Source organism: Paenibacillus sp. B46(2026) (assembly GCF_056786355.1).
In genome coordinates, this window is the sequence record NZ_CM165907.1 from 749,729 (window position 1) to 807,399 (window position 57,671).

The 57,671-nt window shown below is 47.9% G+C and carries 51 protein-coding genes and 1 other annotated feature (1 of these 52 cut by a window edge); of the genes, 33 read left to right on the forward strand and 18 right to left on the reverse strand.

Translation table 11 applies throughout. From position 1 onward, the window contains the following. Positions 1 to 1,588: the 3' portion of a phosphomethylpyrimidine synthase ThiC gene (thiC, locus tag AC1S8V_RS03560; RefSeq protein ID WP_482074377.1), read on the forward strand. It extends 197 nt beyond the left edge of the window; only the last 1,588 of its 1,785 coding nucleotides appear in the window; the start codon falls outside the window, past its left edge; its stop codon occupies positions 1,586 to 1,588. Between the two features lie 159 nt (positions 1,589 to 1,747). On the opposite strand, the gene AC1S8V_RS03565 is transcribed toward thiC, so the two are convergent. From AC1S8V_RS03565 to AC1S8V_RS03580, 4 genes are all read right to left on the reverse strand, one after another. Continuing rightward, positions 1,748 to 2,437: a hypothetical protein gene (locus tag AC1S8V_RS03565; RefSeq protein ID WP_482072455.1), complete on the reverse strand. Its 690-nt coding sequence runs from the start codon at positions 2,435 to 2,437 to the stop codon at positions 1,748 to 1,750. 178 nt (positions 2,438 to 2,615) lie between these two features. Then, entirely contained in the window at positions 2,616 to 2,783 is a 168-nt protein-coding gene (locus AC1S8V_RS03570; RefSeq protein WP_017690769.1) for a hypothetical protein, read from the reverse strand. Positions 2,784 to 3,266: 483 nt separating this feature from the next. Further along, positions 3,267 to 4,088, reverse strand: a complete 822-nt coding sequence (locus AC1S8V_RS03575) for a zinc ribbon domain-containing protein (protein ID WP_482072456.1) — start codon at positions 4,086 to 4,088, stop codon at positions 3,267 to 3,269. 70 nt (positions 4,089 to 4,158) lie between these two features. Then, positions 4,159 to 5,109 (reverse strand): helix-turn-helix transcriptional regulator, encoded by a 951-nt coding sequence (locus AC1S8V_RS03580; protein ID WP_482072457.1) that lies wholly within the window; start codon positions 5,107 to 5,109, stop codon positions 4,159 to 4,161. Between the two features lie 84 nt (positions 5,110 to 5,193). On the opposite strand from AC1S8V_RS03580, the gene AC1S8V_RS03585 reads away from it, so the two are divergent. The 7 genes from AC1S8V_RS03585 (at position 5,194) to AC1S8V_RS03615 (ending at position 9,711) form a co-directional block, all read left to right on the forward strand. Then, positions 5,194 to 5,889, forward strand: coding sequence for a response regulator transcription factor (locus AC1S8V_RS03585; protein ID WP_482072458.1), 696 nt, complete (start codon positions 5,194 to 5,196; stop codon positions 5,887 to 5,889). After that, positions 5,882 to 6,970 (forward strand): sensor histidine kinase, encoded by a 1,089-nt coding sequence (locus AC1S8V_RS03590; protein WP_482072459.1) that lies wholly within the window; start codon positions 5,882 to 5,884, stop codon positions 6,968 to 6,970. The genes AC1S8V_RS03585 and AC1S8V_RS03590 overlap by 8 nt, the downstream gene beginning before the upstream one ends. Before the next feature lie 98 nt (positions 6,971 to 7,068). Beyond that, complete coding sequence (locus AC1S8V_RS03595; RefSeq protein ID WP_482072460.1) at positions 7,069 to 7,932, forward strand: M15 family metallopeptidase; 864 nt, start codon at positions 7,069 to 7,071, stop codon at positions 7,930 to 7,932. A 27-nt stretch (positions 7,933 to 7,959) separates the two neighbouring features. Then, positions 7,960 to 8,520: a VanZ family protein gene (locus tag AC1S8V_RS03600; RefSeq protein ID WP_482072461.1), complete on the forward strand. Its 561-nt coding sequence runs from the start codon at positions 7,960 to 7,962 to the stop codon at positions 8,518 to 8,520. Between the two features lie 13 nt (positions 8,521 to 8,533). Further along, complete coding sequence (locus AC1S8V_RS03605) at positions 8,534 to 8,743, forward strand: hypothetical protein (RefSeq protein ID WP_482072462.1); 210 nt, start codon at positions 8,534 to 8,536, stop codon at positions 8,741 to 8,743. 218 nt (positions 8,744 to 8,961) lie between these two features. Further along, positions 8,962 to 9,201, forward strand: a complete 240-nt coding sequence (locus AC1S8V_RS03610; protein ID WP_482072463.1) for a hypothetical protein — start codon at positions 8,962 to 8,964, stop codon at positions 9,199 to 9,201. Positions 9,202 to 9,396: 195 nt separating this feature from the next. Then, positions 9,397 to 9,711 (forward strand): hypothetical protein, encoded by a 315-nt coding sequence (locus AC1S8V_RS03615; RefSeq protein ID WP_340019185.1) that lies wholly within the window; start codon positions 9,397 to 9,399, stop codon positions 9,709 to 9,711. Positions 9,712 to 9,817: 106 nt separating this feature from the next. Here the strand turns inward: AC1S8V_RS03615 and acnA are convergent, their stop codons facing one another. Then, positions 9,818 to 12,532, reverse strand: a complete 2,715-nt coding sequence (acnA, locus tag AC1S8V_RS03620) for an aconitate hydratase AcnA (protein ID WP_482072464.1) — start codon at positions 12,530 to 12,532, stop codon at positions 9,818 to 9,820. Between the two features lie 360 nt (positions 12,533 to 12,892). On the opposite strand from acnA, the gene AC1S8V_RS03625 reads away from it, so the two are divergent. From AC1S8V_RS03625 to AC1S8V_RS03690, 14 genes are all read left to right on the forward strand, one after another. Beyond that, entirely contained in the window at positions 12,893 to 13,912 is a 1,020-nt protein-coding gene (locus tag AC1S8V_RS03625; protein ID WP_482072465.1) for an amidase domain-containing protein, read from the forward strand. 137 nt (positions 13,913 to 14,049) lie between these two features. Continuing rightward, complete coding sequence (locus AC1S8V_RS03630) at positions 14,050 to 15,150, forward strand: D-alanine--D-alanine ligase (protein ID WP_482072466.1); 1,101 nt, start codon at positions 14,050 to 14,052, stop codon at positions 15,148 to 15,150. Between the two features lie 30 nt (positions 15,151 to 15,180). Continuing rightward, the gene (locus tag AC1S8V_RS03635) at positions 15,181 to 15,504 is read left to right on the forward strand and encodes a hypothetical protein (protein ID WP_036614107.1); all 324 of its coding nucleotides are present in this window, start codon (positions 15,181 to 15,183) and stop codon (positions 15,502 to 15,504) included. Positions 15,505 to 15,660: 156 nt separating this feature from the next. After that, the gene (gene uvsE, locus AC1S8V_RS03640) at positions 15,661 to 16,662 is read left to right on the forward strand and encodes a UV DNA damage repair endonuclease UvsE (protein ID WP_482072467.1); all 1,002 of its coding nucleotides are present in this window, start codon (positions 15,661 to 15,663) and stop codon (positions 16,660 to 16,662) included. A 107-nt stretch (positions 16,663 to 16,769) separates the two neighbouring features. Next, positions 16,770 to 17,633, forward strand: coding sequence for an inositol monophosphatase family protein (locus AC1S8V_RS03645; protein WP_482074378.1), 864 nt, complete (start codon positions 16,770 to 16,772; stop codon positions 17,631 to 17,633). Between the two features lie 229 nt (positions 17,634 to 17,862). Next, positions 17,863 to 18,153, forward strand: a complete 291-nt coding sequence (locus AC1S8V_RS03650) for a hypothetical protein (protein WP_482072468.1) — start codon at positions 17,863 to 17,865, stop codon at positions 18,151 to 18,153. 207 nt (positions 18,154 to 18,360) lie between these two features. Beyond that, positions 18,361 to 19,683, forward strand: coding sequence for a stalk domain-containing protein (locus AC1S8V_RS03655; RefSeq protein ID WP_482072469.1), 1,323 nt, complete (start codon positions 18,361 to 18,363; stop codon positions 19,681 to 19,683). Between the two features lie 251 nt (positions 19,684 to 19,934). Further along, a complete protein-coding gene (locus AC1S8V_RS03660) occupies positions 19,935 to 21,722 on the forward strand; it encodes a sensor histidine kinase (RefSeq protein ID WP_482072470.1) in 1,788 nt (595 codons plus the stop codon). Next, positions 21,697 to 23,250 carry a response regulator gene (locus tag AC1S8V_RS03665; RefSeq protein WP_482072471.1) on the forward strand — a complete coding sequence of 518 codons (1,554 nt, stop codon included), beginning with the start codon at positions 21,697 to 21,699 and terminating at the stop codon, positions 23,248 to 23,250. The genes AC1S8V_RS03660 and AC1S8V_RS03665 overlap by 26 nt, the downstream gene beginning before the upstream one ends. 221 nt (positions 23,251 to 23,471) lie before the next feature. Further along, positions 23,472 to 24,755 carry an ABC transporter substrate-binding protein gene (locus AC1S8V_RS03670; protein WP_482072472.1) on the forward strand — a complete coding sequence of 428 codons (1,284 nt, stop codon included), beginning with the start codon at positions 23,472 to 23,474 and terminating at the stop codon, positions 24,753 to 24,755. 139 nt (positions 24,756 to 24,894) lie between these two features. Continuing rightward, entirely contained in the window at positions 24,895 to 25,797 is a 903-nt protein-coding gene (locus tag AC1S8V_RS03675) for a carbohydrate ABC transporter permease (RefSeq protein ID WP_482072473.1), read from the forward strand. Between the two features lie 2 nt (positions 25,798 to 25,799). Continuing rightward, complete coding sequence (locus AC1S8V_RS03680) at positions 25,800 to 26,639, forward strand: carbohydrate ABC transporter permease (RefSeq protein WP_482072474.1); 840 nt, start codon at positions 25,800 to 25,802, stop codon at positions 26,637 to 26,639. 105 nt (positions 26,640 to 26,744) lie between these two features. Next, the gene (locus AC1S8V_RS03685) at positions 26,745 to 27,953 is read left to right on the forward strand and encodes a rhamnogalacturonan acetylesterase (RefSeq protein WP_482074379.1); all 1,209 of its coding nucleotides are present in this window, start codon (positions 26,745 to 26,747) and stop codon (positions 27,951 to 27,953) included. Between the two features lie 376 nt (positions 27,954 to 28,329). Continuing rightward, on the forward strand, positions 28,330 to 28,746 hold the full coding sequence (locus AC1S8V_RS03690; protein ID WP_482072475.1) for a sensory rhodopsin transducer: 417 nt from the start codon (positions 28,330 to 28,332) through the stop codon (positions 28,744 to 28,746). A gap of 93 nt (positions 28,747 to 28,839) precedes the next feature. On the opposite strand, the gene AC1S8V_RS03695 is transcribed toward AC1S8V_RS03690, so the two are convergent. The 5 genes from AC1S8V_RS03695 to AC1S8V_RS03715 all read right to left on the reverse strand — a co-directional run bounded on the left by AC1S8V_RS03695 (position 28,840) and on the right by AC1S8V_RS03715 (position 35,033). Continuing rightward, on the reverse strand, positions 28,840 to 29,997 hold the full coding sequence (locus AC1S8V_RS03695) for a Ger(x)C family spore germination protein (protein WP_482072476.1): 1,158 nt from the start codon (positions 29,995 to 29,997) through the stop codon (positions 28,840 to 28,842). Then, positions 29,994 to 31,463 (reverse strand): spore germination protein, encoded by a 1,470-nt coding sequence (locus AC1S8V_RS03700; RefSeq protein ID WP_482072477.1) that lies wholly within the window; start codon positions 31,461 to 31,463, stop codon positions 29,994 to 29,996. Before AC1S8V_RS03700 ends, AC1S8V_RS03695 begins: the two co-directional genes overlap by 4 nt. Continuing rightward, entirely contained in the window at positions 31,444 to 32,550 is a 1,107-nt protein-coding gene (locus AC1S8V_RS03705) for a GerAB/ArcD/ProY family transporter (RefSeq protein ID WP_482072478.1), read from the reverse strand. Before AC1S8V_RS03705 ends, AC1S8V_RS03700 begins: the two co-directional genes overlap by 20 nt. A gap of 69 nt (positions 32,551 to 32,619) precedes the next feature. Further along, on the reverse strand, positions 32,620 to 33,612 hold the full coding sequence (gene trpS, locus AC1S8V_RS03710; RefSeq protein WP_482072479.1) for a tryptophan--tRNA ligase: 993 nt from the start codon (positions 33,610 to 33,612) through the stop codon (positions 32,620 to 32,622). 140 nt (positions 33,613 to 33,752) lie between these two features. After that, positions 33,753 to 34,070: a binding site (T-box leader), on the reverse strand. Between the two features lie 27 nt (positions 34,071 to 34,097). Then, positions 34,098 to 35,033: a DMT family transporter gene (locus tag AC1S8V_RS03715; RefSeq protein WP_482072480.1), complete on the reverse strand. Its 936-nt coding sequence runs from the start codon at positions 35,031 to 35,033 to the stop codon at positions 34,098 to 34,100. Between the two features lie 167 nt (positions 35,034 to 35,200). On the opposite strand from AC1S8V_RS03715, the gene AC1S8V_RS03720 reads away from it, so the two are divergent. Next, positions 35,201 to 36,586: an aminotransferase-like domain-containing protein gene (locus AC1S8V_RS03720; RefSeq protein WP_482072481.1), complete on the forward strand. Its 1,386-nt coding sequence runs from the start codon at positions 35,201 to 35,203 to the stop codon at positions 36,584 to 36,586. 222 nt (positions 36,587 to 36,808) lie between these two features. Here the strand turns inward: AC1S8V_RS03720 and AC1S8V_RS03725 are convergent, their stop codons facing one another. Next, positions 36,809 to 38,128, reverse strand: a complete 1,320-nt coding sequence (locus AC1S8V_RS03725; RefSeq protein ID WP_482072482.1) for a glutamate-1-semialdehyde 2,1-aminomutase — start codon at positions 38,126 to 38,128, stop codon at positions 36,809 to 36,811. A 131-nt stretch (positions 38,129 to 38,259) separates the two neighbouring features. Further along, positions 38,260 to 39,303 carry an LCP family protein gene (locus AC1S8V_RS03730; protein WP_482072483.1) on the reverse strand — a complete coding sequence of 348 codons (1,044 nt, stop codon included), beginning with the start codon at positions 39,301 to 39,303 and terminating at the stop codon, positions 38,260 to 38,262. A gap of 128 nt (positions 39,304 to 39,431) precedes the next feature. Here AC1S8V_RS03730 and AC1S8V_RS03735 point away from each other — a divergent pair, with 128 nt between their 5' ends. From AC1S8V_RS03735 to bcp, 4 genes are read left to right on the forward strand one after another with little or no spacing between them, the layout of a single operon-like run. Then, entirely contained in the window at positions 39,432 to 40,478 is a 1,047-nt protein-coding gene (locus AC1S8V_RS03735; RefSeq protein ID WP_482072484.1) for an ABC transporter ATP-binding protein, read from the forward strand. A gap of 1 nt (position 40,479) precedes the next feature. Next, the gene (locus tag AC1S8V_RS03740; RefSeq protein WP_062837592.1) at positions 40,480 to 41,274 is read left to right on the forward strand and encodes an ABC transporter permease; all 795 of its coding nucleotides are present in this window, start codon (positions 40,480 to 40,482) and stop codon (positions 41,272 to 41,274) included. 4 nt (positions 41,275 to 41,278) lie between these two features. After that, positions 41,279 to 42,064, forward strand: a complete 786-nt coding sequence (locus tag AC1S8V_RS03745; RefSeq protein WP_036614076.1) for an ABC transporter permease — start codon at positions 41,279 to 41,281, stop codon at positions 42,062 to 42,064. Between the two features lie 45 nt (positions 42,065 to 42,109). Further along, positions 42,110 to 42,574 carry a thioredoxin-dependent thiol peroxidase gene (gene bcp, locus AC1S8V_RS03750; RefSeq protein WP_482072485.1) on the forward strand — a complete coding sequence of 155 codons (465 nt, stop codon included), beginning with the start codon at positions 42,110 to 42,112 and terminating at the stop codon, positions 42,572 to 42,574. A 113-nt stretch (positions 42,575 to 42,687) separates the two neighbouring features. On the opposite strand, the gene AC1S8V_RS03755 is transcribed toward bcp, so the two are convergent. From AC1S8V_RS03755 to AC1S8V_RS03780, 6 genes are all read right to left on the reverse strand, one after another. After that, on the reverse strand, positions 42,688 to 43,809 hold the full coding sequence (locus AC1S8V_RS03755) for a GerAB/ArcD/ProY family transporter (RefSeq protein WP_482072486.1): 1,122 nt from the start codon (positions 43,807 to 43,809) through the stop codon (positions 42,688 to 42,690). 48 nt (positions 43,810 to 43,857) lie between these two features. Beyond that, a complete protein-coding gene (locus AC1S8V_RS03760; protein ID WP_482072487.1) occupies positions 43,858 to 44,982 on the reverse strand; it encodes a GerAB/ArcD/ProY family transporter in 1,125 nt (374 codons plus the stop codon). Between the two features lie 21 nt (positions 44,983 to 45,003). Continuing rightward, positions 45,004 to 45,240: a hypothetical protein gene (locus tag AC1S8V_RS03765; protein ID WP_482072488.1), complete on the reverse strand. Its 237-nt coding sequence runs from the start codon at positions 45,238 to 45,240 to the stop codon at positions 45,004 to 45,006. Between the two features lie 7 nt (positions 45,241 to 45,247). After that, positions 45,248 to 46,450, reverse strand: coding sequence for a Ger(x)C family spore germination protein (locus AC1S8V_RS03770; protein WP_482072489.1), 1,203 nt, complete (start codon positions 46,448 to 46,450; stop codon positions 45,248 to 45,250). Between the two features lie 20 nt (positions 46,451 to 46,470). Next, a complete protein-coding gene (locus AC1S8V_RS03775; RefSeq protein WP_482072490.1) occupies positions 46,471 to 47,985 on the reverse strand; it encodes a spore germination protein in 1,515 nt (504 codons plus the stop codon). Positions 47,986 to 48,151: 166 nt separating this feature from the next. Next, positions 48,152 to 48,799, reverse strand: coding sequence for a DedA family protein (locus AC1S8V_RS03780; protein WP_017690726.1), 648 nt, complete (start codon positions 48,797 to 48,799; stop codon positions 48,152 to 48,154). 240 nt (positions 48,800 to 49,039) lie between these two features. On the opposite strand from AC1S8V_RS03780, the gene AC1S8V_RS03785 reads away from it, so the two are divergent. From AC1S8V_RS03785 to AC1S8V_RS03810, 6 genes are all read left to right on the forward strand, one after another. Further along, entirely contained in the window at positions 49,040 to 50,341 is a 1,302-nt protein-coding gene (locus AC1S8V_RS03785) for a polysaccharide deacetylase family protein (RefSeq protein WP_482072491.1), read from the forward strand. Between the two features lie 99 nt (positions 50,342 to 50,440). Next, the gene (locus AC1S8V_RS03790; RefSeq protein ID WP_482072492.1) at positions 50,441 to 51,430 is read left to right on the forward strand and encodes an AAA family ATPase; all 990 of its coding nucleotides are present in this window, start codon (positions 50,441 to 50,443) and stop codon (positions 51,428 to 51,430) included. Then, complete coding sequence (locus tag AC1S8V_RS03795; protein WP_482072493.1) at positions 51,427 to 52,692, forward strand: DUF58 domain-containing protein; 1,266 nt, start codon at positions 51,427 to 51,429, stop codon at positions 52,690 to 52,692. The genes AC1S8V_RS03790 and AC1S8V_RS03795 overlap by 4 nt, the downstream gene beginning before the upstream one ends. Continuing rightward, positions 52,679 to 55,042, forward strand: a complete 2,364-nt coding sequence (locus AC1S8V_RS03800; protein WP_482072494.1) for a DUF4129 domain-containing transglutaminase family protein — start codon at positions 52,679 to 52,681, stop codon at positions 55,040 to 55,042. Before AC1S8V_RS03795 ends, AC1S8V_RS03800 begins: the two co-directional genes overlap by 14 nt. Positions 55,043 to 55,414: 372 nt before the next feature. Further along, positions 55,415 to 56,953 (forward strand): glutamine-hydrolyzing GMP synthase, encoded by a 1,539-nt coding sequence (gene guaA / locus AC1S8V_RS03805; protein WP_482072495.1) that lies wholly within the window; start codon positions 55,415 to 55,417, stop codon positions 56,951 to 56,953. Between the two features lie 200 nt (positions 56,954 to 57,153). Then, on the forward strand, positions 57,154 to 57,405 hold the full coding sequence (locus tag AC1S8V_RS03810; RefSeq protein ID WP_482072496.1) for a hypothetical protein: 252 nt from the start codon (positions 57,154 to 57,156) through the stop codon (positions 57,403 to 57,405). The last annotated feature ends 266 nt before the right edge of the window (positions 57,406 to 57,671 follow it).

Genomic DNA, 57,671 nt, shown 5'->3' on the forward strand with positions numbered 1-57,671 from the left:
TACGAGCGGCCCCATGACCGATCCCGCATTTCATGCGGATATCCGTGCAGGTCTACCAGCCCTGCGCACCCGTTGGATCACAGAGCGTGGCGATGTCGAGGCTTACCAAGGTCGTGCAATTAAACCGGAAGATAACGGACTGAAACCCGGAGGAAAGAGAGCAGGAGCCGAGGAGTACCCTGGATTACGCGGTAAACCGCTGCGGGCACAGCCAGGACGCTGTGTGACCCAGATGCATTATGCGAGACAGGGAGTGATTACGGCAGAGATGGAGTTTGCCGCCATTCGTGAAGGTGTGGAGCCTGAATTTGTGCGTCAGGAGCTGGCGAGTGGAAGGGCCATTCTGCCGTCTAACATCAATCACCCGGAGAGTGAGCCGATGTTGATCGGTCGTCATTTTCATGTGAAGATCAATGCCAACATCGGCAACTCTGCTGTATCTTCTTCCATCGAGGAAGAGGTGGAGAAGATGACCTGGGCGGTACGCTGGGGATCGGATACTGTGATGGATCTGTCCACAGGCAAAAACATTCATACCACCCGGGAATGGATCATCCGCAATTCGCCTGTTCCAATCGGTACGGTGCCGCTGTATCAGGCGCTGGAGAAGGTGAACGGCGAAGCGGAAGCGCTGACCTGGGAGATATACCGTGACACGCTTATTGAGCAGGCAGAGCAGGGCGTGGACTACTTTACGATTCATGCAGGCGTGCTGCTGCGTTATATCCCGATGACGGCCAAGCGGATGACAGGCATTGTGTCTCGCGGTGGGTCCATTATGGCAGCATGGTGCCTTGCGCATCATCGGGAGAATTTTTTGTACACTCATTTTGAAGAAATCTGCGAGATTATGAAAAGGTATGATGTGGCGTTCTCGCTGGGAGATGGACTCCGTCCAGGCAGCATCTACGATGCCAACGATGAAGCACAGATGGCGGAACTGGCGACGCTTGGAGAACTGACGCAGATTGCGTGGAAGCACGATGTACAGGTGATGATTGAAGGCCCGGGTCACGTGCCGATGCACAAGATCAAGGAGAACGTGGATCTGCAGATGGAGATCTGTCAGGAAGCACCGTTCTATACGCTGGGGCCGCTGACGACCGACATCGCGCCGGGATACGATCACATCACGTCCGCCATTGGGGCGGCCATGATTGGTTGGTTCGGCACGTCCATGCTCTGTTATGTTACGCCGAAAGAGCATTTGGGCCTGCCCAACAAGGATGATGTGCGGGAAGGGGTTATCGCTTACAAGATCGCAGCCCATGCCGCTGATCTGGCAAAAGGCCATCCGCGTGCTCAGCGCCGTGATGACGCCCTGTCCAAAGCGCGTTTTGAGTTCCGCTGGCGGGACCAGTTCAACCTGTCGCTGGACCCGGAACGGGCACTGTCCTACCATGATGAGACACTTCCGGCAGAAGGGGCCAAGGAAGCTCATTTCTGCTCCATGTGCGGACCGAAGTTCTGTAGCATGCGCATCACGCAGGACATCCGTGCCTTTGCGGCGGACAAAGGATTGTCCGAGAATGAGGCTGTAGCTGCGGGCATGCAGGAAAAGGCCGAGGAATATCGGACACGCTCCTAGACGCTGGTAAAGCGTAAGCTGGGCAGTCTGACATATAGATAAAGCCGTTTCTCTCTGTCATTGCAGAGAAGAACGGCTTTTTTGTTCCATGACATGATTTTATTTTAAACCAACAATATAGAGGAAACGCATATTAGTGGTGTTAGTTAATAGGCGAGTTCATCGAAGAACTAATCCCAAATTCTTTTCCAAATACGTCGCAAGCAATGCCAACGGGCTATGGATCTCAATGCCTGTGTCTGTTGAAACCTGTGCAGCTGCAGGAGCCATGGAGAGCTGGGCTGCGACTACCCTTTTACCGGGATGCTGCTCAGCAATCTGTTGTAATCCTTCACGTACTGCTTCGTGATACCCATGCTTATCTCCGCGCATAATCAAATCGAATGTCCCCGGAATGCACACCGCTTCCGTCTGAGGTGTCTGGGAAACGTGTAGTTGTCCATTCTCATTCTCTTGCTGTAACGCCTGATTCACCCGTGCCATCGTTCCTTCAATGGTTGCGGGGTTGGTGAAGGCTACGATGTATTCTTCCGGTATTTGCCGCATCTTCTGCAATAATGGATCATCTATGCCGATCACAGGCACAGGAATATGTTTGGCTTCCTGCTCCAGTACGGTCGCAAACAGGGTACAGGTGACCAGAATGGCATCTGCATGACACTCAGCGATCCAGTGGAGCGTCTGAGCTACTTTATCGCGTATAACTACATTGGAAAAGTCAGCGTCATGTTTAAGGCGATCCAGACCTGGATCGACGTAATGGACCAATTCAACTTCATAAGGAGCAAGCGTCTCTTCAATTAAAGCGATGTTGGAATAGTGTGCGTGAAAACAACCAATGGTGATCATAAGTTAAGTCCCCTTTTGCAGTTCATATATGTTATCGATCTCCTAAGTATTCTAATTATTATAGAAACATGACGGAGGACTGTACAGTTGTTTGTTGCTCAACGCCAATAACCGCCCTTCCGCCAAGCTGCGGAAAGACGGTTGATAACCTGACTCGACTAGGGTCTGGTATCCATTTTTATCTAAGGGAAGGAGAAGCATTTTTCTTCGCCATTTTTTGCTGCAGAATTTCATGAAAGGATAGGCCTTGAGTGTTCTCATTCTCCTTTTTGGGAGCAGTGGTCGCCGTGTTGCGCGGATATTGGTGGTGGTACGGGATCATTTGCTGAATAGGCATGCGGATCATCTTGGTTCCTCCTTTAATGCATGTTGAATATGCAATTAATATGATGTAATACAGGTTATGTATTTCGACTGTTTATGTTTCCTGATGCACCTATAGGTACATATGACTTGTTAGACGAAATGATAAGTTTAAGGCACAATTCCAATTGGGTTGTAGTGATTTTACCCCGTATTGAGAAGATGTAAACGGTTTTAGGAAAATTCAGGAGTAAAGAACCTGATATGAACGGTTTGATATGGGAGGATAGAATCGGTTGTTAAGTGAATAGTCCCAATTTCATGAAAGTCAATGGTACCTGCATATGAGGCATATTATCTGGTTGAATGATGCAAAGCATGCTAACTAACTTGGTACCATAGTCGGGTTGCTCAGGTGGTTATGTAGTTCCGGATATGACAAAAAACTGCCGAGCAAACTCGGCAGCTGATGTGATATAAGGATGCGAATTAACTTTGATTCTGTCTGAGATGTATATCGTACTCTTTATCTACTTTGTCGAACAGCGATGTATATATCCACTTGTACACTTTCGGGATTCAGGCTGCGTTCATCATACAATTCGAAATCTCCTGTGAAGGTCCGGTCACTTTGCTTGTCCCATGCCCACACGGCTCCCCATGCTTCGCCGACAACCTCAGCCATGGGTCCTTTTCTGGAAGTGAATACCGCGTAAGTTGCGGGAGGGAGCAGAAGGTCATCCAATCCTTCAGGTAATGATTCTTCCGAACTGATCTCATGCCCTACCAGTATGGTGTACTCTCCGGTTATGCCATCGGTGTAATCCGTGTAACAGCCATAGCGAGCAGCTTCGGGTGCAGGGAGGTGCTCTGAGGCAAAATAATTGTTCCAGAGTCCCTGAATACAGCCTTTGCCACTCATCTCAATGGCATTGGTTGTACGGGCGGATACGCCAGCAAGACGCTTGCCTGGGAGCGTGACATAACGAACGGGCTGGGCAGAGTACAGTTTATCTGCTGTTACCTGACCAGGATGAGTAGCAGCAGCTGAGTTCCCCGCTAGGAATTCCGCATGTTGATCAGCCGCAGTAGTACGCCATCGTTTCAAAAAGGGCAGCTGGTTACGCAGCATCGAACGAGCGGATTCCTCGTCCATGCCCTCCTCCTTCAGAATGGTAGTGCACATCTCGGTCATGCCTTCCAGTGAAATACCAGGCTGTTCGAACGTGCCTTCCTTGTAACAATAGATACAGTATTCACGAGTCGTGCTTCCATCTGCTTCGGTGCCGAATTGAGCAGGGGTTGTCAGCGGCATTCCGCAGCTTTGACATACAGTGACGTTCATCATTAATTCCTCCTTGTATATGTACAGATTGAATATATCTGAAGTATACGGGGAGGAACTGGACAGCTGTCTGTCAGGTTTGAGTTTGAGGCATATAATTTTGTACAATTTGCTCGGCAATGCGGCAGATCTCTTCCCGAATATGCTGAGGTTCCAATACTTCAACGTCCGCGCCGAAGCCCAGAATGAACCCGTATAACCAGGCATCCTCGGGAAAAGCAACCTGGCTGATGTAATACCCATTCCCATCAGGAATGACGTTCTCGATCCCAAACCATTCTTCCGCAATATGACGGACGCGAGCATGGAATTTCAAGGTTAACCCAGCCTGATTGTCCGGACGGCTCCATTCCTGTTGCCAAGGTCTGTCCTGTGGGTTAATAACTTTACGCTCGAAGCGCTCATCAGCAAGCGTGACATCCTGCATTCGCACGAGCTTGAACATGCGAAATTGATTCCGCTCGTGACAAAAAGCATACAGGTACCAGGAATGCTTCTTGAGTACGATGGTATGAGGGTCGGCAGTTCGGTGAGTTTGGATACCTTCCGCACTGCAGTAGGTAAAGGTTACGGGTCGTAATTGATCCATACCCTGTTCGATAAGCTCAAGCTTGATTTTCAGCGCTTCGGGATGCGTCCAGGTTGAATAATCCACGATGAAACGATTGGTATTGGCCTGAAAATCGTCATTTTTGGATTCAGGTACAATGCTGCTGAGTTTTTCGACTAGAAGCTCACGCGCCGCATTAGCATGAGAGGTTGACACGCTACGCAGTGCAGTGACGATAGAAGCAAGGTCCTTGTCAGTTAACACGTTTCGATCCAGACGGTAGCCCTCTGCCAAACCTATCCCGCCGCTCGCCCCCTGATACGTCACCACAGGGATACCTGCTTGACCCAATGTATCGATGTCCCGATAGATGGTCCGGATCGATACTTCGAACATATCTGCCAAGTCTTTGGCTTGTACTCGCCCACGATTGATGAGCAGTACCACGATGGCTAATAAACGCTCCAGTTTCATATCTATGGATTCCTTTCATTGGTTTATCTGTTGCATTCAAATATGTTATATTGTTGAGCATCACACATAGGAGTGGAATAAGCAATGAAGCGAATTACGATTCTGATCGCAGACGATGAAGTTGAGATCGCTGACCTGGTTGCATTGCATTTAGAAAAAGAAGGATACCACACCGTTCAGGCCTTTGATGGGAAAGCGGCGGTTCAAGCCGTTCAGACCCAAGCGATAGATTTGGCGATTCTGGACATTATGATGCCTGGTATGGATGGGTACGAGGTCACCCGGAAAATTCGGGAGCAACATCATTTACCGATCATTTTCCTGAGTGCCAGAACGTCGGATATGGACAAAATTACGGGACTTGTGATGGGCGCGGACGATTATATGACCAAACCGTTCAATCCAATGGAGCTTGTTGCCCGGGTTAACTCCCAGTTGCGCCGTTCGCTGCAATTCAGTCAGTCTGCGCCTGCTCAGCGCTCCATTCTGGAGAAGGGCGGACTCATCATCACGCCAGATCAACATCGCGTTACACTCTACGGCAAACCAGTGGAACTAACACCGAAGGAATTCGACATTCTGTATCTGCTCGCGAGCCACCCCAAACAGGTGTTCAGTGCAGAAAGTATTTTTGAACAGGTATGGGGAGAAGCCTATTACGAGAGCGGGAATACCGTGATGGTCCATATTCGGACCCTGCGCAAAAAGCTGGGAGAAGATGTGAACAAGAACAAGTTTATCAAAACCATTTGGGGTGTGGGGTACACGTTTAATGACTAAACGAAGAAGTTTTCGCACAACCATGATTATGTTATTAGGGTTAAGCATGCTTGCCTCTGGCGCAATCACTTATGGGATTTACAAGCTTTTACAAGCCTATTATTCGGGTGTCCGGGCAGAAGATCAGCTCGCTGAATATCGTCATTTTATGAAAAGTATCGGGGATATCTATTTCTTCCTGATCTTATTTATCCCGCTCGCCATTCTATTCTTCTTCTGGTTTACCAAGCCCTACGCGACGTATTTCAAGGACATTTCTACAGGGATCAGGCATTTGGCTAATGGTGACTTTCAGCATCGTGTGCAGATCTCCTCGAAGGACGAGTTAGGTACGATTGCGGAGGATGTAAACTTGGCAAGTGAGAAGCTAAAGGAAGCGGTCGAACGAGGGGATTTTGCTGAAAATAGTAAGGACCAGCTTGTTGTCAATCTGGCGCATGACCTGCGAACACCGCTGACCTCTGTGCTTGGATATTTGGATCTGCTCATGAAGGATGATCAGCTGACGGAGGAACAGGTCAGGCACTTTACGTCGATTGCATTCACCAAATCACAGCGTCTGGAGAAGCTGATTGATGATTTGTTCGAAATTACCCGCATGAATTATGGCATGCTGCCTATAAACAAGACACCGCTGGATCTTAGTGAACTGCTAAAACAGATGAACGAAGAACTCTATCCTGTATTTGAAAAGAATCATCTGACCACCCGATTAAAAATAGACACTGAACTTACCATCTCCGGTGATGGTGAGTTGCTGGCTCGTGTGTTCGAGAATCTGCTGATTAACGCTGCGCGGCACGGCAAGGATGGCATGTATGTGGATATTAACGGATATCGTGATGCAGATCAGGTTATCATTCAGGTGATTAACTATGGTGGACATATTCGTCCGGAGGAATTGCCGCATATCTTCGATATGTATTACACCGGAGATCGTGCCAGAACCCCTCAGGAGGGTGGGACAGGCCTCGGCCTATTTATCGCTCGCAATATTGTAGAGCAGCATGACGGTACGATTTCGGCTCAGAGCGACGTGGTACGGACGTTATTCGAAGTTCGTTTGCCCGTCTTCCAATAAGGTTGACGTCAAATTTAAGAAAAACTTTAAAATTGCCCTGCTTTTTCTTTAACTTGTGTTGTCTATCCTTGATGTATGAGGTAAAAGGAGGAACAAGCATGAAAAAGTGGGGCTTTTTGATATGCATCATTTTGATCGGATATATCGTTACGCAATCACCGGGATGGCTTCAGCAGAAGGATGAGTTGCCCATTGAGATTCAGAATACGCGTGAAAACCCAGCAGGTTATACCGTATCCGTCACCGGAAACATTCAGGATCAGGTACATAAGGGCAACTTGTTACTGGTTAATAAGCAATACCCCGTTCACGCGGACGGAGTCAAATCTGATATTGTATATGTGGCACATGAGGATGATCTGCTTCGTGGATATGGAATACTGGATCAGAAACTCATGTTATCACGGCAGGTGGCGCAGGAGTTTCGGAAGATGGTTGAAGCAGCAGGCGAAGAGGGAGTCAGATATTTTCTCGTCAGCAGTGGGTACAGGGACTTTGAAAAGCAGGACGAGCTATATCAAGAAAAGGGTTCAGACTACGCACTTCCTGCGGGTCACAGTGAGCATAATCTCGGGTTATCCCTGGATGTCGGTTCCAGCTTGGCTGCCATGAATGAAGCACCCGAGGGGGCTTGGCTGGAGAAAAATGCATGGAAGTACGGATTTATTTTGCGTTACCCGAAGGATAAAGTGAGCATTACGGGTATTCAGTATGAACCATGGCACTTTCGATATGTAGGGTTGCCACATAGTGCTGTCATGCATAAGAACAATCTGGTGCTGGAGGAGTATCTGGATTTGCTAAAAGAGAAAGAGAACATTACTGTGGAAGTAGAGGGTGAGGCGTATCATATCCGCTATTATCGGGCCACTCAAGATACAACCGTTTACATACCTGAGCAAGGCCAAACTGAAATATCGGGTGATAACATGGACGGCGTCATCGTCACCGTTAAGAAATAACAGGGCACACCAGGGAGGAAGAGCAACATGAGGCACAACAACCAGAAGAAAACCAGACATTACATCCTTTGGATTGCCGTGTTCATTGTCTACGTATACCTACTTACCAAGCTGATTCTGTTCAAAGGAGGTCCCGTTGACTTTGACATCGTGAAGGTTCGACTTATGGCATTTTTGCAACAACCGGATCTAATCCATACGCGAACCGTCAACCTGACGCCATTTCAGGAAATCTCACGAGACTGGAACAGTCTGTCGTTACATCGTCCAGGCACCGCAATCCATCTGGTCGGTAATGTACTGGCATTTATCCCACTGGGCATCTTCATTCCTGTGCTGACGGGTAACAAATTATTCTCTGGAGTAAAGGTGTTTCTGCTGTCCCTGCTGCTCAGTCTGGGCTATGAAGTGACACAGTTGTTGACGGGTATGGGCATATTTGATGTGGATGATCTGATGCTCAATACACTCGGCGGCTTGATTGGATATATTATTCTCACTATGGCTATAGGTCTGAAAAAGGTGTTGGTGGGAGGAGAATCCCGCGTGACGACGAAGAAGTTAAATTCTAAGGAAAGTCACGTGTAAGGAGGAGAACAACATGATTATAATGGCTGTACTGATCATTAGCGCAGGGCTGATGTTTCTCGTGTATCCGCGGAGTGTAACCGATGCTTCGGAGAAACAGATTACGGAGCGAGTGATCATGTCTAGATGGGTTGGAGGCTCGTTAATTGTCATGTCATGTTTGTTTCTCATCATGGGTACGATTCAACTGTTAGATCAAGCCTCACATTACATTGGGCATTAAAAGGAAGTTGGCCTTGAAGCAACGGAGAACACACACATACTGAAACCAAAGGCTCTCCATCACTGTGCAGATTGCACGTTACGGGGAGTTTTTTTGTTGTTTCATAAGGTATCGAATTTAGGATAGGATCAGTGAACTTTGCGAGTAACATCGCAAATGAGGTAGAGTAGAGATGATGCGTTAGTACCTATTACTTACAAAAAAAGGGAGTACATACATTGTATTCATTAGCTAAAGAACTAGCAGGAACCATGAAAGCCATTATGCAAATTGAAAGCGCAATTGCTGAAGCTAAGATTGATCAACAGGCTGAAGAGATCATACTTGGTATGGAACAGAGAAGATCGGCTTTAATAAATAATGTCACACGTGATGAATTAATGGTCATCCAAACAGTGATGAACGTAGGAAGGTCAGAAAGAGGGTACCGTTATCATTTTAATTTCGGAAGACGTTGAGATTATTAACCTTCCCATTGAGTTAAACGAGTATGAGTTGATGCAGAAATATTCCTACTATCTGATACATAAAACCAAAGAGGAATTAGCACATGGAATTGAATATCATACGCTTGTCTCATCATTTCTAAAAGAAGGTATAGAGATCTTAAAACTCTAGACCGTTACCCGACATGCTGATAGGAGGTCTGCAAGATGATAATGAAAATTTCGTATTATACGCCAGATGGATTCTACTATTATGTCCCCGATCAATATGCAGAGAAGATGGAAGAGTGGAGAATTGAATTTTCAGATTTTTTGCAGAGTATAGAGGGGAAACATCCATTCACAGAATACATGGAGTCCATTAATTATGAGGGTGAGCTGGAATATGCCGTTTTTGTAAGATGTTACGGAGGAGATGAGTTTGTAGACTGGATTAACGTAGAGAAATTAAACTGCAGAGGTATATATCGTATAGCTGAGCCACCTGATGATTCGGAAGTTGGCTTGAAGATTGATTTTTAAATATATCCTGATTATAAAAAAAGCAAAAAAAGCTCCCCGCCACGTGCTGATTGCACGTAATGGGGAGCTTCTTTGTATAACTTCATCACATTAATGATTCATGTCATTAAGCTTTTTTCATCATTTGACGCAATACAGTTTGCAGGATACCGCCGTTATGGTAGTAATCCACGTCAACCATGCTATCCAGACGAGCGATAACAGGGAAGTCGAACTGTGTACCGTCTTCGCGAGTTACGGTAACTTTCAACTCTTGTCCTGGTTTCACATCATTGCTGAGGCCCGTAATGTCATACGTTTCGCGTCCGTTCAGACCAAGGCTGGACCAGCCGTGACCTTCCTGGAATTGCAATGGCATTACGCCCATGCCGACCAGGTTACTACGGTGAATCCGCTCGAAGCTTTCCGCGATAACGGCTTTGACGCCGAGCAAGAACGTTCCTTTTGCCGCCCAGTCACGGGAGCTTCCTGTACCATACTCTTTACCAGCGATAACGATCAGGTTCTGTCCTTCATCCTGATACTTCATGGAAGCATCGTAGATGGACATTTCTTCGTCGGTTGGCAGGTACTTCGTAATACCGCCCTCGGTGCCTGGAGCCACCTGGTTACGAATACGAATGTTGGCAAATGTACCACGCATCATGACTTCATGGTTACCACGACGTGAACCGTAGGAGTTGAAGTCTTTGCGCTCTACGCCATGCTCTTTCAAGTACAGTCCAGCCGGGCTGGATGGTGCAATATTACCTGCTGGCGAGATGTGGTCCGTTGTTACGGAATCCGCAAGCAATGCCATCACGCGTGCAGAACGGATATCTGCGATATCGTTCAACGTGTCGCCAAGCTCTTGGAAGAACGGAGGATTCTGAATGTACGTGGAGTTCGGGTCCCACTCGTACAATTCGCCTTCCGGTACAGAAATGGAATTCCAACGCTCATTGGCTGTAAATACATTCTCGTACTTGTTGCGGAACATCTGAGCGTTCAGGGAACTTGCGATGGTATCCTTGATTTCCTCGGAGGTAGGCCAGAGGTCTTTCAGGAATACAGGCTCATTGTTCGTATCATAACCGATTGGATCGGTTTCAAAGTCAATATTCACGGTACCCGCAAGTGCATATGCCACAACGAGTGGTGGTGATGCCAGGTAGTTGGCTTTAACCTGTGCATGCACACGGCCTTCGAAGTTACGGTTACCGGACAATACAGCCGCTACGGTCATATCGTTCTCAGCAATAGCTTCACTCACTTCGTCCGGTAGTGGGCCGGAGTTACCGATGCAAGTTGCACAACCGTAACCGGCAACGTTGAATCCGAGTTTGTCGAGATACGTGATCAGACCTGCTTTTTCCAGGTACTCGGTAACCACAAGGGAACCTGGTGTCAGACTGCTTTTCACATATCCTGGTTTGGTCAGGCCGCGTTCAACTGCTTTTTTCGCCAGTAGTCCCGCTCCAACCATAACACTTGGATTCGAAGTATTTGTACAACTTGTGATCGCCGCGATCACAACAGCGCCTGCTTTCAGTTCACTGGTGGAACCGTTCGGGTGCTTCAAAGGTACGGTTTGTTCGATTTTCTCATCGCTCAGCCCGTAGCCGCCTTTATCTACAGGTGTACGAATAATGCTGTTGAAGCTTTCTTTCATTTGTGTCAGCTCGATGCGATCCTGTGGACGTTTTGGTCCTGCAAGACTTGGTACAACAGAGCCGAGATCCAGTTCAATCACATCTGTGAATTCAGGATCAACGGTGCTGGAAGTACGGAACATGCCTTGAGCTTTGTAGTATGCTTCAACCAATTCTACCTGTTCGTCAGGACGGCCAGTGTTACGCAGATAGTTCAACGTTTCACTATCAACAGGGAAGAAACCGATGGTAGCGCCATATTCTGGTGCCATGTTGGCTACTGTTGCACGGTCAGCCAGACCGATGTTGGCAAGACCTGGACCGTAGAACTCAACGAATTTACCAACAACGCCTTTTTTACGAAGCAATTGGGTAACTGTCAGTGCCAGATCCGTTGCTGTTGCTCCTTCACTCAGGCTGCCTGTCAGTTTGAAACCGATAACGTCTGGTGTCACAAAATAAAGCGGTTGGCCCAGCATACCTGCTTCGGCCTCGATTCCACCAACACCCCAACCAACAACGCCAAGTCCGTTGATCATGGTGGTGTGGGAGTCTGTACCTACGAGGGAATCCGGGAATACAACGGTTTCGCCGTCCACGGTTTTTGTTGCTGCCACGGAAGCGAGATACTCCAGGTTAACCTGGTGAACGATCCCTGTGGATGGTGGAACGGCACGGAAGTTGTTGAATGCCGTTTGCGCCCAACGCAAGAAGCGGTAACGCTCTTCATTACGCTCGAACTCGACTTTGATATTGTAATCAAGTGCATCGTTAGTACCAAAAGCATCAACCATAACGGAGTGGTCGATAACGAGATCGACCGGTACGAGCGGGTTGATCTGTTTCGGGTCGCCACCTGCTTTTTTCACAGTATCACGCATTGCAGCGAGGTCAACAACAACCGGTACACCGGTGAAATCCTGCAGAACGATACGTGCAGGAATGAATGGGATTTCCTTGTTATTATCACGGCTATCTGCCCAGCCGGTCAGTTGTTTTACGTGTTCTTCGGTAATGGCACGTCCGTCGAATTGACGAATTGCTGCTTCAAGCAACACTTTAATGGAGAAAGGGAGCCTGGAAAGATCGCCGTGGCCGCCTTCCTGAAGAGCATCGAGACTGTAGTAGCGGTAAGACTTGCCTCCAACCTCAAGACTGCGAGCGGCGGAGAAATGATTCTTTGCTGACATACATGTACCTCCTTGGGATGTGTCGGTGAGATGAAGAAAACGTTCATTTAGGTGAAGAACAGGCCTTCATCGCTCCGTGTTCTCGTTTGTTAGTTTCATCAGGTGAAACGTAATTTCATAATCATAACTAGTTTTAAGTATACCGTTTTCACCTCTGTACGTAAAGGGCTTTTTGCCTGTTCAAGCAAGCTTTTGGACCAATGAAGGCGTTTTCGTGAAGTGAGAAGGAATAAGATATCGCATGTACCTGTATTTGCCGAATTCTGAGTCTTCATCCCGAGACACGTACATACAACCGAAGACCCTCTCATATGAATAGTAGGAGTTTATATACGCAATGAAATACTTCAGACAGAACTCATGCCAAAGGGGGACATAGGCTTGGAACGGGAATGGAAGAGTGCCTTATACACTTACGTGAACCAGTACAATCGCTGTGAGATCGACTACCGTCCACAGACCAGCGAACGGATTGTTACCGATCCTGACTTCGTGGTGGAACGGGGAGAGCGTATGGCAAGGCTGGACGAATGGTACCGTAAGCGGCGCGCCGTGCCTCTTCGCAGCGAGACCAGCGCCAAGCTTGTGCGCACGCTCATGGATGGACAGGAAGAAGCGGTGGTGGATGTACAATTGTACATCAGACTGTTCTATGAGAAGAGCGGGATCACCCATCGGGAGGACCGGATTGAGCGGGAGCGGTTAACCTTTCTGCGGCAGAGTGGTGGATGGATCATTGGACGGGTCGAGCGGGAAGTGCCGGAGCGTCGCCCAGCTGGTGAAGGGCGTCCCTTTCAACAAGCCGATTTTGTACAGGCGATGAACCGTCCACTGCTGAATCGGGAAGTTTTGGGTCAAGGCAGAAGCTCAAGGCAGCAGGCGTATCGTAGAGATCTGGCAGTTGCCTATGCAGATCGATGGTGGAATGCAGGGAATCCGGCATATGAGGAATTTGATGTGGATTGCACCAATTACGTGTCCCAATGTCTCTTTGCAGGGGGCGCACCCATCCACTATACTGGTAGAAGAGAAGCTGGCTGGTGGTATAAGGGGTATGTGAACGGCTCCGAAATGTGGAGTTACAGCTGGGCGGTTTCCAATAGTCTGGAGCGTTACTTGTCAGGCAGCAGTTGGGGTCTGACTGCCACAGCAGTAGATCGGCCCGAGCAGCTGATGCTCGGAGATGTTATTCTTTACGATTGGGATGGAGACGGCAGATTTCAGCACAGCACCGTTGTGACCGCATTTGATGCGGGCGGTATGCCGCTTGTTAACGCACATACGGTTAGCAGTCGTCACCGATATTGGGATTACCGGGATTCTTACGCTTGGACAGAGCGGACGGTATACCGGCTTTTTCATATTGCAGATGAGTTTTGATGACGAAAGATTTTCGGGATGCGGTGACGCAGACATCCAGTTCCGTGTAAAATAAGACCAGGTAACGCAAGCAGAATAACAAGGGTGCTGAGCATGCAAGGATGACAGCATCAGGCACAGATAATCGGAGGTTACGCATGAGTATGGATAAATTAAAAGTAGGCGTCGTGTACGGCGGTAAGTCAGGCGAGCATGAGGTGTCGCTGCAAACGGCGTTTGCTGTAACGAACGCATTTGATTATGAGAAGTATGAGCTGGTTCCTTTTTATATCTCCAAGCAGGGGACGTGGAAAAAAGGACCTGTCATGCATGCGCCGTTCGCGCAGATTGAAGATTTGAAGCTGGAGCAATCGGCGGGTGGAACTCAAGATGCACTGAACGCACTGTTTGGACGGTTGTATGGCGGAGCGGAAGCGCTGGACGTGATGTTCCCTCTGCTGCATGGTACGTTTGGTGAAGATGGCACCATTCAGGGCATGTTCGAGATGGCGGATATGCCATATGTAGGTGCAGGTGTACTCGCTTCAGCTGGCGGCATGGACAAAGTGGTCATGAAAAAGCTGTTTGCACAGGCTGGCATTGACCAATGTGCCTTTACGTATTTTAACGCTACACAATGGAAGCAGACAGAGCACGAAATGATCGTACAGGTCGAAGATCAGCTGGGGTATCCTTGTTTTATTAAACCGGCAAATCTGGGCTCCAGTGTAGGCATCTCCAAAGCGCGTAACCGTGATGAGCTGAAAACAGCTGTCGAGTTCGCACTTCGGTACGATACAAAGGTGGTCATTGAAGAATTCGTTGAAGCACGCGAGGTTGAGGTCAGCGTCCTCGGAAATGACGAGCCAATGGCTTCCGTTCCAGGAGAGATCGTATCCTCCGGTGAGTATTATGACTATGCAGCCAAGTATATTGATGGTCAGTCACAGATGCTGATTCCGGCACCACTGGACCCAGAGGCCGCAGATCGCATTCGCGAAGCCGCATTGCAGGCGTTCCGTGCGATTGAAGGTAACGGCATTTCTCGTGCGGACTTCTTCATTCGGAAAAATGACGGCGCATTGCTGATTAATGAAGTCAACACCATGCCTGGTTTCACACCATATAGCATGTATCCACTTCTTTGGCGTGAGACAGGTGTATCGTATGCCGAGTTGTTGGATCGCATGATTGAGCTGGCACTGGAGCGTTACAACCGCAAGCAGGCACTGAATTACGAGAACGGCATACAGGCGTAGCCTGAGACGACAAGATCAGGAGGGGTATGCATGGGATTTCAGACTGAATTCAATTCCGTATGCAAATTCAAGAATGAGCAGGAGTTGTTCGAACTGCTTGAATACGGTCGCGGCAAAATGGTCAAACAGGGCTTTCGGGTATTTCCTACCGGTCAGAAAGTGATTGCATACACACCGGATAACGTAGCTGTAGCCATCGTGAAGATCGTAGTTTCCATTGCAGAGATCAACTTCCAGGGGCAAGAGGTAACCGAGGTGGAGATGCAACTCATCCGCAAATTGACTGAGGAAGAATCACGCATCCAGACTGCCCTTGCGGATGAGATGTTCTTTGGAGAGCAAGCACAGGAATAGTTGCTGACTGTGAGTGTGGGTCAGATGGACTGATTTTCCAGAATACGATTATGGTCACTCTTTTAGGGTAAAACTTGGGTTATATACAGTGACGGTACATCCTGACGGTTAATTATGCTGCGCAGGTTTTCCGCCCTAATAGAGAGGAAGAAATTCATGCTCGTACGTTTTGGTTACGTGGCAATGTCCGTGCTTATAGAGAACGCCTCGCCTTCCCGGACCATGACCATGTCGAGTTTCAACAAAATCGGTGACAGGGAAGCGGCTATCCGCAAGCTCGAGCGGATTGCAGCCGAGAACCTGCATAATACATTACGTTTGCTCAGGCACAACAAGGGTAGCCATATTCATGTATATCGCTTCTCTTCCAAATTGATTCCACTGGCAACACACGAGGAACTGAATGACTGGGACCCGTTCCCGGCCCTGAAGCAGGACTTTGCGGCCATTGGTGATTTTGTGAAAGCAAATCATATGCGTGTGTCCTTTCATCCGGATCATTTTACCGTACTTAGTACACCCCGCGAGCAAGTTCTGCACAACTCGATTCGCGACCTTCGTCATCATGTTCGAATGTTGGATGCCATGGGTCTGAATGCCACTGCCAAGAACAATATACATATTGGTGGTGCATACGGGGACAAGCCTTCGGCAGCGCTTCGTTTCGAAGAAAATTTTTTGAAGCTGGATCGGGACATCCAGGAGCGACTGACACTCGAAAATGATGACAAAACGTTCAATGCGCTTGAGACACTGGCCGTGTGCCAGCGCCTGGGATTGCCCATGGTACTGGATATCCATCACCAGTGGGTGAACAACGAAGGAGAACAGTCATGGGATCTGTGGCCTGATATCCTGAAGACCTGGCAGTCGCCGCTTGCCCAGGCAGATTCACCGGCTGATCAGCCATTACCACCCAAAATTCATGTCTCCAGTCCGAAGAGCGAGAAGGATCTGCGAGGTCATGCCGATGGCGTGGAGGTAGAGCCCATGCTCGACTTCTTGCGTCATATCGCAGCAGACACCCCAAGGCTTGACGTGATGATCGAGGCGAAACGCAAGGATGAGGCTCTTGTGCAACTGATGCAGAAGCTGGCATTCTATCACGAAGAGGGCGTGGAATGGGTAGACGAGTCTACCGTCATCATTCATCCTTAGAGCCAAAAGGGGCTTGGGCAACGAGAAACTTTACGACCTGTGAGGCGTATACTTTTAACAAGAATTTCAACTTTTCATAGATTGATATAGAAAGTAGAGTGAACGCTTTGAATGAGAAGGAAAAGCAACCTTATGTCGTGACAAGCAAAAGCTATACTGCCGTTGCCATTAATGCAGCTTCCAAGGCCGGTGAATGGATCAAGAGTCGTCTTGGAACGGTAAGCGAACTGGGAACCAAATATTCACCTCAGGACCTGGTCACCGAAGTGGATAAAGGAGCGGAGCAGATGATTCGCCGCCTGATTCTGACCCATTTTCCCAGCCATGCTATTCTGGGTGAAGAAGGCGTAGAACCGGGACCGGAAGCTTCAGCAAAAGCGCTGAAAGAGGCAGAGGAAGAAGAGTTCCTCTGGATTGTTGATCCTGTCGATGGAACGACGAACTTTGTACACGGATTTCCGTTTTATTCGGTATCCATTGCTTTGGCCCATAAAGGTGAAGTCATTGTCGGCGTGATATATGACCCTTCCCGTGATGAGATGTTTGTTGCGGAAAAAGGTAAAGGGGCATACGTTCACGGAAACCGGATGCTTGTATCTGGTGAACAGGAACTGGCTCAGAGCCTGATTGCGGTTGGATTCCCGGCTGATACGACCTATGCGTTACCGCTTAATATGGCCGCTGTGCAGGCTCTTGCTCCGCAAGTTCGTAACTTGCGTGCAGGCGGATCTGCTGCCATGCATCTGGCATATGTTGCCGCAGGACGTCTCAGCGCCTACACCGAAGTTGGATTGAAACCGTGGGATATTGCCGCAGGTGCGCTGCTGGTTGAAGAATCCGGCGGCAAGGTGACCGATACCATCGGAACGCCTTATCAATTGTCTGTAAGTCATCTTGTTGCCAGCAATGGCCACATTCATGATGCATTAACTGATGTGTTGAAGGAAGCTAAGGCTACCGGCTTGGAGTGAGTTTATTCAACTCATCGATGCTTTAATAACCTATAATTGTACATTAACGGAGGGGACAGAAAGCATCTGAAGAAGCGGAGCGATTGCCTTTATCACCGGATTTCTCCCTTGGAAAAGGGAATCAAAGAAATCTGGGGATAACAGCGATCGGAAGATGGTTCTGTACACGAAGTGAAAGTACAATAGTATGGTTAACGTATGTATGACTTTAATTAAAGGAGCGAGAACAATGGATGAATCCAAAGAACTGGAACGACGGCTCAGTGAAATGCTGACGGAAGGGGACATGGAAGAGTCCGGCGACACCGATCAGCGTGAACGCCAGCTGATTCCTCCCAAATATGAAGTTCGAATACAGACGGAACGTGATCCAATTGTCGAGGAAACATTAAAGTACCGGAAGATGGCACGCGAAGTGGACGATCGTTATGATCGCTATCTGGAGCGAGCTGCCGGGAAAAAAGCGGAGAGTGACACAGGCCATTCGAATTCTGAGGACTCGGATAAGCTGCAATCTTAATTAATCACTGAACGTCATAGCTGAGCTTAACCAATAACAGGCTCCCCTTTCGGGAGTCTGTTATTTCATGCGCGCTTCCAGCAGAGAGGACAACGCCTACTTTAAAATGATAGAATAGAGTAACACGAACTTATGTCATTGGAATGACCGATGTACTATATATTAGTGTAAATTATCATAGATTCGATTAAAGGAGTGTTATCCTGAATGAAGCGTAAACGTATATGGGAAAATACAGCTGCCGGTTTAACGGCGAGCATGTTGGCAGGAATGCTGCTCTTCACATCATCCGCATTGCCTGCACACGCTGCTGATGCCAAAACCGGTGTATCGCCAGCGGGTACAAACGAGGCTTCGCTGACTGCGAAGAAAGATGCAGTAGCTGTAACCAAGGAGTTCCGCATCGTCACATTGGGAGATTCCATAACCGTAGGTTATGAGCCTAACACGAAAGAATTGCCTTATGGTTATGTAGAACGACTGCATGAGCAGGGTTTGCTGCATGGACGTACACAGGTGGATAACTACGGGATTGCTGGTTTGAAAACCAGCGGCCTCAAGAACTTCACCACTGCGATTAAGGAAGGTAGAACGCTTACTTCCGAAGCTATTCAGCCGAGTCTTCCCGATCCAAGAGCGGGACAGATTGGTTCAAATACTGCTGCAATTCGGGAGAGCATAGCACAGGCTAATCTGGTTGCAATCACGATTGGGGGAAATGACGTATCTGAGCTTCTCGGTACAGCAGACAAATTGAGTGATCAGGAACTGCAAGAGAAAGTAAAAGAATTACTCGCAACATATACAGCGAATATTAGTGCAACGATTAATGACATTCAAGAGATTAACCCAACCGCTAAAATGGTTATCGCTGATCAGTATCAACCGATGCCAGAAGTAGCGGGCAAGGCGCTTTATGCCAAACTTATGGAGGCGTCACAAGGCTTCACCCAGACTATTGATGGAATTGCAGCTCAATTCACAGCTCAGGGTACAGAGGTAAAAGTGGCTCACGTAGCTAAGGAGTTTATTGGCGGTGAAGGCACCATGACACATATGATCAAAAATCGTGATTTCCACCCGAATCAATTCGGATATGCAGCCATTGCCGAAGTATTTGCCAAAACGATCTGGGGCGACTACACAAAGCTGACTGCACCTGCCACAGGTGAACCGATGAACATTATCGTGAGTGGTACAACATTGAATACACCGTACAAACCAATCATCCGTAACGGCAAAAACTTTGTCGCGATTCAGGATATCGTGAACGCTGTTGGTGCAACAACAGTGTGGGATAACAAAACCTCAACCGCAACCATTACATATGGAGACCGGAAGGTTGCCGTGAAAATTGGTGCCAATGCTGTGCAGGTCAACGGAGCATCTGTTACCGTGGATACACCTGCCTTCCTGAATAAGGTAGGCAAAGAGTCCAAAACATATGTACCACTTGCCATGGTGGCTGAAGGTCTTGGCTTTGATGTGCAATATGTAGCGAAGCTGAAAACTGTTTTTGTTAATCCGTAAATTGTAGTTCATGCTTTAGCATGATGTTATTCAATAGCCAGAATACCTTGATCTGTTCAAGGTATTCTGGCTGTTTTGTGTTCTTTTTGAGTTGCTGACACAGATGTATACCTTCTCTAATGACCTGAAATGTTGCATAAATATATCTTGTCAGATGACCAATGGATGTGTAAATATGAAAATAACTTACAATAAAACCACTAACCTATAGCATGACAGGCACCCCTCGCAAGCCAAAGGAGCGCTTTAGGATGAACAAAATTAAGAACGCTTTCACAACACTGCCGATTCATCACAAAACGATTCTTCTCATCGGACTTTTAATGTTAATCAGCTTTACGTTTTATGCATCCATACTCCGATATGTGTTCAGTATCTATGACCGTCAGATCTATGAGAAATCCTCGCAGGTCCTCAATATGTCTTCAGTAGGCATTGAGAATCAACTACGTGAAGTTTCCAATCTCTCCTTCAAGGTGATGTCGGACGAGCCGCTTCAACAATATCTGCTTCAACTTGAAAAGGCCGAGACGGGATATGAGAGAAATGGTCTGCGCAAGAAAATTACCAACCGATTGGTTGCTTATGCGGGTTCTGAGAAATACGTCTATTCTATGATATTTATCGATAATGATAATAACGTTATGGCTGCAGGGAACCGCGAAGGGATTTCGGAGTCGAAGCAAAAGGAACTGGTATCACTGGGAGATCAATATACAGGCTCCAATGTCTGGCACACCAGCGGGGATAAACAAGCCAGGCTTTTATCTGTACGACAGGTGAAATCTTTTACTGGCGGCGCATTTACACTGGATAAGCTTGGGACTCTAATTATCCGAGTACGCCTGGACCGAATCGTACAGGATCAGATGCAGGAACCGGCAGAGGACTCACAGTTATTGATTTCGGATGGAAAAGAAGTCATCTATCCAACCGAATCTTCGGTAAGTGAAGCTGAGATTGAATCAGAACTGAAGCGTACCCAACCCTATGGAATTGCCATGTTTGAGCAGGGCAGACACTTTGTTGCCCGTGCCAATTCTTCCTACACAGATTGGACATACCTGTACACCACACCTTTTGACCAGATGTTTAAAAAAATTCAGTTTGTTAAACAGTTGGTCACGGTCATTTTTATCATGATTTTACTGGCGGCACTCATCATTGGAGCAAAGTTCTCCCGCAGTATTACCCACCCGATTGCGCAGTTGATCAAGAAGATGCGTAATATCGAAAAAGGTGATCTGGATAAACTGGAGGAGGCTGCCCTCGGTAACGTTCCGGTGTCTCCGCAGAATGAGGTTGGGCTGCTGCATCGCACATTCAAGATGATGCTTCAGCGGATTCGTGAATTGATTGATGAGAATTATGCGAAGCAACTGGTGATTCGTGAGACCGAGTTGAAAGCGCTTCAAGCACAGATTAATCCTCATTTTCTATACAACACGCTTGAATCCATTAACTGGATGGCCAAAGTACAGAAGCAACGTCAGATCTCGGAGATGGTTGAGGCGCTTGGATTCCTGCTGCGCAGCTCTGTGAATATGACGGAGAAGTGGATCACGCTGGAAAGAGAGCTGGACATTGTCCGTAGTTACGTTACAATTCAGCGCACCCGTTTTGAAGAGAGACTGGATTTTGACATGGAGATTGCACCTGAGGTGGGTTCAGCACGAATTCCCAAGTTAACATTGCAACCTCTGGTGGAGAACGCCATACATTATGCACTCGAACCAAGCATTGATCCTTGCCGAATTCGAATAAGGGCGAGAGCAGAGGGAGACCAAGTCATTATTGAAGTCGAGGACGATGGTCCAGGGATGACACCGGAATTCCTGGAACAATTACATGAAGGACGCATACAGACAAGAGGACAGGGCATTGGGTTATCTAACATCCAGGAACGAATCAGGCTGACCTTTGGCGAAGAAGGCAGAATGGTGATGAGCAGCAAGCCCGGATCAGGAACTGTAGTATCGATCAGCATACCTTGGATTAGAGAGGACGATGACGATGTACAAAGTGATGCTCGTAGATGATGAACGTGTCATTCTGGAAGGGATTTCTCAAGTGGTCGATTGGGCTGCAGCAGGTACGGAATTGGTAGGCACGGCGAGGAACGGGATCGAAGCATTGGACAAAATTGGGCAGTCGAAACCGGATATTATCATTACGGATATTTCCATGCCAGGTCTGGATGGTCTCGGACTCATAGAGAAGGCATCTGAAGCATATCCGGGAGTGCGGTTCATTATGTTATCTGGCTATAAAGAGTTCGAATATGCCCGCAGAGCGATGCAGTATGGTGTGAAGCATTATTTGCTCAAGCCCTGTAACGAGAGTCAGATCCATGACGCGCTGACTGAATTGTTGCAGGAACATCAGGATGCTCAGGTGAAGGAGCATGTCGCTGGTGAGATGAAGCAGCGGTTGCAACGGGTACTTCCTCATGTGAAGGAGCAATTTTTGCTGGAGTTCATGACGAACCGAACTTATGGGCCGGTCGATCTGGAATATTACCAGGAGCTGTTTGATCTGGAACTTGAAGATACTGCAGTTCGGTTACTGTTGTTCCGGATTGCGGATGAACATGATTACAGTCATTTATTTGCCATCAAAAATATCGCCAGCGATCTGCTCCCACATGTACTGTTAAGCACAACAATTGAAGGTAGACTCTTGATCCTGCTTGCAGATTCAGCTGATCCGGCTGGACTGAACGAGAATATTGAAGAGGTTCGGGCTGCATTTACCAGACTATATAAATTGGAAGTGACCGCTGCACTGAGCGAAGCTGATCGAATGATCCAGTCTCGGCGCTTGTTCCGTGAGGCATTGCAATATCTGAATCATCGCTTCTTTATCGGTGAAGGCAAGTTGATTACGAAGAATGATCTGGTTCTGGCCGGAGAATGCGACGGGTTGCATGTAGAACAGGATGCCGAGCAGTTGTGTCAGTTGATCAAATCGGGCAATAGCGAGGAAACAGCCGCAGAGGTGGATCGTCTGTTCGATCTATTATCGGGTCAGCAGTTGGAAATTGAGGTGACACGTTCGTATGTAGTGCAGCTGTACTCGGCGATGATTCATGTCTGTCCGCCCGAAGAGGCAACAGAATTTACTCAGCGTATGGCAGAGTTGCTGCATATGGATACGTTATCTGCTTTGAAGTCTTTTGTAGCGAGCAGTGCAGCCCGGTTAACCTCTGGTTATTATAAAAATCATATAAGTCGCCAGTCTTCAGCCGTGGAGAAGATGATGGATATCGTGGATCGTCATTATGGAGAGGCAGATCTTTCGCTCAATGGAGTCGCCCATCAGATGTTATATATGAATCCGGATTACCTGGGCAAAATTTTCAAAAAAGTCACGGGCGAGAATTTCTCCAACTACGTGAATCGTCTGCGCATCGAACGAGCGTGTGATCATATTCGCAGAGGTGGGGATGTGAAAGTATTCGAGCTTGCGGAATTGTTCGGGTTCGGCGGTAATTCACAATATTTCAGTCAGGTGTTCAAAAAGTGGACGGGTATGACACCTACGGAATTCCGCAGGATCGGCATATAACAATGGACTACCAATCATGTGATTCATGTCTGGGGAGGATGAACAGCGCCGTGAGGGGGACTGTTGTCCTCCTCTGTTTTTTGAACCAACAAGACGGTTTTGTGTATTCAACTCTGGTCGTACATTTGCGAAAATGACATTAACAAGTTTGTGAAAGCGTTATCAGTAACAAAGGGATAACGCTTCACACAACCATATCAACATAAAAAGGGGAGATTGGCATGGTGAAAAAGGCAATATTCCTGATGATGGCTGCATTGCTCGTGTTTACAGCGGCATGTAGCTCAGGTGGAGGAACTGAAGGAGCGTCTGGGGATGACTCGGTTACTCTGCGAATCGCTTGGTGGGGCTCGGATGCACGGCATGAATATACACAGAAGGTCATCGACCTGTACAAATCGAAAAACCCGAATGTCAAAATTGACGTGGAGTATGCTTCATTTGATGACTACTGGAAAAAGCTCGCACCACAAGCAGCGGCAAATCAACTGCCTGACATTGTTCAGATGGATATTTCCTACATCAGCCAATATGCACAGAACGGTCAGCTTGAGGATCTGGCACCATATCTGGGCAATCAGATCAAAGTGGACGATGTGTCCGAGAACGTTATTAGCACAGGTGTAATTAACGGTAAACAATACGGTGTACCTGCCGGTGTTAACGTTCTGGGCTTCCAATATGACCCTGCTTTACTTCAAAAAGCGGGAACGGATGCAATTCCTGAGAATATGACATGGGAATCATACGAAGCACTGGGTAAACAAGCCGCAGAGAAAGGTCTGTATTTGGATGGAGGAGTAGCTCCGGATATCTTCTTCCATTACTTCCTGCGTACCAAAGGACATTCACTTTACAATGCAGAAGGAACTGGTCTTGGTTATGATGATGACCAACTGTTTGTGGAATTCTTCGGACTTATGCGCCGCATGATCGAGCAGGGTGCAGCACCTACGCCGGATGTAGCCAACCAAACCAAGGGCATTATTGAGGAATCGGATCTGGTGAAGGAAAAAGGAATAGGCGTATGGCAATGGTCCAACCAGTTCGTAGCCTTGCAACAGGTAGCGAACCGTCCGCTCGAAATTGCGCCAATGCCAGGACCGGATATGGAAAAAGGACTTTATATGCAGCCAAGTATGTACTGGGGGGTAACGTCCAACTCCAAAGTGAAGGAAGAAGCGGCTAAATTCATCGATTTCTGGGTGAATGACGTGGAAGCCAACAAACTGATCAAAGGTGAGCGTGGTGTGCCAATCTCAGGAGCAATCAAAGAAGCCATCGCACCTGAGTTGAATGATGCAACGAAACAGGTCTTTGAATTCGTAGCAGCCATGGAGCCTAAAGCTTCACCAATGAGCCCTCCGCCACCCGTTGGTTCACCTGAAGTAATCTCTTCTCTGGCAGATGTGGTTGAAGAGTTGAACTTTGGCAAAATTACACCTGAACAGGCAGCAGAAACATTCCGCAAGAACGCCGAATCTGTACTTGCGAACAATAAATAACAGTTGAATGATGGCTTGCTCGTCCCACTGCAGGGATGGTCGGGAATAGGGCTACTCGCGAATGCGAGGGCCTTTCCCCGTCCAGATAACCGAAGAAGGATTGAGGGAGCAAGCTGATCCATGAAGGAGGTTCGTTCCATTGAGGCAGTATTCGTCGTTACGTAGAAACTTAACCGGATATGCGTTCATAAGCCCTTTTATTATTGGGTTTCTGGGCTTTACGCTGATCCCCATGTTTGTTTCCCTATATATGTCGTTCACGAGTTATAACTTGTTCACTTCTCCGCGGTGGATTGGGCTCGACAACTACACTAAAATGTTTTTTGATGACCCGAAATATTGGAACTCGGTCAAAGTGACGTTTCTGTATGTATTCATTGGGGTACCGTTAAGGTTGGTCTTTGCCCTCTTCGTAGCGATGATCCTGAATACGGGCTCTCGCATGGTCGGAACGTACCGTACGCTGTATTACCTGCCATCCATTATCGGTGGTAGTGTGGCTGTCTCCATTATGTGGCGTAACCTCTTCAGTAATGAGGGTGTTATCAACAGTGCTCTAACGGCAATCGGGATCGGGCCTATAAGCTGGTTTGGTGACCCGAATGCGTCCCTGGTTATGCTCATCTCACTGTCTGTGTGGCAGTTTGGTTCGTCCATGCTGATCTTCCTGGCTGGTCTCAAAAATATCCCTACTGAGATGTATGAAGCAGCGGGTGTAGATGGTGCGAATCCAGTTCGGAAATTCTTCAGCATCACCTTGCCACTGCTTAGCCCGATCGTTCTGTTTAATATGATTATGCAGACGATTGGAGCATTCATGACATTCGTGCCTGCCTATATTATCTCCAAAGGGGAGGGCGGTCCAATGGATGGTACCATGCTGTACTCTCTGTACCTGTTCCGTCAGGCCTTCATGTTTAACAACATGGGATATGCTTCGGCCATGGCCTGGGTCATGATGATTATGATCGGTTTGCTCACGGTAGCCGTGTTCCTGACATCCAAGTTCTGGGTGTTCTACGAATCTGAAGGAGGGAAGTAACGATGGTTTGGAAAAATGTCAAATGGCCCGTGTATCACCTGTTCGTTGCAGCTCTTGCCCTCCTGATGCTTTATCCTGTACTTTGGATGCTTTTCAGTTCATTCAAGGAAAGTCGTACGATCTTCGTTACCGCAGATACCCTGTTTCCTACCGAGTGGATCTGGAGTAACTATGTAGATGGCTGGAAAGGTACAGCGGGAAGACCGTTCATGGATTACATCACCAATTCACTTGTAATCGTGGTTATTTCCACCATCGGTGCCGTGATATCGTCATCTCTGATCGCTTTCGGTTTTGCCAGACTTAACTTCAAGGGTCGTAGCTTCTGGTTCTCCATTATGATGTTGACGCTGATGCTGCCACATGACGTGGTATTGGTTCCTCAGTACATTATCTTCACGAAGCTCGGCTGGCTGAATACGATTCTGCCAATCGTGGTCCCTACATTCTTCGGAATGCCGTTCTTCATCTTCCTGATGGTACAGTTTATAAGAACCATACCGAAGGAGCTGGATGAGGCTGCAACCATCGACGGATGTAACAAATTCAGACTGTATATCCAGATTATTATGCCGCTGATCAAGTCTTCTCTGGCGACTGCAGCCATCTTCTCCTTCTACTGGAGATGGGAGGATCTGCTCGGTCCGGTATTGTACCTGAACTCGCCTGAGAAATATACCGTATCCATGGCACTGAAAATGTTCCTGGATAGCGAATCTGCTTCCAACTGGGGCGCAATGTTCGCGATGTCCATCGTCAGTCTGGTTCCGGTTGTAGCGGTGTTCTTCATCTTCCAAAAACAAATTGTTCAAGGGATGAGCACCAGCGGATTGAAAGGATAAGCCAGATTACTGTATCTTCGTATCTTCGCCCGAATGAACGTTTACGAAAGTTAACCAAGGAGGTTATCGCTTTTGAATAAAGCTCAGGGTAGTCAGGCCGTTGCCATGGGGGCAGCGGCAGAGGGCCAGGCAGTGTCCGTGACCAGCTGGAAGTTTAACTTTGGACCGGACTCGGAAAGAGCCATTGAGACAGAGGATTATCTGCAAGTGACTGCAGCAACATCGTATGAGGACCGTGGAGGATATGGATTCGAAACGGGTTCTCTGGTATATGAGAAACAACGCATTAGTGATGACGATGTGTCAGATCCCACCAAACAACACCATAACAATCAGGGGCAGACGACCATGTCTGCCCGATTGCGTTCAAGCTTCTGTATTCCGCTCAAAGCATCGTTCATCGTGGACCTTCCCGATGGAACCTATCAAGTATTACTTGTTGCAGGTGATGAATTGGCCGAGACAGTGACCCGTGTGAAAGCTGGTGAAGGCAGGCTTGTACTGCCAACCATTCACACACTTCCCGGACAATGCGCAGAGGTTCGATTCTCGGTCGTTGTTCGCGGCGGCAGACTTCGTCTGTCATTCTCCGGTCCTGCGCCAAGAATCAATGCGTTAGAGATTACCCTTGCCAATCAGACCATGACTGTATTTCTTGCCGGGGATTCTACCGTGACGGATCAGCCGGAAAGTGGCTATCCCTATTGTGGTTGGGGCCAGCTATTGCCTGCACAGTTCAAACATGATGTGGCAGTAGATAATCATGCCCAGTCAGGCCGCAGTTCCCGCAGTTTTATTAATGAAGGCAGACTCAGCGCCATTATGGAGCGAATCAAGCCCGAAGATTTTCTGTTTATTCAATTTGGACATAACGATGAGAAGCCGGACCCTGAACGTGGGACGGACTCATTCACAACATATAAGGAATATTTGAAAAAGTATATCGACGCTGCACGCGAAGCCAAGGCTCGTCCGGTGCTCGTAACCCCGGTGCATCGCCGCTATTTTGCGGATGATGGCACATTGACCGATACCCACGGCGATTATATCATCGCTGTGCGTGAGCTGGCAGAAGAGGAAGATGTTCCGCTGATCGATCTGGCTGAGCGCAGCCGTCTTCTGTTCCAGCAGGCGGGTGTGGAAGGCACCAAGGAAGACTTTATGTGGGTGCTGCCAGGCGAGTATGTGAATTTTCCGTCAGGCGTGGAGGATAACACGCACTTTCAGGAACGCGGTGCCCGCCGCCTTGCCCATCAGGTGGCAGAAGCCATCCGCGAGTTGAAATTGCTACCGTTGCAGATGTATCTGCGGTAGGAGAGTAATCGTAGAAGTTGTAGAGGACTTGATTTTACTACTCTAGGAGATAAGCTACCGCAGGATTTTAAGTCCTGTGCGTCTGTATTTTCATTAAGCGAGTTAAACGAAGTAACGAGCCAGCAAAAGTTGCCCAGCGAATAGCGAAGGCAATAAACTTTTAAAAAACAGGCGAGCGTAGCAGCGGAGGAGGGCGGAATCGGGTAGAGGGAGCGAAGCGTCCGCCTTTGGAGCGGGATTTCCCCTGCTGAGGGGGAATGAATAGAAATCCCGAGCCAACAGCGGCCAGTAGCCCGATCCGCCCACCGAAGCGACTGCCCCGCGAGCCGCCACATTTTTAACCAGATTGCAATCGCAAAAGAGGAGGATGTATTCAATGACACCTGACCAGACAGAAACAGGCACGTCTGTCCCTAAGAATGCTTTAGCACCTACAGGTCACACCTACTGGGTTATTCCGGATGGCTACATTCCCCCGGAGAGCCGAGGTACACTTGAGAGTCATGAGAGTATCTGTGTACTGAACACTAGTAGCACGGATGCGGAGCTGCACATCACGATTTACTTTGAAGACAGAGAACCACTCGAAGGTATTGTCGCTGAAGTGCCAGCGAGAAGGACGAAGCATATTCGCACTGCATCGCTTCGCTCCGGAGAGCAGTCAATTCCGCCAGGCGTACCTTATGCGATTACGGTTTCGAGCAACATCCCCGTCATCATCCAGTACAGCCGTTTGGATACGACTCAGCCTGAATTGGCTTTGATGAGTGTTATGGCGTATCCGCTGACGTGATACGAAATGCAATACAAGAACCAGCAATAGGTAGAAGAGAAAATGGCCAGTAACCTTGCATTCACACTGCAGGTGACTGGTCCTCTTTGTGTATTACTCAGTGTATTTGTACGTGCTGGCATTAAGGATTTTTACACGAACCTCCACTTTGCCAAGTTTGAATCGTTTGATGGGATCAGCCCGTTGCTGAACCTGTTCTTTCCACACTGCAAGGTCATGACGATACAGATGTTCCGCTAGGCCATAGGAATCAATTTTCCGTGATTTGTTTTTTTTGAATGTTGTCCGAATTTCGGATTCGATCTGTTTCTCAGCTGATTTCTCCATTGTGCGAGGAGATTGGTGGGAGCCGTTATCCTCGACAATGACACCTTTTACCGAAGTGATCAGGTCGAAAATGACCCCATTTCCTTCTTTCCTTGATGAAATTTTCGTATGCGGGTTATGGAGGCGAAGTGTGAGATCAGGAGTTTGGCCCCCGTTCTTATAAACGTACAGTGGGTACTGGTAGACACGATTATAATTTACGAATCGAGTACCATCTGCGTCCTCCCCTGCCACTTTCCCTTGACTTCTGCCATTTGAAATGACAAAAAATCCATCCGTTTTAACCAAGGGGGGAGCTTCATCTCCATTGAACCAGGTTTGGTTCTTGTTGGTGATCGAGGGTAATAGGATAACCGAAGCAGGCTCACGAATACCGTCAAGAAGCTGATGAAGACGGATGGGTTCGAAGGCAGAATGCTGCTTGTACAGCTTAATCGGTTCAAATAGCTCAATGGTCTGGGTAGATTGGTTCAGCAGGGCAGAGGGGGCAAGCACATCGGGTATGCTTTGTTCCGTGCCGTAGATCCATGGTGTATATCTCAACTGACCCGAATGCAGCAGTGTGTTAAAAATATCCCCCAGCCGCCCGCTCAGGGCATTTTTCGATATAACAATCGCCTTTACATGGGTCCACAGTGTTTGTTGCTGTGAAGTTTGATAGAGGTCATTAATAGCCATACTTAAGGTTTTGCCTTCGCCTCGCCCAATCCAGATATCGCTTGCTTCCCGCGAAGTCGGACCTTCTTGCTTGGCGATACTGGAGAAATCGATTAGTTGGGCGTAAGCAATATACTTGTCATCCTTATAATCTATCCCTATTCCCGTAATAAAGTTAATGCTCTGGACCTCTTTGGAATCCCAGCACCCCGTCAGCATGATCAGACTGCTCATAAGCAAGCACACCAATTGAATCCATCTGCTCACGGACGTTTCCTCCGACGGGTAGAATCCTGAGTATGGAGTGCGGCCGGACGCTTGGTTCTCTTCATGGAAGGGTACATGGATACGGCTTGGGTGAAGTCGCCGGGAATATAGGGAGAGACGGGGGACAGATAGGAGACGCCATAACACTCCAAGGATACAAGGTGTACCAACAGGGCAAATAGTCCAAGCATGAAACCGAATAATCCAAGGAGGGAAGAAACAATAAGCATCCCGATTCGCACATGAGCAGTAGCCCCACTGAGTACCGTATTGACTAGAATATAGCTGGAGATAACTGAAATCGCTACCGTGACAATGATGGTAGGAGAAGTAATCCCGGCACGAATAGCTGCATCTCCAATAATGAGTCCGCCTACCACACTGACAGTTTGGCCCAAAGCACGAGGAAGTCTGCGGCCAGCTTCATTGAATAACTCGAACATAAAAATCATTAAAAAGGCTTCCAGCGTTACAGGCATGGGCAGCCCCATACGAGTACCAGCAATCGTTGCCAGAAGCGGGAGAGGGATCTGCTCCACATTAAAACTGGTGAGGCCGATATAGAATCCAGGAAAAAAGCAAGCAATCAGCAAACCGGAGATCCGCAGGATGCGTTCAAAAGTCACAATGAAGAAAGGAGTGTTCTCATCTTCCGGTGATTTCAACTGATTGAACAGTGTAGTTGGAGCGATGATCGCAACAGGTGAACCTTCAATCAGAACAGCAAAACGCCCATTTAAGAGCGAGTCCACGACATAGTCAGGTCGCTCTGTATTATCGGTGAGAGGAAAGATACTGCGAATGCCTCCCATAACTGCTCCTTCCATAACAGAAGTCCCAATAATACCATCAACTTCAATTTTATCTATATTTTCACGTGCTTCTTTTAGGATCTCCGTATTTATAATGTCTTTTACATACAATAGGCCAATAGAGGTTTGAGTTCGCCCACCTTTAACATATTTTTCATAGCACATGGAAGAGGTTTTCATCCGTTTACGAATGAGTGCGATATTTACGCTCAGCTCTTCGGTGAATCCATCACGAGGCCCCTTAATGGAAGACTCAATGGCTGATTCTTCAGGGTTGCGTCCAGGAATGCTCGCAATATCCAAACTGCAGGATTGATCGCCGTTGCCGAAGATCAACAACAGTTGTCCGCTAAAAATCAACAGGTTTAAATTATTCGTATCTCGAAGGTCTTCCACTGGATTTAGTGATAATCCAAGTTCTTTCGGGTGCAAATCTTCTTCGAGCAGGGAATGATCCTCGAGCCGGGGAATGATAAACTGGTTGATTTGTTTAGCATCACTCATACCATCGCAATACAGCACAATGATCGGCAAATCATTTTCATTTTTTGCTGGAAAGGTTTGAATAACGACATCCGCGCAGGGAATGAATTGTTCTTTCAAAGAGGCAAGCAGGGTTTCATGGGACGTGGTGTCAATCGTTGGATGCTCCATGATGTTTCCTCCTCTGATGGCGTGAGCTGATGAATGCAACGGTCGTTGCAAGTATTGCTAGTCCGCTAAGATAGATGAGATTGAACGGGAATATGTAATCGACAAGCAGCTTTTCGAATGTAATATCGTCTAGACGGTACAGCATGGAGAGTATAAATAGAACGGCTAAAGAGATACAGCTGATGATCCTTCTGGAGGTGCTCTTAATATTCCAAATTTCTACCACAATATACATGGCAAGGCTGATCCGGGTAAACGAGCCGGCGAGCCACTGGTAGATGGAAAAGAAATCGGTCTGGGCAATGTATTTACCCAAAGAGGCAATTCGCCATTCTTCAAAAGCAGGATACCGCATTTTGGCAGCCTCAAATGGGTTGAATTCCACGATCGCCCCAACGAGCGGACCTAGGGTCAGGCCGGCAATAATGAGTGCGAGCATCAGATACTGCCATACACGGATCCGTTTCGAAAGGTGGGGTTGTATGTACCAGATGAACAGCAGTTCAAACATGCCTGCAAGACTATAAACCATACCATGGAACACGGGATACCAGCCCTGTTCAAGCACAGGGAACAGACGACTGTAATCCTTATATTGGGTATTCACAATCGCAACATAGAAGCCAAGCAGTACAACGAGTGGCAGGATCAATCCTGCTGTGAAAGCCAAAGAGCGCATGCCTTTATAAGCCGCATAGGCACAGAGCGACATGAGCGCAATGCTGGTAACCAATGTAGGAGTTTCCGTCAGGTAACTGGTTTTGGCCCAAGTGGTGGTATCGTGTAAGGTGAAATAGATGACGGACAGAAAAAAGAGGCTATTTCCAATCCGTAAAAGCAAGCCAAGAGGCTTACCCAGATGGGAAGTTAGCCAATCATGCAACGTTTGGTGCTGGAGAAAACGAGAAACATAGGCAAGCATGAGCGCAAATACAAGGTAGGGTCCTGTAGACAAAAGAACAGAGATCCAGGAATCCCTTTTAGCCGCAGACAACAGGGCAGGAATAATCAGAACGTGGCAGATTAGACCAACGGATAACATGATTAACATCATGGCTTGTAAAAAAGAAGGCTGTGTTCGTTTCATGCTGAGGGGTCTCCTTTTCCCAATAGACTGTCCTCAGCAGTGTTAACGTGATTGGATCGCTTCATACTGTCAATCGAAATAACGAATACCCATGGCTTCTCGTACCTCTAACATCGTTTCCCGGGCCGTTTTCCTGGCCTGTCGTGTCCCCTCAATAAGAATCTCTTTCACTTGATCTTCTCGCTGTTCATAATAATTCCGTCGTTCACGAAAAGGAGCAAGCAGATCATTGATGGCTTCACCTGCCATCTGTTTACAATCTTTACATCCAATCCTCCCCTGACTGCAACAGGCATGTATTTCGTCTACGTTCTCCTTGCGGAAAAGCTGATGATAGGCGAAAACAGGGCAGATATCCGGATGTCCTGGATCAGAACGATGGATGCGGGCAGGATCCGTTTTGGCCTTGGTCAATTTGGCTTTTACATCTTCTGGACTTGCATTTAATGAGATCGCATTACCCATGCTTTTGCTCATTTTACCGACGCCATCCAGCCCACCAAGCCGCTCTCCGGTCAGAATGCGGGGTTCAGGCAGAATGGGAGCATATAGCTCGTTGAATCGACGAACCAACTTCCGCGCTGTCTCAATATGAGGAATCTGATCTTCTCCTGCCGGAACAAGGGTTGCTTTGCAGAATGTAATATCTGCAGCCTGACTGACCGGATATCCGAGAAATCCGTAATACAGGTCCGTATATCCACGATCACGTGCTTCGCTCTTGATGGTCGGGTTATGCCGTAGTGTATTGACGGTAACAAACATGGAGAAGATCACGGTCAATTCCGCAATTTCCGGGATCATGGATTGAATGAACAGGGTAGCCTTGTTCGGATCAATGCCTACAGCGAGGTAATCCAACGTGACTTGATGTACACTATCCGCAATCAACCCAGGTTGATCATAATGGGTGGTGAGAGCCTGAACATCTGCCAGTAAAATATACGTTTTGTACTCTTCTTGCAATTGCACCCGACTGCGCAGACTGCCTACGTAATGGCCGAGATGAAGCTGTCCGGTAGTTCGATCCCCTGTCAAAATAATATCGTTGTTTTTGTTCATGGTTTGTTCTCCTTTGGTTGAGTAATTTTTCAACGTTGAGCTGTCGCCACCAGCCATCTTCCACGACCATCACCTCCCTTCAGCCTGCAAAAAAATAAAAAAAGCTTCGTCCTTTATCCCATTCCCCGGTAGGGAACAGAATAAAGGACGAAGCTTATGCCTCGCGGTGCCACCTTCATTGGCCGCTCTGTTGCGGCCCACTTAAGGGATACGGATTAAGGCATCTACACAGGAAACCCGTCTATAGGGATCTATGCCTTTATCGATATCCTGTCCATGGATAACGGCTGGACATGCCGCCTCGCCTACTGAAAGTTGTATTCATGGTAACGGATACAGACTTTGTTCAACTTGGAACTCCGAAGCCCATTTCCACATATCCGATGCACCGACTTCCACCACCCGCCGGCTCTCTGTAGCATCCTGACATACGTACTTCTCTTCATCATCGTGGATAACAAATGTTTACAATTTCCAGAATTATATCACGCTTTGATTCCACTGACCAGCCTGTGTTTGCGGCCGCTCATATTGGTGCCGAGTACACCGGCGATGATTAGCAATGCTCCAATATAGTGATAGCTACCAACGGGTTCATGCAGTATCCATGCACCTCCTACGATGGAGATGAGTGTGGACAGATTGCTGAATACGCTCATCTGGGATGCCTCCAGATGGGTCAGGGCATAGCTCGCGAGAAGGGTGGAGATCATGGTGGAGAGGATCGCGAGATAAGCGAGTGCACCAAGATAGGATGCATCTCCAAGTGGTTTGATGTAGTCCATCATGGAGCCGCTGGACGCATGTCGGATCAGGGAAGCGGCGTTAAATACAATACAGCCAACCATCAGTGTGACCCAGGTTAATTCCATTGGTTTATACTTCTGGGTTAATGGTCTTGCAAGCACACCATACCCTGCAAAACAGACCGTGGATAGTAGCAATAATGCAATACCCTTCAGGTTACCCCCAGACATGCCGCTTCCTTGCATTATGAAAATAAAGACCACTCCAGCAACAGATAAAAGCAGGAACAGCTTCTGCATCGTTGATGTGCGTTCTTTCAGGAAGATTGAAGCGAGAACGAGTGTGAATACAGGGGCCATAGCCTGAATAATACCGGCTTCCGATGAGTTGGAAGATACGAGTCCAAAGGCTTGAAAGGCAAAAAATAAGACGGGAGATAACAGCCCCAGTGGAATGATTCGCCACAGATCACGAAAGCTAAGCCGGATTTTGATCCAGCCCAAAATGACAGGAATGCTGACAACGATCAGCGACAGGGCGAATCGATGTGCAAGCACATCAATCGGATGTGCTACAGTGACAGTCATTTTAACAAATAGAAAAGACAGACCGATAATAGCCGCGTACAATACAGCTGCGATATAGGCGTATCCCCGAGTGTGTGCAGTGTTCATGAATGCTCCTCCAATACAGTAGTCATACCGTGTGATCTTTCATTATCCTGAAATATGTCAGGTTCGAGGCATGTGCTGGCTTTATTCAATATACTGCCGGGGGCATCGTGCTACAATAGATAAAAGGGTAAACTGTAACGGTACAGTTGAGGGAGAGGGATGGTGCATTGAAAAAATACGAAGTAATTGCCGAAGCAATAAAGCAGTGGATTCAGGAACAGATGCTGCAGCAGGATCGTCGCCAGTGGGCAGATAAGGGCATTCGACTGCCAGCCGTTCGAGTTGTAGCAGAACAGTATCAATGCAGTGTAAGTACAGCAATTCGTGCATATGAGTGGTTGGAACAAAGGCATTTGGTGTACGCCATCCCCCAATCCGGTTATTATGCCGTACAGAACGGAACAGGTGCTCAGGACATGGACTGGCAGGGAGCGTTGGACTTCGCTTCGGCTGCTCCTGATCCGCGGGTGTTCCCTTATGCAGACTTTCGTCATTGTGTGGATCAGGCAATGGAGAAGAAGCAGGCAGAGTTATTCATGTATGGCACGGATCAGGGATTACCTTCGCTTATTCTGCTGTTGCAGAAGCAGTTTGCTGATTATCAAGTGTTTGCGAGAACAGAGCAGTTCTTTATCACGTCAGGTGTGCAACAGGCACTGGCTGTACTTGCATTGATGCCTTTTCCCAATGGAAAGAGCAAAGTACTGCTCGAACTACCGACCTATCACAATATGCCTTCCCTACTGAGTGGTTTGAATGTGCCGATCATAGGTGTGAGACGTGCCCTAGATGGGCTGGACTGGGTATCCCTTGAACGTCAGTTCGCTGAGGGAGATATTAAGTTTTTCTATGTCATGCCGCGCTTTCACAATCCGATTGGCACATCGTTAACTGTTGCTGAGAAGAAGAGACTGATCCGGCTTGCACAGCGGTATGATGTCTATCTGGTGGAGGACGATTATCTCGCGGATTTGGAGGACAATACGAAACAGGACCCGCTATGGTCCTATGATACGGAAGGCCGGGTCATCTATCTGAAGAGTTACTCCAAAATTTTGTTTCCAGGGCTGCGAATTGGTGTAGCTGTTCTGCCCTCACCTCTAATTCAATCATTTGGTGCTTACAAAAAAATACTCGATATTGACACTTCCGTTCTATCTCAAGCTGCTCTGGAGATCTATGTCCACAGCGGAATGTTTGCTCATCACAGGAAAGTGATTCGCAACCGCTATGCTGCCCGGATGCACACCGTGCATGAGCAACTGGATACGTATCCAGACTTTGCGCCATTTATGGAGGCTCCTCGAACAGGAGGGGAGCATACAGTATTGCCTTTGGCGGGTGATATGCCACTTCGTGTTCTGGTATCCCGGCTCCAAAAGCGCGATGTCATCGTTGATACGACAGAACGGTATTATCCGGAGGGAACATATCAGGCGCATCAGGATCAAATGCTGCGATTGAACATCTCCAATGTGCCCAAGCAGCGAATCGAAGAAGGGGTGCAGAAGATCCGGGAGGAGATTTTGAAACTGCAGATCAGTAAGAAATAAAGCTGAGAACAATAGCAAGACCCTAACAGCAAGACCCTAACAATAAGCTACGCATGAAGGTGTTGCACCTAACATCTAGCCATATGTAGCCACTCACCACTCTTTGTACAAAACACCAAAAGGCGTCCAGACAAGTTGATCACTTGTTGGACGCCTTTTAACGTGAGTGTTATCCATGAAGCATGGGGCTTGTAAGAGACGAGTGAATGCAATGAATTCTATTTATTCCTGTGCCATTGCCTTGAAGGAAGCTTCTGCGGCTTCCAATGTAGCCTGAACATCCTCGTCTGTATGAGCAGTGGTCAGGAACCAGGCCTCATATTTGGATGGAGCCAGGTTAATACCACGGTCCAGCATGTGACGGAAGAAGGAAGCGAAACGTTCTCCGTCCGTGTCTTGAGCGTGATCGTAGTTGGTCACCGGATGATCACAGAAATGGGTAGAGAATGCACCGCGAATCCGGTTGATCGTCAGTGCAAGGCCATGACGGTCAGCAGAAGCTTGCAGACCTGCTGTCAGGTCGATCGCAAGACGTTCCATCTCTTCATATACACCCGCACCTTGCAGAACCTCCAGACATGCAATCCCTGCGGAGATGGATGCAGGGTTACCAGCCATCGTTCCCGCCTGATAAGCCGGGCCGAGCGGAGCGACCTGTTCCATAACGTGTTTGCGTCCGCCGTAAGCACCAATTGGCAGGCCGCCACCAATGATTTTACCAAGAGCCGTCAGATCCGGTTCGATCTCTGCATGGTTATCGAGTCCGGCGTATGTCTGCGTAGAACCGTAATGGAAACGGAAAGCCGTAATGACCTCGTCATAGATAACCAGTGAGCCGTTAGCACGTGTCATGGCACAGAGGCCTTCCAGGAAGCCAGGTTCCGGCATAACCATACCGAAGTTACCAACGATCGGCTCAACCATGACCGCAGCGACATCGTCACCCCAGCGCTCCAGTGCAGCTTTGAGGGCACCCAGATCATTGTAAGGCACGGTAATGACCTCTTGCGCAATACTGGTTGGAATACCTGCACTATCCGGGATACCCAGCGTGGACGGGCCTGAACCCGCAGCCACAAGCACCAGATCCGAGTGACCGTGGTAACATCCGGCAAATTTTACGATCTTGTTGCGTTTGGTGTAGGCACGAGCTACCCGAATCGTAGTCATGACCGCCTCCGTACCGGAGTTTACAAAACGTACTTTGTCCATGGAAGGAATTGCTTCCTTCAGCATTTTGGCGAGTTTGATCTCAAGTTCAGTCGGAGTACCGTACAGAACGCCATTTGCTGCTGCTTCGGTAATCGCCTGTGTAATATGGGGGTGGGCATGTCCTGTAACAATCGGACCGTAAGCGGCCAGATAATCAATATAACGGTTGTCATCGACATCCCAGAAGTGGGCGCCTTGGGCTTTTTTCATAAATACAGGTGCACCGCCACCAACGGCTTTAAATGAGCGTGAAGGACTGTTAACACCCCCTACAATATGTTCAAGTGCTTCTGCGTATAAAAGTTCGGATCGGGAACGTGATGTATTCATAAGATAACTTCCTTTCGTAATTCAAAATATAATAGAGTAACAAGCAACAGAAAGATATGATGATTTTCTCATCATGATATAGCCGGGCACAACGAGAGGGCAGCGTAATGGCTGCCCTCTGCATGTTTACATTACTGAGCCGGTTGCTCTGACTTCTGATCGTCACCACTGGCTGTTTTATCTTCGGTGCTGGTCGTACTATCATCCGTTGTGGCAGGTGGGTGAATAATATCCTGAATATGCTGCTTCAGTTTCTCTTCATTCGTAACCGTCAATACTTGTGCTCCACCTGCTGTACGTTCTTCTTTCAGCAGGTTCATTGGCGGGATCTGCTCACTGCCGTTCATGCTGCTCTGGTAACCGAGTCCACCCAGCTTCCACATATCGGAGAGCGTCAGATTTGTATCTACATACGGATTGACCTGTTCCAGAATGGCAGGCAGCTTGGCAATGGTTGTCGTTGATTGCATTTTCGACGTTACAGCTTTCAGCAACTCACGCTGACGCTCGGAACGAGCGAAATCCGACATTGCGTCATGACGGAAACGAACGTACATGAGCGCTGTCTCGCCATCCAGATGCTGATAACCTTTTTTGAGATCAATATCGTATTCGTTATTGTCTGCTTTACTTGTATAATGCATGTCCTTCTCCACATCAAAATCCACGCCGCCAACGGCATCCACCAGTTTGATGAATCCCTGGAAATCCGTATACACATAATACTGTACAGGAATGCCGAGCAGGTCACTGGCAGCTTGCATCGCTGCGTTAGGGCCATGAGTGATCGCGGTGTTGATCCGCTCCTTACCGTACCCGTCAATATCGACGTATGTGTCGCGCAGAATGGAGAACAGATTAATTTTTTTGGTGAGTGGGTCGAGCGATACGACCATCATGCTGTCGGAGCGGGGAACTTCACCTTTTTTCAATCCGCGTGCATCGACACCCATAACGAGAATATTTACCGTTTCTGTGCCTTCCCATTTTGGAGGGTCAGGAGTATTTACTTTCTCCACATTCTCGATACCTGCGAATGGTGAGTCGTCGCCGTCCTTTGCCAAACCGTCCAACTGATTGAGAATAGAACCGAAATAGTATGCCGCTGCTCCTCCAACGATTAACACGAAGGCGGCAAGAGAAATCCATATGGTTCTCTTCGTCTTTCTGGTCATGCTAGCTCTCCTTTGTATTTGAGATGAAATAAAAAACGAGTTCGGGTATTGCTGAAATTTGACTGATACCATTATAATTTCTTTTTGGGCTACAAGCAATTTCAACAAAATCCAAGTGAGGTATAATCATGCTGGCGATTGATGTCAAAGATTTGCGCAAGTCGTTTAACGTCCAGAAAAGCCGAGGTGGGCTGAAGGGTGCATTCCAGGACTTGTTCGCACGTCAATACCAGGAGGTATTGGCTGTGAATGATATTTCATTTCAGATTCCGCAGGGTGAAATATGTGGATATATTGGGGAGAACGGTGCCGGCAAATCAACAACAATCAAGATGTTGACCGGCATTTTGGTGCCTACTTCCGGGCAAATATCGGTTGGTGGATATGTTCCGTATCAGGAACGGGAGAAGTTTGTACAGAATATTGGTGTTGTTTTTGGTCAGCGCAGTCAATTGTGGTGGGATATTGGCGTTATCGAATCCTTCCATTTATTACGCAAAGTATATCGTGTAGGAGAGGTCGATTTCCGCAAACGGCTGGATGAATTGGTTGAGCGATTGCAGCTCCAGGATCTGCTGAGCCGTCCGGTGCGGAAGCTCAGTCTCGGTCAGCGCATGCGCTGTGAGTTGGTAGCAGCCTTGTTGCATAACCCGAGCATTGTTTTTCTGGACGAGCCAACCATTGGTTTGGACATTGTCGTGAAGTCGGAGATTCGGGAGTTCCTGAAAGACATGAACAAGGAGCATGGAACGACCATTCTGCTCACAACCCACGATCTGCAGGACATTGAGGCACTGTGTTCCCGGGTTATCATGCTTGATGCAGGCAACATCATCTATGATGGAGGTCTGGATCATCTGAAGTCCCAATGGGGCAAGGAGCGGGAAATCCGCTTTAAGTTTGGCTCGGCTCACAACATAGGTCAGATGCAGGAATGGACATCTGCTTTGCCTGTGCGTTGGACGGTAGAGAATGAATTGTCCGCATCTGTATGGATTCCGCTGGAACTGAATGTTTCGGATGTACTCGGACGTGTCGTTGGACAGGCTGATATTACCGATATTCAGATTATCGAGATCAACACGGATGAGATTGTGCGGAGTATTTACCAATCCGGTTCCGCCGAGCGTCCCGAGATTGTGGGAGCAGGGAAAGAAGCGGTGAGTGTATCCTGAGATGAATAGTGCATTTATTGATTTTATGCGTATCCGTTTTCTAACGATGCTGGCATACCGGGTGAATTATTACTCCGGCATTTTGATATATACGCTGAATATCGGCGTGTATTACTTTACCTGGCAAGCCATTTACGGTAGCAGTGGTGAACTTGGTGGCTTCACGGCAGCACAGATGACCACTTACATCGCCGTATCCTGGATGGCACGTGCTTTTTACTTTAACAACCTGGACCGGGAGATTGCCGCAGACATTCGGGATGGCTCCATTGCGATACAATTCATCAGGCCGATCAATTATGTTATGGTCAAAATGATGCAAGGTCTTGGCGAAGGCATTTTCCGCTTTCTGCTCCTCATGATTCCAGGGATGCTCATTGCCATTCTGCTATTCCCGGTTGAACTGCCTACGGCGCCATCAGCGTGGATTGGCTTTCTCGTCATGCTGTTCTTCAGTTTCCTCATTAATTCCCAGATTAATGTGATAACGGGACTGGCTGCATTCTTTGTGGAAAATAATGAAGGCATGATGCGCATGAAACGCGTCGTGGTTGATTTGTTCTCCGGTCTAATCATCCCGATCAGTCTGTATCCAGGCTGGATGTCTGCGGTGATGAAAGTATTGCCTTTTCAGGCCATTACGTATCTGCCCGGTTCCGTGTTCACTGGAAGAGTGGAAGGTACCGCCATCTGGAATGTACTCGGTATTCAGGTGTTCTGGTTTGCCGTGTTACTGCTTCCGATGGTATTGATCTGGCGTAAGGCGCGCAAGCGTCTGTTCGTGCAAGGGGGATAACGGAATGTACTATATGGGTCTGATCTGGGAATATTTGAAAAACTACATGAAAACACGACTCACGTACCGTGCCGATTTCTGGGTGGAGATCCTATCGGATCTGCTGTTCCAGGCAACCAACCTGATCTTTATCTTTGTGGTCTTTCGCCATACGGATAACCTGGGCGGCTGGAGTGAGAGTGAAGTGCTCTTTGTTTATGGATATTTTATGGTGCCCTATGGCATCTTCAGTTGTTTTATCAATCTGTGGGGATTCAGTGAGCGGTACATCGTCAAAGGCGAGATGGATCGGATCCTGACACGTCCTGCACATAACCTGTTCCAGATCTTGCTTGAAAATGTAGATCCGCCTGCACTCGTGGGCTCGTTTATCGGCTTGATCATCATGATCTTCAGTGGAGCAGAGATGGGTCTGATGCTGGAGTGGTGGCATATCCCTGCCTTAATTATATTGGCACTCAGCTCAGTCATGATCTATGCCGGCATCTATACCACATTGACTTCACTATCCTTTTATTCGGACGCGCCAACAGGTATCCTGCCGTTGATGTATAACATTCAAGGATATGGACGCTACCCGGTAACGATCTATAATCGTGCCATTCAGGTGCTGTTAACCTGGATCATTCCGTTTGCCTTCGTGGGCATCTATCCGGCAGCCTTGTTCCTGGAGAGGTCCGAGATGCATCGCATGGCACTCCTGACACCTGTGATGGGACTGGTGTTTGGCTCCATGGGCTTGCTTCTGTGGAATTTTGGCGTGAAGCGGTATCGCGGAGCAGGTTCATAATAACGCCCTATAGCAATTCATGGGGGAGATTAGGGAGGAACTGACATGACGTTAAATGTAGGCGAATTGGCACCGAATTTTGAGCTTCCGTCCAGTACGGGAGAAACAGTAAAGCTTTCGGATTACCGCGGACAGCGGGTAGTGCTTTATTTTTACCCTAAGGATATGACATCGTCCTGTACGCAACAGGCTTGTGATTTCCGGGATCGACATGCTGAATTTGAGGGACTGAACACGGTCATTCTCGGGATCAGTACAGATCCGATGAAACAGCATGATAAGTTTATTGCAAAATACGGACTGCCGTTCACTTTGTTATCCGATGAAGAGCACGTCGTAGCTGAACAGTATGGTGCATGGCAGCTGAAGAAGATGTATGGCAAGGAATACATGGGCATCGTACGCTCCACTTTTCTGATTGATGAGGAGGGGAAATTGATCAAAGACTGGTCCAAAGTTCGGGTCAAAGGACATATTGAGGCTGCACTTGAGGCTCTGAAGGCTATATAGGCTGCCCCGGCAGAATATTCATCAACAATATAAAAGGCTGTGCTCGCGGAAGTTGCCGTGAACACAGCCTTTTGCATATCCGGATTCCAGTACTTCAAAACGGTTGCTTTTTCTTAAGAAATTATGCTATCCGAGGGTGAGGGTTTGCTTTTACGTGAACGAATGCGATAAACCAGCAAGAGGAACAATGGAATGATGAAACTGACGGTGATATCCCAGTCTACCCACACAGGCATGATCGTATCCGTATAGAAAATAACATTCGGAGCAATCAGGACACCCAGGGCAAATAACAGCAGGGACGAAGGCAAAATGAGAGGCCTATACGTCTTTAATCGAAATAATTGTGCTGTTCCCAGCACAAAAGCAAATAGATACAGCAGACTTTTAAAATAGGTAGAGATCAACCAGGCGATAGCCATGAATGCTTCAATTCGTTCGAAGAAATTACCGATATTAATTTTTTGCGAAAGGGCATATGAAATATAGATGCTGTGCTGCGTCAACGTAGGTCCCATCACCATGAGCGAGAGCAGTAATAACAAAGTTAATAGTAATCCTCCAAAGAAGGTAGCCAGCAAGAAATCACGTTTGAAATGAGGCCCTGGATTCACATAGGGGAGAAACACGGAAAGAACAATAAGTTCGCCAAAAGAAGTAAATGCTCCGCGGATTACGGACTCTACAAGATGTACCCAAGGCATATTAAAGTACGGCTGTAGATTTGCGCTTTGAGCTTGAGGAAGAAGCCCCAGGAAGAGAAGAGCTATAAACACCACAACAATGGGGGTTAACAGTTCGGAGCTTAATCCTATCGTACGAAAACCATGGATCAGCCCCCAGGCCAGGGAGCAAATGATCATTATTATAATGACCCGGATAGGGGTCTGTAGATAGATCTGGGTCGTCATGAAGTCACCGACCTCACGGACACATATGGCTGCACCTATGGCGAAATAAAATAGATAGCCAACTGAAAGCACGGAACCAACCCAGGTCCCGAGTAACTTGTTACATATTTCAAAAAGGGACAACTGTGGATGTGTTCGATGCAGTTTATATAGAACCCAGATGATGCCAAGACCGATTGGCAGACCAATGAGAGAACAGAACCATGCGTCCTGTTTACCTACTGCGGTAACGAGTGAAGGGTAAATTAGAACCATATCTCCAATCATTACCAGGAAGGTGAGCAGGGTGAACTGCCGAATTGTAAGTTTTTCCTTCATCAACATGTCCTTCTGCTCCTTCCCATGAATTGATGTCTATAACACCCTCCGGAACTATCCTTCTGTGGTTGGCTGAGATTGCGAATTGGATTTTCTGCGGGATTTCACTAACGCGATTAGAATCAGCATACCGGGAAGAATGATTCCTAGAGTGGTGTCCCAATCTACCCAGTAAGGAACGATGGTGATGATGATAAACGTCAGACTGGGCGAGACGAGATTGGCCATTCCATATACGAGCATGGTCGTTGGTAGAATGAGCGTCTTGAACTGTTTTAGCTTGAAGAGTTCTGCGCATCCAACAATAAAGGCATACAAGTAGATTATCGCTTTGAAGTAAGTAGCGATGAGCCATGAGCAAGCCATGATCACCTCGATACGTTCGAAGAATCCACCAATACTAATTTTCTGAGACAAAACAAAGGAAGCATATATATTGTGTTGGGTTAGAAAGGGGCCAAGCACGAGCATGGATATGGTAACAAGAACGGAAAGGATCAGATTGCCAATCCCTGCTGTAATGATGATATCACGCATGCGGTGGGGGCTTCTTGCGACGTAGGGCAGGATCATCAAAATGGGAATGGTTTCGCCAATTGGATAGATGATACTCACCAGAATGCCTTGCGCTATGGAGACAACGCCAGTGTCCGTTACTGGCTTCAGATTACTGGTTTCTGCTTGTGGTATCAGACATATGGCAAGTATCACTATGAACAGTATAACGATAGGCATAAGCAATTCACTGGTTCTTGCGATCGTCTCTAGGCCGTGGTATAAACCCCATCCTATAGCAATAACAAATATAAGGATGATGACACGAATAGGGGTGTACTGAAAGATCTGGGAAGTCATGAAATCCCCGACTTCCCGGGTATGTGTAGATGTACCAACTATGAAGAAGAACAAGTAAAAACAGGAGAACAGAGTGCCTGGCCAAAAACCCAAAATACTTCGGGCAATCTGTACCAGATTCTCCCCTGGATGCATACTTCCCAATTTCAAAATCAGGGCCATGAGAGCCATTCCGAGCGGAACGCCAATAAGAGCACATATCCAGGCATCTTGCTGGGCATAGGACGTGATAACAGAGGGGTAGATCAGCATCATATCTCCCACCACCAACATAAATGTAAGGGTAGATAATTGTCTTGTTCCGATCTGTCCTTTTTCAAGCATGATGTACCCCTCCCTTATCTCCTAAGTTCCAGTCAGTCTTGCTAATATATGGTTCACAGGGTCGTAGATCCACATGATGATATAAAGTGGACTAGGGAATTCCCACAGATTGGAAGCTATAACGCCGAACACCGTAGCGGTGAGAAGCATTACACTGTATACGGCTGTTTCTCGCCACTCTTTCCGGTGAATGAGACCAGGCAGGTCAATCCAGCCAATAATAGCTGCTACGACGATAACCGCAAGTGTAATCAGCACGCTTCTCTCACTCCTTCACTTCATTTCTGAATGAATCATCCAGTGTACCTACACGTTTTATTTGCACATTGGCTTTGTATTTGATATCCAGTTCTTCAAAATGCTTGTCCCACTCATTTTCTATCTTCTTGAAGAATTTGGGATCTGAATGGTACATTTCCTGTCCAAAACCAAATATATCGACATGAAATTTGCGTTTTACTGAATTGACAGAGTTCTGCATCAGTTCAATTAATCGTTCTTCACTATCGGCTTCAAGTTCTTTGAGGACTTTCATCGACCCAATCTTGATTCCACAATCGACTGCACCGATGGATGAGACATTCTTGACATCAATATTGATTACAGGTTTACCATTTACGATTTCCGCTTTTCTTTTCGTTGTTGTACGTAGGGCCTTAAGCGTCACGTTGCCCTTCTTGCGACAAGGCATATGGCTGACCGTTGATTCTACATTGTCACGGATATAGTTGTAGCCTTTGGATTCATCCTCTGTTAACCAGCCGATCAGCTTGTCTTTCTTGAATACACTCAGTCCCGTCGTATTGAGGCGAGCTGGCGACCGGATGGTCGATATGTTCTCTTTATTCCCACTTTGGCCTTTGGGACCGAGGATCTCTACACCCGTAATAACGGGCTGGATGCCAGGCGATATCATGAACTCCAGTAATTCATCCCCGGTTACGGTGGTAGTGGGAGACCAGGTCTTAGAAGATATATCGAGAGAGTTAAACATTTTTTCAGCTGGGGTGTTATCTAAGGGTGTAAGTACGTTAAGCAACTGGGAAGCAGTGGTATTCTTGGCGACCATGACGTAATAATCAGGTCTTGCTGTAGGTTCACGCATTAGGGCCTCGATAACGTCATATATTCCGTCCTTGCGTGCATATTCTTCGCCAAATACCAGCACGCGGATATGTGCCATGAATATGCGGCGTGGACTGGTCTCTGTTAATTTCTGAATGGCTTCGAACAAGGTTGTAGCGGATGCTTCATAATGTGTAACGGGTGTACCTTTCCCACCCCCTGCCTTGGAAGATACTTCATTCGGCACAACAACCTGAGCACTGACTTTAATCATATCTCCATCTTTGTCCACACCGAGACCAAGCATAATGCCAAGTTCATTCAGTTCCTGGCGATCCCAGCATCCGGTAAGGAGAGAAAGCAGAATGACACAGGATAATATTAAGTGTAAGCATCTATTCATGGTGTGCGCTCCTTACCGAATTACCGCTTCGTTTTTTTGGTAGACTGTCTAACTTCATTTGTTGTGCTGGTAGAGAGTGGACGAGTTTTCATACGGGACCAGGGTACACGAAAGATCGTGTCTTTGAGATCCTTCTGGATGAAGGGTGCAAAAGGAGACATATAAGGTACCCCGAAAGAACGCAAGCTGCAAAGATGGGTTACGGTAATTAACAGCACAATCAGGATGCCATAGAATCCGAAGGCAGCGGCCAGGATCATCAGAACGAACCGCAAAATGCGTACCGAGATGGAGAGCCCATTTTCCGGAATGACATAACTGGATATCGCAGTGATGGATACGATGATGACCATTGCAGCGGATACAACCCCCGCATCTACCGCGGCTTGACCAATAACAAGCGTACCCACAATGGACACAGCCTGACCAACCGTCTTCGGTATCCGAATGCCCGCTTCTCGCAGAATCTCATAAGTTAGCTCCATCAGTAGGGCTTCAATAAAAGCGGGGAAAGGTACGCCTTCTCGCTGAGCCGCCAAACTGATTAGAAGGTTGGTAGGCAGCATCTCCTGATGGAAAGTGGAAATGGCAATATAAAAGGAGGGAGAGAGTAACGCGATAAAAAAGGCCAGATATCGGATCAATCGAATCAGTGTACTGATATCAGCTCGCTGATAATAATCCTCAGGTGACTGAAAGAAATGAACAAACAAGGCGGGAACAACTAAAACAAAGGGTGTACCGTCGACAATGATTGCAACTCGGCCTTCCAACAGTGCCGCGGACACGGTATCGGGTCGTTCGCTATTATATACTGTTGGGAAAATGGTCCCTGTCTTATCCTGAACCAGCTCTTCGATGTATCCTCCCTCAAGAATGCTATCGATATCAATCTCATCCAGTCTTCGCCTTAGTTCCTGCACAATCTCCTGATCCACGACATGTTCCAGATAGAGTACAGCAACCCGGGTCTTGGTGACTCGACCGATCTCTCTTTCTTCGATCCAGAGATGAGGATCTCGGATTCGTTTGCGAATTAATGAAGTGTTGGTACGCAGGTTTTCGTTGAAGCCCTCCATCGGTCCCCGAACGACCGTTTGGGAGACAGGTTCTCCAACGGATCGATCTTCCCAGCCTGCTGCGCCAATTTTCAATCCTCGTACAGATCCTTCAAGCAGTAAGATAGCTGATCCCGACAGCAGGGCATTCAGCACTTCATCCATATCATTGACGAGCAGGACATCACTTGCGATCAGAACATCATTCTGGAGGTAACTCAGATGTTCATCATCCGCTGAAAAATCAGGAAGATCACGTTTATGTAATAAGGATTCCATGATGGAGTGATTTAGAATTTGTACATCGACCATTCCATCAATGTACAGCATGACGGCAGGCCATTTATGCAAACATTGCAGAGGACGAATCATCAAGTCATTACTGTGTCCCATCACTTGCTTGCAGTACGCTGTATTTTCATTCAGATTTGGAGAGATTCTCTTCAGATCTTGACCGTCCTGTACCGATGCACTCATCGTGTATCCTCCTTATCCTATATTTGCAAGTTAGTATGACCTGGATGAATTCGGATTATCACAAAAGAGAATGAAGGATTCTCCTTCCGTTTGGAAAACGCAAAAAAGGAGCCGCGATGACACGCAGCTCCTTACTTAAAGTTATAGATAGACGGTTCGTTCGAATTTATTTTTGTCTTTGTCGAACAGGGGCTGGCTTGGATACGGTGGATCTTGCTGTCCATGCTTTGCGGTAACGATAGAGCACGGCTACGATGAGCAATAGGCCGATTCCTCCCACGATATATGCTGCATATTGATGAGCCAGATGGAATACGGCGTTCCACTGAGGGCCAAATATTTTGCCAATGCCCAGAAACAGTACAACCCAGAACAGTGCGCCTGAATAGGCGTAGAGAGCGAATTTGCGAAAGGGAACAGCGGCTATGCCCGCGAAATATCCGGTGAAATGCCTTACACCCGGAATGAAATAACCGATGAAGATTAAGGCATTACCATACTTGGCGAACCACTTTTGCGTTTTATCGAGCTTGTCCTGCTTCAGCAGAAACCATTTTCCGTATCGTGTTATAAAGGGTAGTCCTGCTTTGGCTCCAATAAAATAAGTGATTGTCATGCCAATCGTTGTTCCCAGAAAAGCCAGTATGGTAAGGATTCCGAAGTCGAGATGCCCCTTGTAGGAGAGAAACCCTGCGTAAGCCATCGTTGTTTCACCAGGAAAGGGAAGTGCGATGAATTCAAGCAACAAGCCAAAAAACAATACGCTGTATCCGTAGGACCCAAACAGATGTTGGATCTTCTCAAGCAATTCCAATAGATTTCACTCTCCTGAATACGGGGTGGGAGCATGAATACTCTCCAAGGTGTTTTAATACGTTCTGCCTGTCCATTATGCTACCTAATCTGAAGCGAAGAATCAATCAGGCTAGATAGAAAATTGTGAAAAAATATTAAACAAAATCACGTCTTTTTTCCATGTAGCCTCCATATAATTCTAACAAATCTGCTGAAGTCTATCAGCAAATTACTAGAGACGGTGGAGGTCGATTCGTAAATGGTACAGAGACCGGAATTGAGAATCAAGGAAAAAAGGGAAATCTCCGTAACATCCATACATACGTTTTTATCTGGACAATGGTCTGTCATTCTCGTGCGGATTGCGATATTGCTATGTGCATTCGCTGTATATGCAGGCACGGCTGATGCATCTCCTGCTTCCGGCTCAGGTGATCCGATCTCGGAAGATAAGAATACTCAAGACAAGGTAGTCTATCTGAGTTTTGACGATGGACCGGGTAACCATACCCGTGACGTATTGGATATTTTACGCAAGGAGCAGGTTCCGGCTACATTTTTTGTGCTGGGTGAGCAGGCAGAGCGTTATCCCGAGTTAATCCGGGGGCTTGTGGAGGATGGACATGCTCTGGGCAATCATACGTTCAATCATCAATACGAACAGCTGTACAGTGATTTTAAAGTGTTCTGGAAACAGATCAAGCAGACAGAGGACGTGCTGGAGCGTATAACCGGCTTTCGTCCGAATCTGGTGCGAGCACCAGGCGGTACCTACGGACACTTTGACCAGAGTTATTTTGATTTGCTCCAACTGGGTGGATACACCGTCATGGACTGGAACGTCGACAGTGGAGATTCCAAGCGTAAAGGTGTTCCGGCCAAAGAAATTCTCAGCAATTCAACCAAAGTACCTGCGGGAGCACGTTCGGTTATTGTCCTGATGCATGATGGCGGTGCACATGCTGAAACGGTAAAAGCACTTCCGGGTATTATCAAATATTATCGTGATCATGGATATCGTTTTGACATCATGAAGAGTTCGGATCAACCGGTTCAGTTCCGTGTACATCCAGATGGCAAGTATAAGTCACGCAAGGCGCCTGGAAAGGCTTGGATCGCAGAAAATGTAGAAGCGAATGCGACGTTGTGGCTTGGAACCAAGAAGCTGAAGGTAGAGGTGGGATTGGCTGCGGCTACCTTGCAACCGGGCGAGTTCCGCATGGAGGGTCAGCGAATCATGGTGCCTTTGCGTACTTTTATGAAAAAATTTGGGGGCAGAACTCGCTGGGACCCTGAAACAAGGACAGCCACAGCTGTATGGAAGGAAAGAACGATTCATGCAGACAGTGTGAGCGGAACACTGACAACGACAGGGGCAATTGAAACGGGAGCAGTACAGAGTCAGGGGGGAACGATCTGGGTTCCGTTACGTGAATTACTGGAGCAGATGGGATTAAGGGTGAATTCCATAACCAGTAATGAAGCAGAGTGGACGGTGAAGGCGGGCGCTTCCAGATCCATTTCGGCAATGAACAGCATATTTAAGTATAAAATGATCTGAAGAAAGTCATTCTTGCAGGACTATTCTCTCTACTTCCGGGCAACACTGAATCATAGATTACTATGGCTCAGGAATGCCGATGGAAGGAGAACAGGAGAAATGTCTTATATCCGAATGGAACATGAACATGCGGTTGAATTGCTTAATAGGGTCATGAAGCGTGTTGAAAGTGTGATTATTGGTAAAAAAACAGAGATTCGTTATGTCCTCACTGCAATGCTCAGTGGGGGGCATGTACTTCTGGAAGATGTGCCGGGGACCGGGAAAACGATGCTGGTTCGTGCCGTTGCTTCTGCGTTGGACTGCTCCATGGGCCGGATTCAATTCACGTCCGATGTCATGCCGGCAGATGTTACGGGCACCTCAATCTATCATCCACATACAGCTGAATTCAAGTTTCGGCCCGGACCCGTCATGTCCAACGTTGTCCTGGCTGATGAAATAAATCGCGCTTCACCACGCACTCAGTCTGCTCTGCTGGAGGCAATGGAGGAACGACGTATTACGGTTGATGGCACAACCTATGCCTTGCCACGCCCGTTCTTTCTGCTGGCGACACAGAACCCGTTACAGTTTGAGGGTACGTACCGTCTGCCTGAAGCGCAGCTGGATCGATTTATCATGAGGATTGGACTGGGGTATCCAGATCCAGAGCAGGAACTGGAATTGTTAACCCGCATGCAAGATAGAGAAGTACTTGAAGAACTTCGCCCTGTCCTGCTTGCAGAAGAGGTCGTAGCCATGCAGCGTGAAGTTAAACAGGTGCATGTTGATCCTGTCGTCAAACAGTATCTGGTGGCCGTTGCTGTGGCCTCTCGTAGCCTTCCGGCGGTAAGACTGGGCATCAGCCCGCGCGGCACACTGGCTTGGATGGCTGCCGCGCAGTCATTTGCTTACCTTCAGGGACGCAGTTATGTCATACCGGATGATGTGAAAGAGGTGGCTGTGCCTGTCCTTTCCCATCGTATTCAATTGAAGGCCCAGAACAGAGCGGAAATTTGGGGACAAGTACAAGTCATTGAAGAAGCATTGTCATCTGTCCCGGTACCTGTACAAATGGCATCACAGGGAAGGGGACGGAGGCAATGACTGCACTGGGACAACGGATTTTGAGTGCTGTCTTGGTGGTGGCCTTCGCTTCTTTGTATCAGTGGCATGGAGGCAAAGCATCGTTGTTTCTATTCATTATTGCTTTTTTGATGTTCACGGGAGGTCTGCTTCTCCATTGGTTCAGACCACGCCAAATTAACATTCGTCGGAAGATGCACACGAACCGGATTGAGGCGGGCGAGGGAATACAGGTGGTGGTGGAGTTGGAATTCAGGTGCCGAGTTCCATTGTTATGGATCATCCTGTGTGAGAACACACCTGCAGGTGTACATCGCAAATTGATTTTTCCGGGAACACGGCGTCAATTCACCTATCAATATGAATGTTCCGGTTTACGCAGAGGGGTCTACAGGTGGGATACGGGCAGATTGTACTGGGGTGATATGTTTGGCTGGAATACGCTCTCCGCAGAGACCGCAGGTGATACACCCCTGATTGTTGTTCCTCAAGCAACGGCTTGGGGGAAGGGGGATTCGGTAGAATTCGCAGCGATTATCGAAGGGACTCTGTCGGAGCGAAGAAATAGCCAGGGAAACCGCAGCCCTGAGTTCCGTGAATATCAGGAGGGTGACCCACTGGGACGAGTTCATTGGAAAAGTACAGCCAAAACGGGAAAACTTCAGACCTTTCTGCCCGATACCACGGATCTAGCTTCGCTCGGCATCCTTGTCTATGAAGGCGCGTCGGGTTATGGCGTAAAACAACGGGAGAACATGGATGCACCTGCTTTTGAACGAGTGGTTCGTGCAGCTGCCCGCTGGATTCATACCGCTGAGCGGGATGACATTCCTTATCATCTGTGGATGGAAGGCGGCGATAAGAGCTATGATGCACAAGATCAATGGCAACATGGGCCGTTCCATGCAGATGATGAGAATCATGGACTGGACAAGTTAGCGGGGGCACGAATATCCAAAGCACAATCAGGTTCTGTTTCGCTTCGAACGGAGATGCTGGATGGACTGGCGAGCGGGTCGCGAATTGTGGTTCTTACAGGTAAGATGGATCAGGTTCTGGCCGAATGGATCATAACTGCAATCGGGTCGGGTTATCGTGTAGAGGTGCAATTGACTGAAGCGAACCAGGACCAATTAGGATCAACGGATAGATTGATGAATGGATTGGGATATGACAGCTTAAGTTTGGAGCGGCTTCGTCACAGCGGGGTGCCGATCCACGCGGTTACAGACGTTGCGTTATCTTCATTGGGAAAGGTGGAGGTAACGGATGTGGGAGCGTAATGGTAACCAGCAACCAAATTCCACTGTGGCCGACTTAGAGTCAACGGACCGTACGAGAATAGAATCGGCCCATTCCGTATATAAAGCTGTGAACCAGAATTCGGTGACGGATATAAAGGATGAGGGATATGTGAGCGTACCTGTCCTGTACAAAATTGTTATTTCGGCCATTTTACTTATACTGTCTCTGGAGTGGATATATCCTGTTACATCATCAGATCAGCAGGGCAGTGAACGGTTCTTGTCCGTAATGGCGGGATTAACGGGAGCATTGTTGCTTGCGGGGTTAATTCGTACAGGATGGATCACCGGAGTACTGATCCGATTATTCATTGCACTCGCTGCTTTATGTCTGATGTACGGAGGAAGTGATCCTGTCCGTTGGGCGGTCGCTTATCCGGGAATATTTTCAGCGGATATGGACACTTTTATAAACAACTGGCGATTCCACACGATTAGTACAGAAACGAGAGGTTTGTTCATGATGTGCGGCTGGAGCATGCTCATGGCTTCTGTGCAATCCCTCGTATTGTTACGTCGAAGCGTTATGCTGTTTGGCAGTGCAACGCTGCTCTATTTGCTTCTGCTTGAATCCTTTGCGGGGCTGGATGTGTATGCTTCCGTAATACGGTCTGTCCTATGGACTTTTCTTATTCAGGCTCTGCTTCAGCTACTACGTCTCAATGGAGGAGTCACTACTCCGAGTTATCGCGGCAGCCCCTATGGCCGTTGGAGTGCAGTGACTATCGTTGCTTCCGCAGGTATGGTGCTTCTCTCAGCGTTACCTGGCCAGTTTGCTTCCATTCCTCAACCGGAACGCATATCTTTGGAGCAGATGGGTGAACGGATAGCTCGCTGGGCAGGTTATACACAGCACAGTAGTATCCCTGCTGCAACGGCGGTCACGGGATATAGTACAGCGGACGCGCCTATGGGAGCACCGTTGGTGCAGGGGAATTCCATCTTTTTTATAGCGAAGAGTCCGGAAGTGACGTATTGGCGAGGGGAGACCCGTTCATATTATAACGGTAGTACTTGGAGTGATCCTGGTCAAAGTTTCGAAACGGCGAGTTCATCCGGGTTGCTGCGCACAGATGGATGGGAGAATCCAACCTATTGGAATCGCATTCGCCAAACCGTTACGATGCAGCGAGAGTGGAAAGGACCGAATCCACTTTTTACCGGGGGCATACCGGTCAACGTATCGTTCCAGGATAAGAACAAGGATAATCAGGAAGACATGCTTTCTTTGCTGTCTAATCGCGATTCGGCAACATTGTGGCTCGCAGGCTCTGGAAACGATAAGGTGGTTAAAAATTATTCGGCAGATGTCATGGTTCCTGTGGCATCCCCGGAACAGTTACGTCTGCTTGGGGGAAAGAATAAAGGGAAAGATCCGGCAGTCATTCGGAGGACATATCTGCAATTGCCCACGACACTTCCCGATCGGGTGCAGACTCTCGCCAAGGAAATCATCCAAGGCAGTGAGACCCGTTATGATGCTGTACAAGCTGTGAAAAACTATCTGGCTGCTCATGCCGAATACACGTTAGATACTCGTATGCCGCCGCGTGGAACAGATTTTGTGGACGATTTTCTATTCGTCACACGGCAGGGGTATTGCAATCATTTCTCCACAGCCATGATTGTATTGCTACGTGCAGAAGGCATTCCCGCACGCTGGGTTAAAGGCTTTGGCCCTGGAGTAGCTGACCCGGATATACCCGGTCAGTATATGGTTTCCCAGGGAGATGCACATTCCTGGGTAGAGGTGTATTTTCCAGGTGCAGGCTGGATGCCGTTCGAGGCTACGCCGGGCTTCACCATGGCGCAAGGCGTGGGCGAAGGTGTCACAGCGCTCGCCGAGCCGCAGCCTGTTGCGGAGACTCCGCCGTATATGAGCGGCGGAGTGGCTTACGCGGGCGCATGGCTGCTCGCCCGCGCACAGGCCATTGCCGCGGAGCCGTGGCTCGCGGCAGCCTTTGTGGCAGCGGCCCTGCTGGGCGCCGCTGCTCTGGTTCGCATGCGGCGGCTACGCCCCGCGCTGCGGATCAGGCTGCTGCTGGCGTGGCCGCGCAGCAGCTTTCCGGACCGCGAGCGGCTGCTGCGTGCCGCCGATCCGGTCTGGGCCGCGCTTGCGCGCCGGTACGGCCCGCGGCCGCCGGGCATGACGCTGCGTGAATATGCAGCGTCACCGGCTCTGGCCGCAGGCGCGGACGGCGCGGACATCGCGCGGTTTGCAGCCGACTGGGAACGGCTGCTGTACGGTCCAGACCGTCCGCTGCGCGCCGACAGTCTGGACTTCCTGCGCCGGGCACTTCGGCTGGCCCGGCAATTGCAGGCGTTGTAACACAAGGGTGTTACAATAAGGATGCCACACAACCTGCCGTGATTTAACTCTCGCTATCGATTTCCGATACAGTTAGGCAGGTTATTGGCTGATGATGATCACCGCTGGTCCACTATATGGCATGTAGCGTTTGTTCATCGTTACAAGCCATACATAAGACGCCTTTCTCGCTATGCTGAGAACGAGGCGTCTTTCCATGATCATACACTTGAACCATGATCTTGCTGCCAAGCTTTATATACGAAATTTCATAATCGAAGGTATCCGATATCCCTTGTTTTGAAATGTCGAAAAAAGGAGTTTCGCCTTTCCTTGACGGTATGTTTTGTCGTTGCGTATAATTAGTTTCATTGAATTGAGGGAGGCACGGTAATGAATAAGCCAAATGAAATAGTGGTTGTCCTTGACTTCGGGGGCCAATATAACCAGTTAATCGCCAGAAGAATTCGGGATCTCGGCGTATACAGCGAGCTTTTGCCGTATAACACACCGGCAGAGAAGATCGCAGAAATGTCACCACGAGGAATCATTTTCTCTGGCGGACCATCCAGTGTGTACGCAGAAAATGCACCACATGTGGACCCGGCTATTTATGATCTTGGACTTCCCATCTTCGGAATCTGTTACGGCATGCAACTTATGGCCCAACAGCTTGAAGGTAAAGTAGAGCGTTCCGAGAAGCGTGAATATGGTAAAGCCGACATCGAGTTCGCAGCAGGTGCTGCTCTCGCACAAGGTATCGACGGTGAGCACACGGTATGGATGAGTCACGGTGACCACGTGGTTACACTTCCTTCGGGTTTCAAACTGGATGCAGGCACGGAAAGTGCGCCAATCGCTGCAATGAGTAACGACGAGCGCAAATTGTATGCTGTTCAGTTCCACCCGGAAGTACGTCACTCTGTTCGTGGTAACGATATGATTCGAAATTTCCTGTTCGAAATCTGTGGTTGCGAAGGCAACTGGACGATGGAGACTTTCATCGAAGATACGATCAAGGATATTCGTGAAAAAGTGGGCGACGGTAAAGTACTATGCGCACTGAGCGGCGGCGTGGATTCTTCTGTTGTTGCTGCGTTGCTTCACAAAGCCATTGGTGACCAACTGACATGTATGTTTATCGACCATGGTCTGCTGCGCAAAGGCGAAGCAGAAAGCGTAATGGAGACGTTTGTCGGCAAATTCGACATGAAGGTTGTCAAAATTGATGCACAGGAGCGCTTCCTATCCAAACTGGCAGGCGTGGATGATCCGGAACAAAAACGTAAAATCATCGGTAACGAGTTTATTTACGTATTTGATGAAGAATCCAAGCAATTTGATGATTTTGAATTCCTGGCGCAAGGTACACTGTACACAGATATCGTGGAAAGTGGTACAGCAACTGCACAGACCATCAAATCCCACCACAACGTGGGCGGTCTGCCTGAGGACATGAACTTCAAACTGATTGAGCCACTGAGTGCCTTGTTCAAAGATGAGGTGCGTAAAGTCGGCGAAGAGTGCGGTCTGCCTGAAGCTATCGTATGGCGTCAGCCTTTCCCAGGTCCGGGTCTCGCGATTCGTGTGCTTGGCGAAGTTACCGAGGACAAGCTCAAAATTGTTCGTGATTCGGATTACATTCTGCGTGAAGAAATTATCAAAGCCGGCCTTGATCGTGAGATCTGGCAATACTTCACAGCCCTGCCGAACATGAAGAGTGTAGGCGTAATGGGTGATGCGCGTACGTATTCCTACACTGTAGGTATTCGTGCCGTAACGTCCATCGACGGTATGACTGCTGACTGGGCACGTATCCCTTGGGATGTGCTGGAGAAAATCTCTGTACGGATCGTTAACGAAGTCGATAACGTAAACCGTATCGTCTATGACGTAACATCCAAACCACCTGCAACGATCGAGTGGGAGTAGGATATACACCCGTAACAATATTTTGAAAAAAGCTCTCTTTTATCTGCGGCATTTCGCAAATAGAAGGGAGTTTTTTTATGACAGGGTTCTATTTAAAATTTCATCCCATTTTAGAGTTCACTTCATGATCCTTTCAGGTCCGGCCTGTACAATAAGTACATACTAAGAGCTATATGGCTACTGAAGGGAGAATTGAATGTATGCGTAAAACCGACTATATGAGCAAATGGAAGATGGGCATTGGAAGTGCGTTTCTGATGGTGATGCTGGCAGGATGCGGTTCAGGTATGCAAGACTTGGCCTCCGGTTCGGGAGAATTTCCATTTGTGAACTTAGAGGCAGCGGATGCTTCTTCCGATCAGACCAGAAACCAGGAGTTATCCTCTGACTTAACAACGAACACAGATCTGGAACAACAAGAGATAGAGAATACTCAGCAGACAGAGATATAATTGACATAGGACTGGTCCGGTGAAATGAGCACTGGAACATGTCGTAAATTGCTCCGTATACCTATTCAATACATGGATTGGAATACCATAACTTGTTATCACAGATATCATTCAACTGATTGCTAAAACGCATCAGACAGACTAATAAGCTACCCTGATCAGAGCGCTTCATGCCTTTGATCAGGGTAGCTTTTTATATTAATCTGCAGAAATCCCATCCTGACATAATGAACATATGCCGTGGAAAATCTGCCGAGTATAGCGTA

Coding starts and splice junctions, on each gene's coding strand:
- AC1S8V_RS03565 (WP_482072455.1), bottom strand. CDS start 2,437: ATGATCACCATTGGTTGTTTTCACGCACACTATTCCAACATCGCTTTA.
- AC1S8V_RS03570 (WP_017690769.1), bottom strand. CDS start 2,783: ATGATCCGCATGCCTATTCAGCAAATGATCCCGTACCACCACCAATAT.
- AC1S8V_RS03575 (WP_482072456.1), bottom strand. CDS start 4,088: ATGATGAACGTCACTGTATGTCAAAGCTGCGGAATGCCGCTGACAACC.
- AC1S8V_RS03580 (WP_482072457.1), bottom strand. CDS start 5,109: ATGAAACTGGAGCGTTTATTAGCCATCGTGGTACTGCTCATCAATCGT.
- AC1S8V_RS03585 (WP_482072458.1), top strand. CDS start 5,194: ATGAAGCGAATTACGATTCTGATCGCAGACGATGAAGTTGAGATCGCT.
- AC1S8V_RS03590 (WP_482072459.1), top strand. CDS start 5,882: ATGACTAAACGAAGAAGTTTTCGCACAACCATGATTATGTTATTAGGG.
- AC1S8V_RS03595 (WP_482072460.1), top strand. CDS start 7,069: ATGAAAAAGTGGGGCTTTTTGATATGCATCATTTTGATCGGATATATC.
- AC1S8V_RS03600 (WP_482072461.1), top strand. CDS start 7,960: ATGAGGCACAACAACCAGAAGAAAACCAGACATTACATCCTTTGGATT.
- AC1S8V_RS03605 (WP_482072462.1), top strand. CDS start 8,534: ATGATTATAATGGCTGTACTGATCATTAGCGCAGGGCTGATGTTTCTC.
- AC1S8V_RS03615 (WP_340019185.1), top strand. CDS start 9,397: ATGATAATGAAAATTTCGTATTATACGCCAGATGGATTCTACTATTAT.
- acnA (WP_482072464.1), bottom strand. CDS start 12,532: ATGTCAGCAAAGAATCATTTCTCCGCCGCTCGCAGTCTTGAGGTTGGA.
- AC1S8V_RS03625 (WP_482072465.1), top strand. CDS start 12,893: ATGCCAAAGGGGGACATAGGCTTGGAACGGGAATGGAAGAGTGCCTTA.
- AC1S8V_RS03630 (WP_482072466.1), top strand. CDS start 14,050: ATGAGTATGGATAAATTAAAAGTAGGCGTCGTGTACGGCGGTAAGTCA.
- AC1S8V_RS03635 (WP_036614107.1), top strand. CDS start 15,181: ATGGGATTTCAGACTGAATTCAATTCCGTATGCAAATTCAAGAATGAG.
- uvsE (WP_482072467.1), top strand. CDS start 15,661: ATGCTCGTACGTTTTGGTTACGTGGCAATGTCCGTGCTTATAGAGAAC.
- AC1S8V_RS03650 (WP_482072468.1), top strand. CDS start 17,863: ATGGATGAATCCAAAGAACTGGAACGACGGCTCAGTGAAATGCTGACG.
- AC1S8V_RS03655 (WP_482072469.1), top strand. CDS start 18,361: ATGAAGCGTAAACGTATATGGGAAAATACAGCTGCCGGTTTAACGGCG.
- AC1S8V_RS03660 (WP_482072470.1), top strand. CDS start 19,935: ATGAACAAAATTAAGAACGCTTTCACAACACTGCCGATTCATCACAAA.
- AC1S8V_RS03665 (WP_482072471.1), top strand. CDS start 21,697: ATGTACAAAGTGATGCTCGTAGATGATGAACGTGTCATTCTGGAAGGG.
- AC1S8V_RS03670 (WP_482072472.1), top strand. CDS start 23,472: ATGGTGAAAAAGGCAATATTCCTGATGATGGCTGCATTGCTCGTGTTT.
- AC1S8V_RS03680 (WP_482072474.1), top strand. CDS start 25,800: ATGGTTTGGAAAAATGTCAAATGGCCCGTGTATCACCTGTTCGTTGCA.
- AC1S8V_RS03685 (WP_482074379.1), top strand. CDS start 26,745: ATGGGGGCAGCGGCAGAGGGCCAGGCAGTGTCCGTGACCAGCTGGAAG.
- AC1S8V_RS03690 (WP_482072475.1), top strand. CDS start 28,330: ATGACACCTGACCAGACAGAAACAGGCACGTCTGTCCCTAAGAATGCT.
- AC1S8V_RS03700 (WP_482072477.1), bottom strand. CDS start 31,463: ATGGAGCATCCAACGATTGACACCACGTCCCATGAAACCCTGCTTGCC.
- AC1S8V_RS03705 (WP_482072478.1), bottom strand. CDS start 32,550: ATGAAACGAACACAGCCTTCTTTTTTACAAGCCATGATGTTAATCATG.
- trpS (WP_482072479.1), bottom strand. CDS start 33,612: ATGAACAAAAACAACGATATTATTTTGACAGGGGATCGAACTACCGGA.
- AC1S8V_RS03715 (WP_482072480.1), bottom strand. CDS start 35,033: ATGAACACTGCACACACTCGGGGATACGCCTATATCGCAGCTGTATTG.
- AC1S8V_RS03725 (WP_482072482.1), bottom strand. CDS start 38,128: ATGAATACATCACGTTCCCGATCCGAACTTTTATACGCAGAAGCACTT.
- AC1S8V_RS03730 (WP_482072483.1), bottom strand. CDS start 39,303: ATGACCAGAAAGACGAAGAGAACCATATGGATTTCTCTTGCCGCCTTC.
- AC1S8V_RS03735 (WP_482072484.1), top strand. CDS start 39,432: ATGCTGGCGATTGATGTCAAAGATTTGCGCAAGTCGTTTAACGTCCAG.
- AC1S8V_RS03740 (WP_062837592.1), top strand. CDS start 40,480: ATGAATAGTGCATTTATTGATTTTATGCGTATCCGTTTTCTAACGATG.
- AC1S8V_RS03745 (WP_036614076.1), top strand. CDS start 41,279: ATGTACTATATGGGTCTGATCTGGGAATATTTGAAAAACTACATGAAA.
- bcp (WP_482072485.1), top strand. CDS start 42,110: ATGACGTTAAATGTAGGCGAATTGGCACCGAATTTTGAGCTTCCGTCC.
- AC1S8V_RS03755 (WP_482072486.1), bottom strand. CDS start 43,809: ATGTTGATGAAGGAAAAACTTACAATTCGGCAGTTCACCCTGCTCACC.
- AC1S8V_RS03760 (WP_482072487.1), bottom strand. CDS start 44,982: ATGCTTGAAAAAGGACAGATCGGAACAAGACAATTATCTACCCTTACA.
- AC1S8V_RS03770 (WP_482072489.1), bottom strand. CDS start 46,450: ATGAATAGATGCTTACACTTAATATTATCCTGTGTCATTCTGCTTTCT.
- AC1S8V_RS03775 (WP_482072490.1), bottom strand. CDS start 47,985: ATGAGTGCATCGGTACAGGACGGTCAAGATCTGAAGAGAATCTCTCCA.
- AC1S8V_RS03785 (WP_482072491.1), top strand. CDS start 49,040: ATGGTACAGAGACCGGAATTGAGAATCAAGGAAAAAAGGGAAATCTCC.
- AC1S8V_RS03790 (WP_482072492.1), top strand. CDS start 50,441: ATGTCTTATATCCGAATGGAACATGAACATGCGGTTGAATTGCTTAAT.
- AC1S8V_RS03795 (WP_482072493.1), top strand. CDS start 51,427: ATGACTGCACTGGGACAACGGATTTTGAGTGCTGTCTTGGTGGTGGCC.
- AC1S8V_RS03800 (WP_482072494.1), top strand. CDS start 52,679: ATGTGGGAGCGTAATGGTAACCAGCAACCAAATTCCACTGTGGCCGAC.
- guaA (WP_482072495.1), top strand. CDS start 55,415: ATGAATAAGCCAAATGAAATAGTGGTTGTCCTTGACTTCGGGGGCCAA.
- AC1S8V_RS03810 (WP_482072496.1), top strand. CDS start 57,154: ATGCGTAAAACCGACTATATGAGCAAATGGAAGATGGGCATTGGAAGT.